This is a genomic window from Nonomuraea marmarensis, from assembly GCF_043197025.1.
Lineage (GTDB): Bacteria > Actinomycetota > Actinomycetes > Streptosporangiales > Streptosporangiaceae > Nonomuraea > Nonomuraea marmarensis.
This window is the reverse complement of the sequence record NZ_JBICRM010000018.1, coordinates 1-56,062: the sequence shown is the minus strand read 5'-3', so window position 1 is coordinate 56,062 and position 56,062 is coordinate 1. Positions and strand designations below refer to the sequence as shown.

General features: G+C 69.8%; 50 protein-coding genes (1 of these 50 cut by a window edge). 17 read left to right on the top strand and 33 right to left on the bottom strand.

The genetic code is table 11. The annotated features are described in order from the left end of the window. Positions 1 to 502, bottom strand: the 5' portion of a protein-coding gene (locus tag ACFLIM_RS27430) for a FadR/GntR family transcriptional regulator (RefSeq protein WP_393170224.1). 179 nt of this gene lie to the left of the window's left edge; the window shows 502 of its 681 coding nt (coding positions 1–502); its start codon is at positions 500 to 502; its stop codon lies beyond the left edge, outside the window. Positions 503 to 708: 206 nt separating this feature from the next. On the opposite strand from ACFLIM_RS27430, the gene ACFLIM_RS27425 reads away from it, so the two are divergent. The 7 genes from ACFLIM_RS27425 to ACFLIM_RS27395 all read left to right on the top strand — a co-directional run bounded on the left by ACFLIM_RS27425 (position 709) and on the right by ACFLIM_RS27395 (position 8,595). Beyond that, positions 709 to 2,226, top strand: a complete 1,518-nt coding sequence (locus tag ACFLIM_RS27425; protein ID WP_393170222.1) for an APC family permease — start codon at positions 709 to 711, stop codon at positions 2,224 to 2,226. Positions 2,227 to 2,292: 66 nt separating this feature from the next. Beyond that, complete coding sequence (locus ACFLIM_RS27420) at positions 2,293 to 2,766, top strand: hypothetical protein (protein ID WP_393170221.1); 474 nt, start codon at positions 2,293 to 2,295, stop codon at positions 2,764 to 2,766. Between the two features lie 206 nt (positions 2,767 to 2,972). After that, positions 2,973 to 3,179: a cold-shock protein gene (locus tag ACFLIM_RS27415; protein WP_080045894.1), complete on the top strand. Its 207-nt coding sequence runs from the start codon at positions 2,973 to 2,975 to the stop codon at positions 3,177 to 3,179. 125 nt (positions 3,180 to 3,304) lie between these two features. After that, complete coding sequence (locus tag ACFLIM_RS27410; protein ID WP_393170219.1) at positions 3,305 to 4,963, top strand: ABC transporter transmembrane domain-containing protein; 1,659 nt, start codon at positions 3,305 to 3,307, stop codon at positions 4,961 to 4,963. Then, complete coding sequence (locus tag ACFLIM_RS27405; protein ID WP_393170217.1) at positions 4,960 to 6,684, top strand: ABC transporter ATP-binding protein; 1,725 nt, start codon at positions 4,960 to 4,962, stop codon at positions 6,682 to 6,684. Before ACFLIM_RS27410 ends, ACFLIM_RS27405 begins: the two co-directional genes overlap by 4 nt. A gap of 36 nt (positions 6,685 to 6,720) precedes the next feature. Then, the gene (locus tag ACFLIM_RS27400) at positions 6,721 to 8,229 is read left to right on the top strand and encodes a hypothetical protein (protein WP_393170215.1); all 1,509 of its coding nucleotides are present in this window, start codon (positions 6,721 to 6,723) and stop codon (positions 8,227 to 8,229) included. Positions 8,230 to 8,388: 159 nt separating this feature from the next. Further along, on the top strand, positions 8,389 to 8,595 hold the full coding sequence (locus tag ACFLIM_RS27395) for a hypothetical protein (RefSeq protein WP_393170214.1): 207 nt from the start codon (positions 8,389 to 8,391) through the stop codon (positions 8,593 to 8,595). A 291-nt stretch (positions 8,596 to 8,886) separates the two neighbouring features. On the opposite strand, the gene ACFLIM_RS27390 is transcribed toward ACFLIM_RS27395, so the two are convergent. Both ACFLIM_RS27390 and ACFLIM_RS27385 read right to left on the bottom strand, forming a co-directional pair. Continuing rightward, positions 8,887 to 9,264, bottom strand: a complete 378-nt coding sequence (locus tag ACFLIM_RS27390) for a hypothetical protein (protein ID WP_393170212.1) — start codon at positions 9,262 to 9,264, stop codon at positions 8,887 to 8,889. Next, on the bottom strand, positions 9,261 to 9,503 hold the full coding sequence (locus ACFLIM_RS27385) for a hypothetical protein (protein WP_393170211.1): 243 nt from the start codon (positions 9,501 to 9,503) through the stop codon (positions 9,261 to 9,263). The genes ACFLIM_RS27390 and ACFLIM_RS27385 overlap by 4 nt, the downstream gene beginning before the upstream one ends. Before the next feature lie 299 nt (positions 9,504 to 9,802). On the opposite strand from ACFLIM_RS27385, the gene ACFLIM_RS27380 reads away from it, so the two are divergent. From ACFLIM_RS27380 to ACFLIM_RS27370, 3 genes are all read left to right on the top strand, one after another. Next, positions 9,803 to 10,624 (top strand): ArsR/SmtB family transcription factor, encoded by an 822-nt coding sequence (locus ACFLIM_RS27380; protein WP_393170209.1) that lies wholly within the window; start codon positions 9,803 to 9,805, stop codon positions 10,622 to 10,624. A 32-nt stretch (positions 10,625 to 10,656) separates the two neighbouring features. Then, complete coding sequence (locus ACFLIM_RS27375; protein ID WP_393170207.1) at positions 10,657 to 11,352, top strand: DUF998 domain-containing protein; 696 nt, start codon at positions 10,657 to 10,659, stop codon at positions 11,350 to 11,352. A gap of 282 nt (positions 11,353 to 11,634) precedes the next feature. After that, a complete protein-coding gene (locus tag ACFLIM_RS27370; protein WP_393170205.1) occupies positions 11,635 to 14,013 on the top strand; it encodes an ExeM/NucH family extracellular endonuclease in 2,379 nt (792 codons plus the stop codon). Positions 14,014 to 14,114: 101 nt separating this feature from the next. Here ACFLIM_RS27370 and ACFLIM_RS27365 read toward each other — a convergent pair whose 3' ends face one another. From ACFLIM_RS27365 to ACFLIM_RS27345, 5 genes are all read right to left on the bottom strand, one after another. Beyond that, on the bottom strand, positions 14,115 to 15,473 hold the full coding sequence (locus ACFLIM_RS27365) for an acetamidase/formamidase family protein (RefSeq protein ID WP_393170204.1): 1,359 nt from the start codon (positions 15,471 to 15,473) through the stop codon (positions 14,115 to 14,117). Between the two features lie 71 nt (positions 15,474 to 15,544). Next, entirely contained in the window at positions 15,545 to 15,739 is a 195-nt protein-coding gene (locus tag ACFLIM_RS27360) for a hypothetical protein (protein ID WP_393170202.1), read from the bottom strand. A 10-nt stretch (positions 15,740 to 15,749) separates the two neighbouring features. Continuing rightward, positions 15,750 to 18,743, bottom strand: coding sequence for an MGH1-like glycoside hydrolase domain-containing protein (locus ACFLIM_RS27355; protein WP_393170201.1), 2,994 nt, complete (start codon positions 18,741 to 18,743; stop codon positions 15,750 to 15,752). Between the two features lie 114 nt (positions 18,744 to 18,857). Beyond that, positions 18,858 to 19,907, bottom strand: a complete 1,050-nt coding sequence (locus tag ACFLIM_RS27350) for a tartrate dehydrogenase (RefSeq protein ID WP_393170200.1) — start codon at positions 19,905 to 19,907, stop codon at positions 18,858 to 18,860. A gap of 69 nt (positions 19,908 to 19,976) precedes the next feature. Next, positions 19,977 to 20,894 (bottom strand): LysR family transcriptional regulator, encoded by a 918-nt coding sequence (locus ACFLIM_RS27345; protein WP_393170198.1) that lies wholly within the window; start codon positions 20,892 to 20,894, stop codon positions 19,977 to 19,979. 103 nt (positions 20,895 to 20,997) lie between these two features. On the opposite strand from ACFLIM_RS27345, the gene ACFLIM_RS27340 reads away from it, so the two are divergent. Then, entirely contained in the window at positions 20,998 to 22,596 is a 1,599-nt protein-coding gene (locus tag ACFLIM_RS27340) for an SLC13 family permease (protein ID WP_393170196.1), read from the top strand. A 264-nt stretch (positions 22,597 to 22,860) separates the two neighbouring features. Here the strand turns inward: ACFLIM_RS27340 and ACFLIM_RS27335 are convergent, their stop codons facing one another. From ACFLIM_RS27335 to ACFLIM_RS27315, 5 genes are all read right to left on the bottom strand, one after another. After that, positions 22,861 to 23,433, bottom strand: a complete 573-nt coding sequence (locus tag ACFLIM_RS27335) for a hypothetical protein (protein WP_393170195.1) — start codon at positions 23,431 to 23,433, stop codon at positions 22,861 to 22,863. A 123-nt stretch (positions 23,434 to 23,556) separates the two neighbouring features. Beyond that, a complete protein-coding gene (locus ACFLIM_RS27330) occupies positions 23,557 to 24,357 on the bottom strand; it encodes an ABC transporter permease (RefSeq protein ID WP_393170193.1) in 801 nt (266 codons plus the stop codon). Then, a complete protein-coding gene (locus ACFLIM_RS27325) occupies positions 24,354 to 25,307 on the bottom strand; it encodes an ATP-binding cassette domain-containing protein (protein ID WP_393170191.1) in 954 nt (317 codons plus the stop codon). Before ACFLIM_RS27325 ends, ACFLIM_RS27330 begins: the two co-directional genes overlap by 4 nt. A 24-nt stretch (positions 25,308 to 25,331) precedes the next feature. Next, positions 25,332 to 25,469: a hypothetical protein gene (locus ACFLIM_RS27320; RefSeq protein WP_393170189.1), complete on the bottom strand. Its 138-nt coding sequence runs from the start codon at positions 25,467 to 25,469 to the stop codon at positions 25,332 to 25,334. Positions 25,470 to 25,477: 8 nt separating this feature from the next. Next, positions 25,478 to 26,005, bottom strand: coding sequence for a hypothetical protein (locus ACFLIM_RS27315; protein WP_393170187.1), 528 nt, complete (start codon positions 26,003 to 26,005; stop codon positions 25,478 to 25,480). 235 nt (positions 26,006 to 26,240) lie between these two features. Here ACFLIM_RS27315 and ACFLIM_RS27310 point away from each other — a divergent pair, with 235 nt between their 5' ends. Then, positions 26,241 to 28,778, top strand: coding sequence for an ATP-binding protein (locus ACFLIM_RS27310; RefSeq protein ID WP_393170185.1), 2,538 nt, complete (start codon positions 26,241 to 26,243; stop codon positions 28,776 to 28,778). Positions 28,779 to 28,790: 12 nt separating this feature from the next. On the opposite strand, the gene ACFLIM_RS27305 is transcribed toward ACFLIM_RS27310, so the two are convergent. Continuing rightward, the gene (locus tag ACFLIM_RS27305) at positions 28,791 to 29,438 is read right to left on the bottom strand and encodes a class I SAM-dependent methyltransferase (RefSeq protein ID WP_393170183.1); all 648 of its coding nucleotides are present in this window, start codon (positions 29,436 to 29,438) and stop codon (positions 28,791 to 28,793) included. A 279-nt stretch (positions 29,439 to 29,717) separates the two neighbouring features. Here ACFLIM_RS27305 and ACFLIM_RS27300 point away from each other — a divergent pair, with 279 nt between their 5' ends. Beyond that, on the top strand, positions 29,718 to 31,001 hold the full coding sequence (locus ACFLIM_RS27300; protein WP_393170181.1) for an ArsB/NhaD family transporter: 1,284 nt from the start codon (positions 29,718 to 29,720) through the stop codon (positions 30,999 to 31,001). Positions 31,002 to 31,003: 2 nt separating this feature from the next. On the opposite strand, the gene ACFLIM_RS27295 is transcribed toward ACFLIM_RS27300, so the two are convergent. After that, positions 31,004 to 32,989 carry a hypothetical protein gene (locus tag ACFLIM_RS27295; RefSeq protein ID WP_393170179.1) on the bottom strand — a complete coding sequence of 662 codons (1,986 nt, stop codon included), beginning with the start codon at positions 32,987 to 32,989 and terminating at the stop codon, positions 31,004 to 31,006. A 285-nt stretch (positions 32,990 to 33,274) separates the two neighbouring features. Between ACFLIM_RS27295 and ACFLIM_RS27290 the strand changes: the two genes are divergently transcribed. Then, a complete protein-coding gene (locus tag ACFLIM_RS27290) occupies positions 33,275 to 33,796 on the top strand; it encodes a hypothetical protein (RefSeq protein WP_393170176.1) in 522 nt (173 codons plus the stop codon). Between the two features lie 3 nt (positions 33,797 to 33,799). Here the strand turns inward: ACFLIM_RS27290 and ACFLIM_RS27285 are convergent, their stop codons facing one another. From ACFLIM_RS27285 to ACFLIM_RS27270, 4 genes are all read right to left on the bottom strand, one after another. After that, positions 33,800 to 35,623 carry an ABC transporter ATP-binding protein gene (locus tag ACFLIM_RS27285; protein WP_393170174.1) on the bottom strand — a complete coding sequence of 608 codons (1,824 nt, stop codon included), beginning with the start codon at positions 35,621 to 35,623 and terminating at the stop codon, positions 33,800 to 33,802. After that, the gene (locus ACFLIM_RS27280) at positions 35,623 to 37,461 is read right to left on the bottom strand and encodes an ABC transporter ATP-binding protein (protein WP_393170172.1); all 1,839 of its coding nucleotides are present in this window, start codon (positions 37,459 to 37,461) and stop codon (positions 35,623 to 35,625) included. The genes ACFLIM_RS27285 and ACFLIM_RS27280 overlap by 1 nt, the downstream gene beginning before the upstream one ends. 157 nt (positions 37,462 to 37,618) lie before the next feature. Further along, the gene (locus ACFLIM_RS27275; protein WP_393170170.1) at positions 37,619 to 39,046 is read right to left on the bottom strand and encodes a DHA2 family efflux MFS transporter permease subunit; all 1,428 of its coding nucleotides are present in this window, start codon (positions 39,044 to 39,046) and stop codon (positions 37,619 to 37,621) included. Between the two features lie 72 nt (positions 39,047 to 39,118). Continuing rightward, positions 39,119 to 39,598 carry a MarR family winged helix-turn-helix transcriptional regulator gene (locus tag ACFLIM_RS27270; protein WP_393170168.1) on the bottom strand — a complete coding sequence of 160 codons (480 nt, stop codon included), beginning with the start codon at positions 39,596 to 39,598 and terminating at the stop codon, positions 39,119 to 39,121. 132 nt (positions 39,599 to 39,730) lie between these two features. Here ACFLIM_RS27270 and ACFLIM_RS27265 point away from each other — a divergent pair, with 132 nt between their 5' ends. Beyond that, a complete protein-coding gene (locus tag ACFLIM_RS27265; protein WP_393170166.1) occupies positions 39,731 to 40,597 on the top strand; it encodes an alpha/beta fold hydrolase in 867 nt (288 codons plus the stop codon). A gap of 129 nt (positions 40,598 to 40,726) precedes the next feature. Here the strand turns inward: ACFLIM_RS27265 and ACFLIM_RS27260 are convergent, their stop codons facing one another. The 6 genes from ACFLIM_RS27260 to ACFLIM_RS27235 all read right to left on the bottom strand — a co-directional run bounded on the left by ACFLIM_RS27260 (position 40,727) and on the right by ACFLIM_RS27235 (position 44,690). Beyond that, a complete protein-coding gene (locus ACFLIM_RS27260; RefSeq protein WP_393170164.1) occupies positions 40,727 to 41,365 on the bottom strand; it encodes an ABC transporter permease subunit in 639 nt (212 codons plus the stop codon). Further along, positions 41,362 to 42,051 carry an ABC transporter ATP-binding protein gene (locus ACFLIM_RS27255; RefSeq protein WP_393170162.1) on the bottom strand — a complete coding sequence of 230 codons (690 nt, stop codon included), beginning with the start codon at positions 42,049 to 42,051 and terminating at the stop codon, positions 41,362 to 41,364. Before ACFLIM_RS27255 ends, ACFLIM_RS27260 begins: the two co-directional genes overlap by 4 nt. Continuing rightward, entirely contained in the window at positions 42,048 to 42,533 is a 486-nt protein-coding gene (locus ACFLIM_RS27250; RefSeq protein WP_393170160.1) for a hypothetical protein, read from the bottom strand. The genes ACFLIM_RS27255 and ACFLIM_RS27250 overlap by 4 nt, the downstream gene beginning before the upstream one ends. Continuing rightward, on the bottom strand, positions 42,530 to 43,054 hold the full coding sequence (locus ACFLIM_RS27245) for an RNA polymerase sigma factor (protein WP_393170158.1): 525 nt from the start codon (positions 43,052 to 43,054) through the stop codon (positions 42,530 to 42,532). The genes ACFLIM_RS27250 and ACFLIM_RS27245 overlap by 4 nt, the downstream gene beginning before the upstream one ends. 203 nt (positions 43,055 to 43,257) lie before the next feature. Continuing rightward, a complete protein-coding gene (locus ACFLIM_RS27240) occupies positions 43,258 to 43,797 on the bottom strand; it encodes a hypothetical protein (protein ID WP_393170156.1) in 540 nt (179 codons plus the stop codon). Positions 43,798 to 44,003: 206 nt separating this feature from the next. After that, positions 44,004 to 44,690: an MFS transporter gene (locus ACFLIM_RS27235; RefSeq protein WP_393170154.1), complete on the bottom strand. Its 687-nt coding sequence runs from the start codon at positions 44,688 to 44,690 to the stop codon at positions 44,004 to 44,006. 428 nt (positions 44,691 to 45,118) lie between these two features. Here ACFLIM_RS27235 and ACFLIM_RS27230 point away from each other — a divergent pair, with 428 nt between their 5' ends. Further along, entirely contained in the window at positions 45,119 to 45,895 is a 777-nt protein-coding gene (locus tag ACFLIM_RS27230) for a COG4705 family protein (protein ID WP_393170152.1), read from the top strand. Between the two features lie 57 nt (positions 45,896 to 45,952). Here the strand turns inward: ACFLIM_RS27230 and ACFLIM_RS27225 are convergent, their stop codons facing one another. Genes ACFLIM_RS27225 through ACFLIM_RS27215 form a run of 3 tightly spaced genes read right to left on the bottom strand, consistent with a single transcriptional unit; the run spans position 45,953 to position 48,101 of the window. After that, positions 45,953 to 46,303: a sensor histidine kinase gene (locus ACFLIM_RS27225; RefSeq protein ID WP_393170150.1), complete on the bottom strand. Its 351-nt coding sequence runs from the start codon at positions 46,301 to 46,303 to the stop codon at positions 45,953 to 45,955. A gap of 17 nt (positions 46,304 to 46,320) precedes the next feature. Further along, complete coding sequence (locus tag ACFLIM_RS27220; RefSeq protein WP_393170148.1) at positions 46,321 to 47,313, bottom strand: histidine kinase dimerization/phospho-acceptor domain-containing protein; 993 nt, start codon at positions 47,311 to 47,313, stop codon at positions 46,321 to 46,323. Next, positions 47,310 to 48,101 carry a response regulator transcription factor gene (locus ACFLIM_RS27215; protein ID WP_393170146.1) on the bottom strand — a complete coding sequence of 264 codons (792 nt, stop codon included), beginning with the start codon at positions 48,099 to 48,101 and terminating at the stop codon, positions 47,310 to 47,312. The genes ACFLIM_RS27220 and ACFLIM_RS27215 overlap by 4 nt, the downstream gene beginning before the upstream one ends. 333 nt (positions 48,102 to 48,434) lie before the next feature. On the opposite strand from ACFLIM_RS27215, the gene ACFLIM_RS27210 reads away from it, so the two are divergent. Then, positions 48,435 to 50,231: a glycosyltransferase gene (locus ACFLIM_RS27210; RefSeq protein WP_393170144.1), complete on the top strand. Its 1,797-nt coding sequence runs from the start codon at positions 48,435 to 48,437 to the stop codon at positions 50,229 to 50,231. A 4-nt stretch (positions 50,232 to 50,235) separates the two neighbouring features. Here the strand turns inward: ACFLIM_RS27210 and ACFLIM_RS27205 are convergent, their stop codons facing one another. The 5 genes from ACFLIM_RS27205 to ACFLIM_RS27185 form a co-directional block, all read right to left on the bottom strand. Then, a complete protein-coding gene (locus ACFLIM_RS27205; RefSeq protein WP_393170142.1) occupies positions 50,236 to 52,761 on the bottom strand; it encodes an ABC transporter permease in 2,526 nt (841 codons plus the stop codon). Then, a complete protein-coding gene (locus ACFLIM_RS27200; protein ID WP_393170140.1) occupies positions 52,755 to 53,447 on the bottom strand; it encodes an ABC transporter ATP-binding protein in 693 nt (230 codons plus the stop codon). The genes ACFLIM_RS27205 and ACFLIM_RS27200 overlap by 7 nt, the downstream gene beginning before the upstream one ends. Further along, a complete protein-coding gene (locus tag ACFLIM_RS27195; RefSeq protein ID WP_393170138.1) occupies positions 53,444 to 54,136 on the bottom strand; it encodes an ABC transporter ATP-binding protein in 693 nt (230 codons plus the stop codon). Before ACFLIM_RS27195 ends, ACFLIM_RS27200 begins: the two co-directional genes overlap by 4 nt. Beyond that, positions 54,094 to 54,684, bottom strand: a complete 591-nt coding sequence (locus tag ACFLIM_RS27190) for a hypothetical protein (protein WP_393170136.1) — start codon at positions 54,682 to 54,684, stop codon at positions 54,094 to 54,096. The genes ACFLIM_RS27195 and ACFLIM_RS27190 overlap by 43 nt, the downstream gene beginning before the upstream one ends. A 278-nt stretch (positions 54,685 to 54,962) precedes the next feature. Beyond that, positions 54,963 to 55,640: a response regulator transcription factor gene (locus ACFLIM_RS27185; protein WP_393170133.1), complete on the bottom strand. Its 678-nt coding sequence runs from the start codon at positions 55,638 to 55,640 to the stop codon at positions 54,963 to 54,965. Positions 55,641 to 56,062 lie beyond the last annotated feature (422 nt).

Genomic DNA, 56,062 nt, shown 5'->3' with positions numbered 1-56,062 from the left:
GGAGCACGTCACGGAGGTCGGCGATCAGCCGCGGAAAGAGCGGATTGCCGGTCGCCGCCGCGATGGCGATGTGGAAATCGGCGTCGATCTTGACTCGTTTCCCGTTCTCCTCGGTGGCCGCGAACTGCGTGACCAACTCCTCCAGGCGAGTCAGGTCCTCCTCGCCGCGCCGCTCCGCGGCCAGCCGCGCCGACGGGACCTCCAGCGCCCGGCGGACCTCGCCGAGATGCGGCGGCAGAAAACGCCCGATGAGCAAGCGGGAATTCAGCTCGGTCGAGGCGACGAAAGTCCCCTTACCGGCATACGACTTCGTCAGCCCGAACGCATTCAGACTGTTCAGGGCTTCACGCACGACCGATCGGCTCACCGAGAAGGACTGCGCCAGCTCGGCTTCCGAAGGCAGCCGGTCGTTGAGTTTATAGTGGCCCTTTTCGATGAGGTCGATGAGTTGCGCTCTGACGGCCTCCGAAGCGCGGCGCTGTTCAATGGGATGAATGCTCATGCTCGAACCGTACCGGTCAGGTTGTCGGACAGCAACTCCGGGCGGGCGGGCACTCGGCGGGTCGCCGCGACGGTTCTCGTTGTGAGATGTACGAAACATTGCTGGTATTGCCTGGTCAGGGCGTTTGATGGCACGATTTCCGAACTTCCTGTGTGCGCGGCCCCTCCCCCCGCCCCACAACCGCTCTCCCCCGGAAGGCACGTACATTGACCATCTCTGAGAAGCAGGCGGGAGCGGCGACCCCCACCGTCAGCCGCCTGCGCAAGGACGCCGTCGGCCTGGTCGGCGTGATCTTCATGGCGGTCGCGACCGCCGCGCCCATCACCGCCATGACCGGCAACGTGCCCATCGCGCTGGGGTTCGGCAACGGCCTCGGCGTCCCGGCGGGCTACCTGTTCGCGACCATCGTGCTGACCGTCTTCTCGGTGGGTTACGTGGCGATGGCCAAGCACATCACGTCGGCCGGCGCGTTCTACGGCTACATCTCGCACGGCCTGGGACAGATCGCGGGCATGGTGGCCGGGATGCTCGCGACGCTGGCGTATGTGGTGTTCGAGGCGTCGATCATCGGCTTCTTCGCGTACTCGGCCAACGACACGTTCAAGTCGCTCGCCAACGTGGACATCCACTGGTTGTGGTTCGCCTTCCTGGGGCTCGCGCTCAACGCGGTGCTGACGTACTTCGACATCAACCTCACCGCCAAGGTCCTCGGCGTCTTCCTGGTCACCGAGATCTTCATGCTCGGCCTGACCTCGGTGGTGACGCTGTTCCACGGCGGAGGTCCCGACGGGCTGATGGCGTCGTCGCTCAACCCGGTGAACGCGTTCATGACGAACGGCCTCACGGCCGGGGCGGTCGGGCTCGGGCTGTTCATGTGCTTCTGGTCCTGGGTGGGTTTCGAGTCCACCGCGATGTACGGCGAGGAGTCGCGCGACCCCAAGTCGATCGTGCCCCGGGCGACCCTGGTCTCCGTTGTCGGCATCGGCCTGTTCTACACGTTCGTCTCGTGGATGGTGGTCGCGGCCAACGGCGTCAAGGCGCCGGAGATCGCCGCGAAGGAGTTCGCCGGGATCTTCTTCAACCCGACCGGGGAGCTCGTCGGGGTGTGGGCCGTCGACCTGTTCAAGATCCTCATCCTGACCGGCTCCTTCGCCTGCGCGATGGCCTTCCACAACTGCGCCGCGCGCTACCTTTACGCCCTGGGCAGGGAGAACCTGATCGCCGGCACCGGCCGCACGCTCGGCGCCACGCACCCCAAGCACGGCTCCCCGCACATCGCCGGCTTCGTGCAGACGGGGATCTCCGTCGTGCTCATCCTGGCGTTCTTCTTCGCCGGCATGGATCCCTACCTGCACATCTATACGTTGCTGGCGGTGCTCGGCACGCTGGCGATCCTCATCGTCCAGTCGCTCTGCTCGTTCTCGGTGATCGGCTACTTCCACGTCAAGAAGAAGCATCCGGAGACCGCGAACATCTGGCGAACCATGATCGCTCCCCTGGTCGGCGGGGTGGCCATGCTGTACGTCGTCGTGCTGCTCTTCCAGAACCAGGAGGCCGCCGCCGGTGAAGCCTCCAAGACGCTGCTGTTCAAGCTCATCCCATGGATCGTCCTGGCCTTCGCCGCCCTCGGCGCCGGTCTCGCCGTCTACCTGAAGGCCAGGAACCCGGTCAAGTTCGAGATCATCGGCCGGGTCGTATTGGAGGACACCCTCGAACGCGATTGAGCCGAGGTGTAAGACGCCTCCACACGCTGTGCGGGCCCTTCGTCGAGGGCTAAGGTCGATAGCGGAATGTGGGAGCGAAGGGATCCGATCATCGTCAGCAACTACTCCCGCCCCGATGAACCCCCACGACCCGCACGCCGCCGGGTGACCGAGGCCGCGATCCTGAGCAACCGCGACCAGAGCCGGGCCGACATCGCCCAATGGACCTGCCCGCACGGGCAGCATGCCGGACGCGGCTGCGTCACCTGCTACCACGCCTCAGCCGAGGCCGAGGCCGATCCGTCATTGCCGCTGTGGGAGGTCGTGGTGTGGTTCACCTCGGCGCGGCCGATCCCGATCAGGGCCCTGCACGACGTGCACCGCCACGGCCGCCACTTCTCGATCGACCAGCCCTCGACCCCACTGGTGTACCTGCTGAGCGGGCAGGCGCGCGCCGCTCTGGGGGCGGAGGCGGTGGCGGGCGTAGTCGGGTACCTGGTGCAGAACCAGCACATCGTGGACGAGTTCGTCGTGACGGAGATCCGAGCCGTCCACTCCTGAGTCCGTGAGGATTTGCACTGCGGCCAGTGCGTCGGGTAGCGTTGGGTTGTTGCAGTTGTGGTACCCATAAGGACTTGTGCGCACCTGACGAATTGCGATCTTCAGGTGCGTTTTTGTTTGCCGGTCATCTCCGGATGGGCTCATCTCAACGACACGGGGTCCGTAAAGTGCGGATTCCGTCTCCCCGCCTATCAAGAGGAGAAGTTATGGCAACCGGAACCGTGAAGTGGTTCAACTCGGAAAAGGGCTTCGGCTTCATCGCGCAGGATGGCGGCGGCGCCGACGTCTTCGCGCACTACTCCAACATCGTCGCCAACGGCGGCTACCGTGAGCTGACCGAGGGCCAGAAGGTGGCCTTCGACGTCGTCCAGGGCCAGAAGGGCCCGCAGGCGGAGAACATCGTTCCCGCCTGACACGGCACCGCCCACGCGTCGGGGCCCGCACCTGTATGGGTGCGGGCCCCGACCGCGTTCGGACGGCCCGTATGGGCGCTGGCCCGCCGTGACCTGCGGCGCTGACGATTAATAGACTGCGGATCATGCAAGCGACCCGGTATCTGTGGTGGCTGGTCCGCAGCCAGCGGCGCCGGGTCGTCGCGGGTGCGGTGCTGGGGAGTGCCTGGATGGTGGGGCTGACGTTGCCGCCGTACCTGCTGTCGCGGGCCATCGACGACGGATTGACGCCCGGGCGCTGGTCCGCGCTGATCGGGTGGGCGGCGGCGTTGTTCGGCGTCGGGGTGGTGAACGCGTGGCTGGCCATCATGCGGCATCGCGTGATGACCAGGGTGCGCATGGACGCCGCGTTCCGCTCCGTCGAGGCCGTGGTCTTACAGGCGACCCGGCTGGGCGCGGCGCTGCCCGGCAAGGTCACGGCTGGAGAGGTCGTCACGATCGGGTTCGCCGACGTCGCCGTGATCGCCCAAACGCTGACCATCACCGGCCCGGGCGTCGGTGCCGTCCTGGCGTACGTCGTCGTGGCCGTGCTCCTGCTGGCCGTCTCGCCGCTGCTGGCCGTGGTGGTGCTGGCCGGCGTACCGATGCTCGTGCTGCTGGTCGGGCCGCTGCTGGGGCGGCTGAGCACGGTCGAGACGACGTACCGGGTGCGGCAGGGCGCCCTCGCCGCCCGCTTCGGGGACATCGCCGGAGGGCTGCGCGTGCTCAACGGCATCGGTGGCAAGCAGGTGTACGCCGACCGCTACCGGCACGGCTCCCAAGAGCTGCGGGCCGAGGGGTACCGGGTCGGGGCGGTGACGAGCTGGATCCAGGCGCTGGGCGTGGGCCTGCCCACCCTGTTCGTCGGGGCCGTGACGTGGCTGGCGGCCCGGATGGCCGTGCAGGGCGACATCACCGTCGGCGAGCTGGTGGCGGTCTACGGGTACGCCGCCGTGGCGGTGGTGCCGGTCTCGTTCTTCATCGAGGGCGGGTACGACTTCAGCCGCGGCCTGGTCGCCGCCCGCCGAGTCGTACAGTTCCTGGCCCTGAAGCCCGCGACCAGGGACGGCGTTGAAGCTGCGCCCACCCGGGCGGTGCTGCGCGACCCGGAGTCCGGCGTCGAGATCGCGCCTGGGAAGCTGACCGCGCTCGTCAGCGCCCGGGCCGCGGAATCGGCGGCGGTGGTCGACCGGCTCGGCCGGTTCGCGGAGTCGGCCGCGACGTGGGGCGGGATCCGCCTCGACGAGATCGATCTGACGCAGGTACGCGAGCGGATCCTGGTCGCCGACAACGAGGCGGACCTGTTCGCCGGGACGCTGCGGGACGTCGTCTCCGGCCGGTGGGACCCGTCGGGAGAAGCCATCGGGCGAGCGCTCGAAGCGGCCATGGCGCAGGACATCGTGCGCGGGCTGCCGGACGGGCTCGACTCGGCCATCGATCCGCAGGGCCGCAACCTGTCGGGCGGCCAGCGGCAGCGCGTACGCCTGGCGCGGGCCCTGCTGGCCGACCCCGAGACGCTCCTGGCCGTCGAGCCCACGTCGGCGGTGGACGCGCACACCGAGGCGGCCATCGCCGGGCGGCTGCGCACCGCGCGCTCCGGCCGTACCACGGTCGTGACCAGCACCTCGCCGCTCATGCTCGACCAGGCGGACACCGTGTACTACCTGGTGGACGGCATGGTCGCGGCGGCCGGCAGCCATCGCGACCTGCTGGCCGAGCAGCCCGGCTACCGGCTGCTGGTCTCTCGCGGTCTGGTGGCCTCATGACGGGCCTGCCGGTGGCCGAGCCGTCCCAGGTACGCCGGGCGGCGTTCCGGCTGATCCGGCGGGACGGCCGCGCCTTCGCCGCCATGATCGTCCTCAACGCGCTGGCCGCCGGGGCGGGGCTCGTCGGGCCGTGGCTGCTGGGCCGCATCATCGACGAGGTCAAGGCCGGTGGCGCGGTCGGCACGGTGGACCGGCTGGCGCTCGGGATCCTCGTGTTCGCGCTGGCGCAGCTCCTGCTGGCGCGATATGCCAGCTATGTCGGGCACCGGTTCGGGGAGCGGACGCTGGCGCGGGTGCGGGAGGAGTTCGCGGACCGGGCGCTCGCCGTACCCGCCTCTGTGATTGAGCGGGCCGGCACGGGAGACCTGACCACCCGCGGCACCACTGACGTCGCGGCGGTCGGCACGACCTTGCGTGATGCCGGGCCCGATGTGCTGATCTCCGGGGTGCAGGCGGTGTTCATCCTGGGGGCGGTGTTCATGCTCGATCCGTTGCTCGGCGGGCTCGGGGTGGTCGGGCTGCTGGGGATCTGGTTCGCCGTCCGGTGGTATATGCGGCGGGCGCTGCCGGCGTACCTGGCTGAGGGATCGGCCAACTCGGCGCTGGCCGAGCAGCTCGCGGCCACCGCCGCGGGGGCTCGCACGGTGGAGGCGCTGGGGCTGCAGGAGCGGCGGATCGCGGCCGGCCAGGACGCGATCGACACGTGCCGGCGTACCCGGACGCGGACGCTGTTCCTGCGCAGCGTGCTCTTTCCGATCGTGGACGTCTCGTACGCCATCCCTGTCGTCGGGGTGCTGCTGGCCGGGGGCGTGCTGCACGAGCGCGGGGTGATGAGCCTGGGTGCGGTGGTCGCCGCGGCGCTGTACCTGCGGCAGCTCTCCCAGCCGCTGGACGCCATCCTGCTGCGGGTGGAGCAGTTGCAGAGCAGCGGCGCCTCTTTCGCTCGTGTCGAGGGGCTCGGGCTGGTGCCGGCGGAGGTCGCGTCTTGTGGTGTGCCTCGCGACGACCGGATCGAGGTGTCGGGGGTGCGGTACGCGTACGACGGCGGGGGTGATGTGCTGCATGGGGTCGACCTGGTGGTGCGGCCCGGGGAGCGGCTGGCGATCGTCGGGGCGTCGGGGGCCGGGAAGACGACGTTGGGGCGGCTGCTGGCGGGGATCGACAAGCCGCGTACCGGGTCGGTGACGGTGGGGCGGGTGCCGGTCTATGGTCTGTCGCGGCGGCGGATCGTGTTCGTCAACCAGGAGCATCATGTATTTCTCGGCACGGTACGGGACAACCTGCTGATCGCGGCGCCCTCGGCCGGGGACGACGAGCTGCGGGCGGCGCTGGCGGCCGTGGGGGCCGATGAGTGGGTTGATGCGCTGGATACCGAGGTGGGTGGTTACCGGCTGGATGGGGCGCAGGCTCAGCAGTTGGCCCTGGCTCGGGTGGTGCTGGCCGATCCGCACACGTTGGTGCTGGACGAGGCGACTGCGCTGCTGGATCCGCGAACCGCCCGGCATACGGAGCGGGCGCTGGCCGCCGTGCTCGAGGGGCGGACGGTGATCGCCATCGCGCATCGGCTGCAGACGGCTCGTGACGCGGATCGGGTGGCCGTTATGGAGGACGGGCGGGTGGTCGAGGTCGGTGGTCATGAGGAGCTGGTGGCGGCTGGGGGGACGTACGCGGCGCTCTGGCGGTCTTGGCACGGGGAGCGGGCGCCGGTGGGCCGGGAATAGTCTCGTTCGCCGGGCTACTGGGGCGGCACATCGGCAGTGCGCGAACGGCTGGAAGCAGTCGCCTCGGCCTCGGCGAGCATCGTGTTGTTCCTCGAGTACATCCCGCAGAACCTGTACGACTGGCTGGCCACGCAGCTCGCCACCGGAGCCGTCACCTCGGCCTACACCATGGTGGAACGCCGCCTGCGCACCGATGTCGCCTTCATGAACGCGAACGGTTTGCTGCACTTCGACGCCCATTACCGGAACATCCTCACCGACGGCCAACGCCTCTACTTCGCCGACCTCGGCCTGGCGACGTCCCCACGGTTCGACCTGTCCGCCGACGAGTCGGGACATCACCCGGTACGCACCGATCGCGGCCGTCATGAACGACTTCTACTGGAACCTGTTCGGCGAGAGCCGAGCCACTCCGTACCCGGCCGAACTGGTCAGCCGCGCCATCGGCCTGGCCTGAGCAACCCTCTCGTTATAGCACCGCCTGGGGCTGAACCCAGGCGAACGGCGACTGCGTACTCCGGGGCAATCGACATCCGGAGACCAGCCATGACCATCCGTCCGTTACCCATCGTGCTCATCGCGCTCGCCCTCCCCGCCACCGCCTGCAACACCGGCAGCGAGCCCGCCTCCACGTTCGCCCGCCCGGCCTCGTCGGCACCGTCGGCGCCGCGCGGCGTCGTGTCCGTGACGGAGGCCAAGGCGATCCTCGCCCAGTGGGAGGAGGCGGAGAAGAAGGCCGCGCGGGAGGGCGGCACGGACTGGACGGCGGCGGAGGCCGAGCTGGCGGCAGAGATCAGCCGAACCCAGAGCCAGGTACGCAAGATGATCGGCGAGAGCGTGGAGCCCGCCAGGAAGCCCATCGTCAAACCGCGGTTCGCCATCCCTGGGAAGGTCGGCGGCGCGCCGTGGTTCATGGCCGAGTTCAGCCGCAAGGGCACCACCAGCTGGTGGCAAGCGATCTTCAAAAAGACGCCCGCCGGCTGGCGCACGGTCGCCATTTCCGCCACCACGACCAAGTCCCGGCCACCTGCCGTCGCACGAGACAAGAACGGCCTGGCCACGGTGGTGGCGGCGGACGACGGCAACACTCTCATCGCCGCCCCGCGGGCGATCGCCCAGGCACAGGCCCGCCTGCAGAGCACCTTCGGCCAGGACCGGCGCGCCCGGCAACTCTTCACGGCCGACTCCTATGCCAGACGGAACGCCAACGTCAACCGCGACAACCGCAAAACGCTGCAGAACCAATGGACCACGAAGATCCGTACACAGCCCACGCCGGAGATCTACGCGCTCAGGACGTCCGCCGGTGGCGCACTTGTCTGGTACGGCATCAGGGAGCAGGCGACCATGGCCGCGCGCCCAGGCACCAGCTTCAACATGGGCTTCACCTCCCGCGAGACCGCCGCGCTGAGCCACGGCCAGCGCTTCAACCACAAGGCCGTCTACAAGAGCGCCGCGATCTATCTCGCCGTCGTACCGCGATCGCCTGGCCTGGTCCGTGTCCCTGCGCAGTGGTTCACCCACGTCAGCATCACCGGGTCGTAACCCGCTGATCCGCCGCCAGGACCCTGTCCACCCGCACCGGCCGCGCCACGGTTGATTAGATCGACTGTCAGGGTGCGCTCGTGTGATGCGTGGCATTGATCTACCGGAGTCGGTTCGCCCAGGTGATGCTCGATCTCGGAACCGAATCAGGAGGACGCCATGTCCAAGATTTACGCGAAGATCGGGGCAGTGCTGATTGCCATGACCGCTGCCTTCGCCGCTATCTCAGCCGGAACGGCCAGCACGGCCAGCGCATACGATTGCCGCGACGCCATCCACTTCTACTGGGCCGCCCACGACGGCGGATACTCCGACAGCGCGACCTGGTGGCTCTCCCAGATAATCGGCAATGGCTGCCTCGATTAGCAGGCCCCACACATCTACTCCGTGAGTGCTAGCCGCACGGTGACCGGCTGGGACCGCGACGCCACAGGTCAACGCCTCGGCGAAGACCGGCACTTACGCCGTTTCGCTATTGACAGAGGCTGCCGCAACATAGCGAGGCCCACCTGACGTGGGCCTCGCTAACGCTCATGTCGCGAGGCCTATGGCGCCCGTCAGCTCGGCACCGGCGAAATCGGCGCCGACGGACAAACGGCGCCGGCATGTGGGCCACGCGCACCTCGGCGCTGTTGATCTCGTGCTCCGTAACACCTATCAGGCGCTGACCTTCAGCTGGTGGACGCGCTGCTTGGACAAGCCCATTACCCGTGCTGTGTCGGGCTCTGACCAGTGGCTCGTGAGTGCCTTTGCGGCCTTGACAGCCAGCTCCGCGGTGCGCTTGGTGTGAGCCTCGGCCAACTTCTTTTCACGGTGGTATTCGGCCACCACAACGGCCACGTCCTCGGGCAGGTCGAAGACGAACTCCACACCGGGGGTGTCCTCGGCCCAAGCCCAGGCGTGGATCTCCGCCAAGTCACGCTCCATCTGCGACAAGGAGCTGGCCACGCCGACGCCCTCGGTCTCTCCGGTGGGGCAACGTGACACCCACCGCCCGTTCTCATAAGTGATGACATAGGTGATCGTCTTGCTCATCGGCTCATCCTTTCGATGACCGCCTCCAGGCGCTTGAGGACTTCACGAAACAGCTCTGAGTCGAGGTCCGGGTTGGCAGGGATCATGATGGGAACCGAGATGATGCCGTCCTTGATCACGCGCAGCGCGCACATGTCGCCCTTGAGGTGGTATGGCCCGTCAGCGGTGGCACCTGCGGCGGCCACTATCGCTGCGACCTCGGCGAGCTGGCGCATGTGTGGGGGAAGGCCCTCGGTCATGTCGATGAGGATACTACATTAGGAGGAAGGCTCCTAATGTAATAGGAGGGGCTACGCAAAGCTGCAGACCTGCAGCGTGCTGATCTCGCCACACGCCCCACCGTTCCGCAGCGGCCTCAACGTCAGCATCCACCGTGAACCCTTCAGCCTGCACCGACGCTCATGGAATACAAACTCCCCTGACCAGCAAGCGCGCCGGAGTGCACCCACGAACCGGCGCACCTTCACCAGCGTTCTCAGTTCAGGGGATCGAGCCAGCACTCTTTACATGTGACTATTTGGTCACCTATTTTGAGTGCATGACGGACGAAGGCCTTGTCTTCAAGGCGCTTGCGGATCCGACCCGGCGGCGCCTGTTGGATCGGCTGTTCGAGCGGGACGGCCGTACGCTCTCCGAGCTGGAGTCGGGGGTGGAGATGACCCGGTTCGGGGTCATGAAGCACCTGCGACTGCTGGAGGAGGCAGGTCTCGTCGTCACCCGCAAGTCGGGACGGGAGAAGCTGCATTTCCTGAACCCGGTGCCGATCCGGCTGATCCACGACCGGTGGATCGACAAGTACACCGAGCGCCGTGCGTCAGCGCTCGCCGAGCTCAAAACCGAGTTGGAGGACCCTGTCATGACCGAGACCACGCCGGCCACGCAGACCGTTCAGGTCTACCGGGTGTACATCAAGGCGACGCCGCAGGCGATCTGGGACGCGATCACCAAGCCGGAATGGACGCAGAAGTACGGCTACGGCGGCGGCGTCGAGTACGACCTGCGTCCGGGCGGCGCCTACCGAGGCCTGGCCAACGAGGGGATGATCGCGCATGGCGCGCCCGAAGTGGCCATCGACGGTGAGGTCATCGAGGCGGATCCGCCGCGCAAGCTGGTGCAGACCTGGCGGGTCCTGATGGACCCGGCAATGGCGGCCGAGGGGTTCACCCGGCTGACGTACGAGATCATCGAAGGCCCCGGCGGCGTCACCACCCTGACGGTGGTCCACGACCTGAGCGGCGCGCCGCTGACCGCGGCGCTGCTGGCCGGCGAGATGGAGGCCCAGGGGGCCGGGGGCGGCTGGAACTGGATGCTCAGCGGCCTGAAGACCCTTCTGGAGACCGGCAGCCCGCTGGGCGGCTGACCCGGGCACATCCACGCAGATAGGACATAAACATGAGTTCGACCAAGTCAGCGCGCCGCCAGACATCCGGCACCTCGGCCGCCCCTGCCGCACGTTCGACGACGGCAATGCTCGCCTGCGGGATCGTCGCCGGACCGCTGTTCGTCGTGACCGTTCTGGCGCAGGCATTAACGCGTGCCGGATTCGATCCCAAACGGCACCCGCTGAGCTCGCTGAGCCTGGGCGAGCTGGGCTGGATCCAGATCACCAACTTCGTGGTCACCGGTCTGCTGGTCCTGGCCTTCGCGGTCGCGATACGGCGAGTACTTCACCCGGGCCGGGCCGGCACATGGGGGCCGCTGCTGATCGGCGTGAACGGCTTATCCCTGATCGCGGGCGGGCTGTTCCTCGCAGATCCGGTCGGCGGCTACCCGCCGGGCATGCCTGAACAGGCCACCTGGCACGGCATCGTGCACTCGACCGCACCCTCCCTGGCGGGTCTGGCCGGCCTGGCGGCCTACGCGGTCTTCGCCCGCCGCTTCGCCAGCGCCGGGCAGCGGGGCTGGGCGACCTTGTGCCTGGCCTTCGCCCCGGCGGTCTTGGCCCTCAACATCGCCGCCGCCATCGCCGCCGACTTCCGGCTGATGCTCGCGGGCCTGGCCCTGGGATGGGCATGGACGTCGCTGATCGCGCTCCGCCTGATGGCCGAGACACGCTCCTCAGCCACCATCCATTCGCCTCGCACGTGAACGCCACGCGTGTCCTCTCAGAGCGGCCTGGGAGAGTGGCGTACGCAGTCGCCGGGCTCGGACTGTCTCAGCTGTTACCCGGTCGTACGGGGGCGATCGGGCTGATGATCTCGTGTCAGCGTTCACGGCGAGTTGGGCGTCGGCCCGCGGCAACTCCGCATCGTCCGATGACGACAGATCCATAGCCCCCGAATGGACATGAAGTGTCAATGTTTGAGATTTCATGACCCGTCCATGCCCAATATAGGGTTTTCCGTTGTTTGTCGGTTTACGCTCCCGGGCATGCGTGCTAAGTCCCGGGTCCTGGCGATCCTTGTTGCGGCCGGCGTCGTCGCCGGCTCGATCGCCGCCCTGTCCTCACCCTCCGTGGCCGCGACCCCCGGCACCGTGGTCATCAGCCAGGTCTACGGCGGAGGTGGCAACTCCGGCGCCCCCCTCTCCAACGACTACGTCGAGCTGTTCAACCGGAGCGGCGCCCCCGTGCCATTGGACGGCTGGTCAGTGCAGTACACCAGCGCCAGCGGCACCGGGAACTTCGCCGCCAACAAGGCCGACCTCTCCGGCACCCTCGCTCCCGGCCAGTACCACCTCGTTCAGCTCGCCGCCGGCAGCACCCCCAGCGGCGCGTTGCCCCAGCCCGACAGTGTCGGCTCCATCAACATGAGCGGCACCGCGGGCAAGGTGGCGCTGGTTCGCTCGACCGAGGGCCTGGCCTGCAACGGCTCCTCCGCCCCCTGCTCCGACGCCCAGCTCGCGCTGCTCGCCGACCTGGTCGGGTACGGCAGTGCGAACTTCTTCGAGGGCTCTCCCGCCCCCGCGATCACCAACACCACCGGCGCGTTCCGCAAGAGCGGCGGCTGCACCGACACCGACGACAACGGCGCCGACTTCGAGACCGCGGCCCCCGCGCCGCGCAACAGCGCCACCACCGCAGCTCCCTGCGGCGGCGGTGACCCGTCACCGTCCCCGACGCCCACGCCGTCCGAGACACCGACCGTGACGCCGAGCCCCACCCCGACCGTCACGCCCACCGAGAGCTGCGACACCGCGCCCACGCACCAGATCTCTCAGGTGCAGGGCAGCGGCGAGACCAGCCCGGTCGCCGGCCAGAACGTCCGGGTCGAGGGCATCGTCACCGGCTCCTTCCAGGGCTCCGGCGGGCTCGGCGGCTTCTACCTCCAGGCCGCCACGCCGGACGCCGACCCGGCGACCTCCGAGGGCCTGTTCGTGTTCTCCTCCTCGCCGGTCAAGACCGGCGACCGGGTGCTCGTCTCCGGCAAGGCGATCGAGTTCAACGGCCTCACCGAGATCTCGCCGGCCACCGCGGTGAACGTCTGCGGCACCGGCGCGATCAAGCCGACCGAGGTGAAGCTGCCGCTCAAGACGGGCGTCACCTTCGAGCGCTACGAGGGCATGCTCACTGCCTTCGACGCCGACCTCGCCGTCTCCGAGATCTTCAACCTGGCCCGGTTCGGCGAGATCACCCTCGCCGAGGGCAGCCGGCTGTGGCAGCCGACCGACCGCGAGGGCGTGGACACCGAGAAGGACGCACGGCGCACGATCCTGCTGGACGACGGCTCGAACGTGCAGAACCCGCCCACCCTGCCGTACCACAGCAAGGGGTTGAACACCGTCCGGGTCGGCGACGAGGTGAAGGACCTGACCGGCGTCCTCACGTACGGCTTCGACGTCTACCGCGTCGAGCCGACCGAGCCGGTGGTCTTCAAGGCTGAGAACCCCCGCCCCGCCCAGCCGGCGAAGGTCGGTGGCGACGTCCGGGTGGCCAGCCTCAACACGCTCAACTGGTTCACCACGCTCGGGTCCCGCGGCGCCACCACCGCCGCGGAGCGGGACCGCCAGCTCGCCAAGCTGGTCGCCAACATCACGACGCTCAACCCCGCCGTAGCCGGGCTGATGGAGGTCGAGCGCAACAACGACGTGGCGCTCAACACCCTGGTCGACGCGCTCAACGCCAAGGCCGGCGCGGGCACGTACAAGGCGATCACGCACCCCAACCCGGGCACCGACCTCATCCAGACCGCGCTGATCTATCAGCCGGGCAAGGTCACCCCGATCGGCCCGGCGCGGTCGTCGTCCGACCCGATCTTCAACCGGCCGCCGTTGGTGCAGACCTTCGGCAAGGCCAACAGGACCGGAAAGACCTTCACGGTGCTGGTGAACCACTTCAAATCCAAGGGCTGCACCGACGTCGACGGTCCGGCCTCCGGTGCCGACGCCGACCAGGGCGACGGGCAGAGCTGCTACAACGCCAAGCGCGTCAAGCAGGCCAAGGCCCTGCTGGCCCTGATCGACAGCCTCCAGTTGAAGAACGCGCTCGTCCTCGGCGACATCAACGCCTACGGCGAGGAGGACCCGATCCACGCCTTCGAGGACGCCGAACTGACCAGCCTGAGCAAGAAGTACGTCAAGAAGGACGACCGCTACAGCTACGTCTTCGACAGCCTGTCCGGTGAGCTCGACCACGTGCTGGCCGACAAGAGCGCGCGCAAGCTGGTAACTGGCGCCACCATCTGGCACGTCAACTCCGACGAGGGCCGGTTCATGGACTACAACACCGAGTTCAACCCGCCCTACCTGTACGCGCCCGACCCCTTCCGCTCCTCCGACCACGACCCGCTGCTCGTGGGTCTCAAGCTCTGAGAACGCGCGTGGCCGCGGCGGAGCACCCCTCCGCCGCGGCCACGCCGTACAGGGCGAGGCTGCTGGATGGGGTGATCTTGTCAGGGGGATCGCCAAAATACTCAGCCCGAGAAGTGCTCCTTGAGGATGACGCCGTGCACGCCGGTGGTCCGGTCGACGACCTGCGACACCTCGAAATTGGCGGCGGCGGACAGGTAGGCGTAGGCGACGGCGCGGTCCATGCCCTGGTCGTGTTCGAGGAAGTCGAGCGCGTTGACGACCGCCCGCCGCATGGCGACGTCCAGGTCGTTCACCTGCCCGCTCTGGGACCCGTCGGGGTCGGACAGCCCGATCGGCAACCAGGCGTCCGCCGTCTCTGCGAACGGGTAGTGGAAGGCGACCGAGGGCGCGTCGCCGGACCCGGCCTTGCACACGGTGAGCCGGAAGGTGCCGCGCAACGACCCCTCCATCGCGGTCAGCGCCGCCTCGCCACCGCCCATCGCGTGGTGCGGGTCGCCGGTGTAGAACAGCGCCCCTTCCGCGAACACCGGCAGGTAGAACGTCGAACCCACGCCGAGCAGGTTGATGTCGATGTTGCCCCCGCCGAGCGTGGGCGGGATCGAGTTGAGGGCCGGGTCGGTCGGCTGGCCCGCCGACGCGAAAGCGACCCCCATCATTCCCATGAACGGACTCAGCGGGAAGGTCACCTCGCCGGAGTTCCCGCGCTTCATGACGCCGCTCGGCACGCCCTTCCGCCCACGGCGCACCGGCGTGAACACCGACACGTTGCCGTACCGGGTCGGGTCGCCCGTCGGCCGTCCGTCGGTCGCCACCGGCGGCATCACCTCGTCCACGGTGATCCCATCCGGCGCACCCCCGCTGGCCGTCCGGGCCAGCGCACCCTTGCCGTGCCGGCTCGACACCACGCCATACGGCACGCGCGGCAACATCGACAACGTCTCGACCTTGAGCACGTCGCCCGGCCGCGCACCGTCCACGTAGATCGGCCCCGTCACGACGTGCGGCCCGTCGACGTCGAAGTTGCGCGTCGTTCGCGAGTAGTCACGGGCGATCGCGATCGCGTCCTGGAGCACGTTCGCCCGAGGTACGCCGTGCTTGCCGAAGTAGGCGACCGGGTCGCGCCCCTGGTCTTCGAGGATGCCCTCGTGCGAGACCGAGTCGATGGTGACCGTCTCACCCGATCTCATCCGGAGCACCGGCTGGCTGCCCACCGCCGGCACGTACCCCCACCGGACCTGCTCGACCGCTGACGGCAGGTAGTGCTTGCCCTGGATCGGGCCCTTGCGCGGCTGGAGTATCTCCCGGGGGAGCGTCGGCGTGGCCGCGGCGGAAGCCGACCGCGCGCCCAGTAACCCCCCGCCCGCCCCGGTCACGACCGCTGCCGCACGCAGGAAGTTCCGCCGGCCCAGTCTCGTGATCAGTGCATCCCGTACGTCGGCCGGGCTCTTCGGCACCCTCATGACTCTCCTGACCGGAATGTGACTAGGGGATTGACCGCAACCGATCATGTACTACACCTGTTACGTCCCTGTTACCGCTGGTCGGGTCTGTGGGCCAGGTCTGCGACCGGTCCACGGTCGGCGGTCCGCACGAGTTCGGCGAACGGGGCGAACATCGCCCGGGCCACCGGATCCATCGCGTCTGGTGTCGCGAAGCGCTTGACGTAGTCGGCGGCGACGGTGTCGTACGACTCCCGGACCGCGGCGAGGTAGGCGGGCTCAGACATGCCGGTGACTCTACGCGGCTCGGCCCTCCAGGCCCGCGATCGCGATCGTGCCGGAGGTGCCGCGCAGGCCGAAGCCGTAGCGGAAGCCCTCGCGGGCCTGCGGGGTGGCCAGGGTGCCGCCGATGCCGGCCGTACGCAGCCGCCGCCACTGCCCGTCCGTAAAGGCGTAGGAGGTGATGGTGTCGCCGGACAGCACCAGGGCGAACCGGTCGCCCGGTTTGAGGGTCAGCGCGGCGTCGCCGGGTGTGTCCAGGAACCGGCCGCCGACCCGTACGTTGATGCCCGACTGCTTGCGGGTGTTGTTGTACCAGGCGGTCACGTAGTTGTCCTGGTCCTTGACCCAGCCGACGAACACGCTGTCCTCCGCGCTGCCGGTCCCGGCGAACGATCCGGCCGTCACCACGCTGATCGCCGCGGCCGACGACGGCCCCGCGGGGCCGGCCACGACGCCGAAGTACGGCTGCGTGCCGCTGCCCGCGAACCGGCCGCCGCCGACCGTGATCGCCGGCTTGCCCTCGCCGCCATTGGGCTGGTGCACGGTGTAGCTCGCCGACGTGTCGGTGGTGAACGTGTCCTGGACCTCCACCTTCGTGTAGGCGGCCGGGTCGAGTGGCACCTCCACCTGCGCGTACGAGCTCACGGCCCGCGCCGACCGGTCATAGACCGCGGAGGCGCGCACCGGATAGGCGTCGGGGGCGGCTCCGGCCGGCTGCGCCACCCGCCAGCGGACCGTGAACTCGCCGCCCGGCCGCACCACCGGTGTCTCCGTGCGCCCGATCGGCTCGGCGGACCAGCCGGGCGGCACCGCCAGCGTCACCTTGACGTGGGTGGCGGGCTTACGACCGTGGTTGGCGAAGGTGGCGGTCGCGCCCTGTTCGATGACGGCCACGTCCAGCCTGGTGTCGCCCGCGGCGGGTGACCACGCCTGCAGTTCGGTGACGCCGACGTACGCGCCGGGCGGGTTGCCGAACACCAGCCGGATCCGGGTCGTGGTCAGCGCGGGGAAGGTGATCCGGTTCAGCGCCGCGCCGGCGGGCCGCTCCGGCGTGCGCGCCTGGCCCGGCACCTCCCGCCACGCCGCGCCGTCCCAGAACTCCAGCCGGTACGACGCCGGGGCCCGCACCCCGCCGCCGTCGTCGTAGGCGTAGAACCGCACGTCGCTCACCTGGGTCGGCACGCCGAAGTCCACCCCGAGATGGTCCTCGGCGTTCGGGGAGCGGTAGTTGGTCCACCGGCTGTGCGGGATGTCGTCGTAGAAGATGCGCCCGTCCACCGCGTCCCACACGTTGTCGATGCCGTTGGTGTACGACGCGAACGGCTTGGGGTAGCCGGTGCCGTACGGGTTCGCGGCGTCGTTGCTCGGCCGGGCGGAGCGGTCGGGCGTGATGGCGGCCGGCACGCGGGCGGTCAGCTCGCCGAGCCCGGACCGGACGGCGGCGATCCTGCCGTCCACGTAGAGGCGCAGGCCCTTACCCTGGCCGTACTTCGTGCCGTCGCGGTCCCACAGGACCGTCACGTTGTGCCCGTGGTAGGGCACGTTCTCCAGCGCGAAGTGGTCCCACCCGGCCGGCGCCAGCGGATTCACCACGACCTTGCCGTCCGCCTGCGGGCGCAGCCCGATCAGGCCGCTGATCACCAGGTCGTTGAAGGTGGAGTGGTTGTAGTGCTCGCTGTGCCCCCGGGCGTCGTAGATCCAGCGCGGCTCGTCGGGGTGGTGCGCCTCGGCGACGTACGGGTGGCCGTCCTTGTACTGGGTGAGCGCGTAGCGGCGCAGGACCTGGTAGTAGTCGGCGGCGGTGACCACGTCCTGGTCGCGGTCGTTGAGCAGGTTGGCCATCGCGGTGAGCGTGGTCGAGGTGGAGTACGGCCAGCTCGGCCCGTTCCAGCGGCAGCAGCCGCTCAGCGCGTCCCGCATGAACAGCGGGCTGCGCCGCTCGGCGGTGGTCGGCCCGTACGGCGCGGCGAACCCCTGCGGGTCCAGCAGCTGCGCCCAGGCCTGCTCGGTGCCGGGCTTGGCCATGCCGAACGCCCACGGCACGAACCCGATCTCCTCCCGGGTGGACACCAGCCGCTGCCGCGGATCCAGATCGGCGCGGGCCTTGTGGTAGAAGAAGGACCGCTCCGGGTCCCACAGGTATCGGTTCAGCGCGTCGCGCAGCGAGGCCGCCCGCTGCTCGTACGTCCTCGCCAAACCCTTGTCGCCGCGCATCTCGGCGATGGCGGCGATCGCCTTGGCGTCGCCGTACTGGTACGCGTTCAGCGTCGGCCGGTAGCCCGCGCCGCCGTGGTAGGGGTCGGCCGGGTCGGTCTCGTAGGAGGAGGCGGTGAACTCCATCGCGTCCCACACCGGCACCGACCAGTACAGGCCCAGGTCCTTGTTGTACTGGCCGCCCCACTTGTCGTACTGGCGGACCAGGTCGGGCAGCAGGCCCTCGACGAACGACGCGTCACCGGTGACCAGGTACCGCTGGTACGCGGCGTCGGCCGCCCACCACGCGTACTGGTGCGCCCAGTCGTCGGTGTCCTTGTTGAGGTAGTCCTCCTTCGGCTTGGGGCCGGCGCCGGGTCCCTGCAGCCAGTACGTGAGGTAGTCGTCGATCGGACGGGGGTCGCGCAGCCAGCGGCCCTCGTTGATGTGGTGGCCCGCGGCGGCGACGATGCCGCCGAGCGGCGCGGCGTAGCCGGGGGCGTTGTGGAACTCGGTGATGATGTCGCCGGTCGAGGAGTCGGTGTAGCGGATGTGCCGCTTGAAGGTGCTCCAGCGGTAGTAGTAGACGTCCTGGATCTCCCGGTCCGCGGCTGGCACCTCCAGGAACGGGATGTTGGCCTCGTACCACTCCGGCTCGGCGTACCCCGGCAGCAGCGCCCGGTGGTCGAGGAAGGCGGTGCCCTTGCCGACCTCCGGGTACACCGGCGGCGCCTTCGGCCCGGCGCTGGCCGGCTCGGGGACGGTGGGCGCGACCAGCGCCACGAGCATCGCTAACACCGCAACCGTGCGTCTCATGGTCACCTCAAGCGTCCGGGGCCGCTCAGATCCGATCGCATATCCGACCGGTTCTGACCGATATTGCCCAACTATTGACCACTCGAGAGCGAAAGGCAAGATCCCCCGAGGGCTTCAGGGTGTCAGGAGGGCGAGGACGGCGCGGGTGAACTGCTCGGTGCTCGCCGTGCCGCCGAGGTCGCGTGTACGGAGGTCGCCCTTGGCCAGGATGGCCGCGATGGCCGCCACCACCTCGTCGGCTGCCGCTGGATGTCCGAGGTGCTCCAGCATCATGGCGGCCGACCAGATGGCGCCGATCGGGTTGGCCACGCCGCGGCCGGCGATGTCGGGGGCGGAGCCGTGCACGGGCTCGAACATCGAGGGGAAGTCACGCTCCGGGTTGAGGTTGGCGGACGGGGCGAGGCCGATGCTGCCCGCGACCGCGGCGGCCAGGTCGCTGAGGATGTCGCCGAACAGGTTGGAGCCGACGATCACGTCGAACCGCGACGGCTCCAGGACCAGTTTGGCGCAGAGCGCGTCGATGTGCTCCTGGTCCCAGCGCACGTTCGGGTGGTCGGCCGCGCGCTCCCTGACCAGTTCGTCCCAGAACGGCAGTGTGTGGACGATCCCGTTGGACTTGGTGGCGGAGGTCAGGTAGCCCGTGCGGCGGCTCGCGAGGGTGAAGGCGTAGTCCAGCACGCGCGTCACGCCCGCTCGGGTGAACACCGCCTCCTGGACCGCCATCTCCTCGGGAAAACCGCGGTTCATCCGGCCGCCGATCTCGCTGTACTCCCCCTCGGTGTTCTCCCTGACGACCACGAGGTCGATCGCCGCGCGTACGGGACTCTCGATGCCCTCGAAGAGGCGGACCGGCCGGAGGTTCACGTACTGGCGGAAAGCGCGGCGGATCGGGATGAGCAGGCCCCAGAGCGAGACGTGGTCGGGCACGCCGGGCGCGCCGACCGCGCCGAGGAAGATGGCGTCGTGGCCGCGCAGCCGTTCCAGGGCGTCGGGAGGCATCATGGCGCCCTCGCGCCGGTACCGCTCGCACGACCAGTCGAACTCGGTGAACCGGAACCCGAAGCCGTGCCGCCGGCCCGCTGCCTGCACCACCTCCAAGGCCGCGGGGGTGACCTCGAGCCCGATGCCGTCTCCTGGGATCACGGCGATGTGATGCGTCGTCATGCCCCCGATTCAATCGGCGGCCCGCGAGGGCGTCCAAGACCGGCGGGCGATACGGCCTATAGGGGGTGCCTATAGGTCGTGGCAGGAGGAGGTGGTCGCGGCGTCCGAGGGGGCGGCGGCGAGGGCGATGGCGAGGAACTCGCCGGCCGCCGGTGTGAGCCAGCCCTTCCTGCTGACCAGCGCCAGGTGCAGCGACGCCGGCGGATCCAGCTCGAACACCAGCGCCCCCGCCCGCTCCGCGAGCGGCCGCCACGCCTCGGCCAGCACGCCGATCCCCACGCCCTTCAGCACCAGCGGCAGGAACGCCTCCCTGTGCTCCGACTCGACCGCGATCGACAGGTCCACGCCCGACGCCCGGATCTCCTCCACCAGCCGGCGCAACCCCGTACCCCGCTCGCCGACGATCAGCCGCTGCCCGGCCAGCCGTTCGCGCGGCAACGACCTGGCCGGTGCGAACGGGCCGTCCGGCGGGGCGACGAGCACGAACCGCTGCTCCTCCACGGGGTGCAACGTCACGTCCGCGACCGTGGGCAACTCCCAGGCCGACAGCAGGCCCAGCTCCGTCACCCCCGTGCGTACCAGCTCGATCACCGCCTGCGGCACCGGCGCGTCCCTGATCACCACCTCCACGCCCGGGTGCCGGTCGCGGAAGCGGCCGATCATGGTGCTCAGCGGCTCCACCGCCGGTGACGGCATCGACGCGACGGCGACGCTGCCGCACATCAGCCCCTCCACGGAGGCCACGCTCGCGCGGGCCACCTCGAGGCTGCGTACGACCTGCCTGGCCGGCTCGATCAGCGCCCGGCCCGCGTCGGTGAGCACCACGCGCCTGCCGATGCGATGGAAGAGCTGGCTGCCCAGATCTTTTTCCAGGGTCCTGATCGCCTGTGACAGGGAGGGCTGCGCCATGAACAGCGCCTTCGCGCCCCTGTTGAAGCCGCCGTGATCGACGACGGCGAGGAAATACTCGAGCTGTCGGACGTCCACAGAACGCTCCAATAGGAGGCACCTATAACTCAAGTAGCTAACGCGTCTTGGACCTGCGCGCCAGCCAGATCTTGAATGACGGCGGAAACGTTAGGAGCACGTGATGAACTCCGGCGGCGCCAGAACCGATGTCGACCAGGCCCTGCTGGGCCACGCGACGTACCGCAGCCTCGGCGAGCAGAAGCTGTCCGCGGCCGAGGAGAGATTCGAGAAGGGCAGGCGCACCACCGGCATGTGGCTCGCGCCGCTGGTCACGGTGGTCTTCCTGCTGCTGCCCATCGACATGGACGCCAAGCAGCAGACGCTGGCGGCCGTCCTGCTCGGCGTCATCGTCCTGTGGGTCACCGAGCCCGTGCCCATCCCCGTCGGCGGCCTCATCGGCGTCGGCGCGATCGTACTGCTCGGGGTGGTCTCCGCGACGGACGCGCTGGCTCCCTTCGGCTCCCCCACCATCTTCACCTTCATCGGGGCGTTCATCCTCGCGCAGGCAATGCTCAAACAGGGCCTGGCGCGCCGCTTCGCCTTCCGCATCCTGTCGCTGCCCGGCGTGGGCCGCTCGACGTTCCGCCTGATCGTCGCGTTCGGCGTCATCACCTGCCTGCTGTCGGCGTTCGTCTCCAACACCGCCACCGTGGCGATGCTCCTGCCCACGGCGCTCGGCATGCTCGCCGTCATCGCCAAGCTGCTGCAGGACCGCGGGCTGGTCACCGCCGACTTCAACCCGCTGCGGCTGCGGGTCGGCGCCGCGCTGGTCCTGATGCTCGCGTACGGCGCCAGCGTCGGCGGCCTGCTCACCCCCGTCGGCAGCCCGCCGAACCTGATCGGCCGCGGCCTCATCGAGGAGGCCACCGGGCACCGCATCTCGTTCGCCCAGTGGATGGTCACCGCGCTGCCGATCTGCGCGCTCATGTTCGTCGCGCTCGTGGCCGTGCTGCTCCTGCTCAACCGGCCGGAGCTGCGCAAGATCGAGGGCGTCGAGGAGTACGTACACTCCGAGCGGGCCTCCCTGGGCAGGCTGTCGCGCGCCGAGAAGAACACGCTCGTGGCCTTCGGCGTCACCGTGTTCCTCTGGATCTTCCCGGGCGTGATCGCCCTGTTCGCCGGTACGGAGTCCGACCTCTACACGACCGTCAGCGGCCGGCTCAACGAGGGCATCGTGGCCGTGCTCGGCGCCGCCCTGCTGTTCCTGCTGCCGACGGACTGGAAGAGACGCGAGTTCACCCTCAACTGGAGCGACGCGGCCCGCATCGACTGGGGCACGATCGTGTTGTTCGGCACCGGCATCATCTTCGGCGCCCTCCTTGAGGACACGGGGCTGGCCAAGACCATCGGCTCCTCGGCCGCCTCGGCGCTCGGGCTGGGCAGCGTGTTCGCCATCACCGCCTTCGCCGTGGTGCTCGCCGTGCTGGTCTCGGAGACCACCAGCAACACGGCCTCCGCCGCCGTCGTGGTGCCGATCATCATCCCGATCGCCGTCGCGGCCGGGATCAACCCGTTCGTGCCCGCCCTGGCGGCGACGTTCGCGGCCTCGTTCGGCTTCATGCTGCCGGTCTCCACACCACAGAACGCCATCGCGTACGGCTCCGGCGTCGTCCCCATCACCACGATGATCCGCTCGGGGATCAGCTTCGACGTCCTCGGCGCCATCCTGATCATCCTGATCCTGCCCCTGCTGATCGGCCTGACCGGCATCGGCGGGTGACGTTCCTCTTCACGCGCGGGCCTTGAACCGACGACGGCTTCGGACGGTGTCGTTCCGGCGCCAGACCAGGGGCCGGAGTTCCGCCGATCCGCTGTGAGGGTTCGCGGCGGCGAGCACCTCCCTGCGGGAGATCGTCGCGGCGGCGCTGGCACTGGTCGTACGCGCCCACAGGCAACGGGCCGCGCTGCTGCGCCGCAAGCGGGAGCTGACCGGCGGGGACGAGACATGAACGCGCATCGCCTACCTGGCGATCCGGTGGCGGGCCTAGGACGCCACGGACTTGCGGAAATACGCTCTGGCCAGCGGGAGCGCGAGCAGGACGACGACCAGGAGCGAGCCCAGGGTGGTCAGGATCAGCTTCCCGACGTTCACGGGGAGGAGCCAGCCGGGGATGACCTGCATGGTCGCGTCCATCAGGGCAGGTACGTCGATGCGGGCGAGCACGGGGTCGCTCTTGAAGGAGGACTCCAGGAACTGAGCGGTGAACACCTGGGCGGAGACGATGACGCACCCCAGGACGAAGAGGATGGGGTGGAAGATCCATGACAGGATCCGACCGGTCCGATTCCCCGCCAGGTTGAGCGCCGCCAGAGCCGCCAAGATCACAGCCATCCCGACGGCCAGCGGCAGTTCCGACACCTTCCCACCGAAGTCGATGCTGTGCTGGGAAAGGATCTCGGCGGGGAATCCCTGCCGGACGACCTCCGCCTCGGCCGCCGCCTGCGCCTCGGCCCCGAGGACGAGAACGTCGAAGGTGCCTATCAGGAAGGGCACGGCGGTCAGCAGTTGCAGCGTGGCGGCGGTGACGACACCGCGCGGGCGGCTCCGAGTGTTCATGGTGTGCTCCTTCGTCGCAGTTGAACTAAGTACAAGTACCGTACGGACTACTTGAACTAAGTGCAAGTGAAGGACCTTCCCGCCGCTCCGCCTGGTTGGCCAGGCGGAGCGGCGGGATGGTGGTCAGCGGCTGACGGCCTTGCTGTACAGCCGCGTGCCCAGCGGCACGAACACGACCAGGAGCAGCAGCGACCAGAGCAGCGTGGCCACGGCCGCGTGCTGCAGCGGCCACGCGTCAGCGGCTGGCACGCGCCCGGTGTTGCCGAACAGGTCGCGGGCGGCCTGGATGACCGTGGAGACGGGGTTCCACTCGGCGACGACCTTCAGCGGTCCGGGCAGCCGGGCGGGGTCGACGAAGGCGTTGGACAGGAACACCAGCGGCATCGACACCACGGTCGCGATGTTGTTGAACACCTCGGGGGTACGCAGCGCCAGCGCCACCGTCGCCGTCACCCACGAGAAGGCGTACGCGAACAGCAACAGCAGCAGGAACCCCCCGATGGCCTCGTGCGGCGCCGAGTGGATCCGCCAGCCGACGACCAGGCCCATCAGTGCCATGACGACGACGCTGGTCACGTTCATGAGCACGTCGGCCAGCGTCTGCCCGGTCAGCACCGCCGACGGCGCCATCGGCAGCGTGCGGAACCGGTCGAAGATGCCCTTCTGCAGGTCCAGGACCAGCGTGTAGCCGGTGATCTGGGCGCTCATCACGATGGTCTGGACGAAGATGCCGGGCATCATGTACTCCCGGTACGACAGACCGGGCAGTTCGATCATGCTGCCGAAGACGTAGGCGAACAGCAGCACGAACACGATCGGGAGAATGATCACGCCGCCCAGCAGGTCGGGGGCTCGCCTGATCTTGAGTGCGTTCCGCTTGGTGATCGTCATGCCGTCGGCGACGGCCATCTGGAGGGCGTTCATTTGGTGGGCTCCTTCGCATCGTGTCCGGTGAGTGCCAGGAACACGTCGTCCAACGTCGGCCGCCGCAGTCCGGCGTCGCGTACCGTGATGCGCTCTGCGGCCAGGCGGCCCAGCGCGGTGGTGAGCGAGGCCACGCCGTCGGCCACCGGGATCGTCATCTGCAGGGTGGTCGCGTCCGTCCGCAGGTCTCCGGCGGCGAGCGGCGCCAGCGCCCGCTGTGCCGCCGCCAGGTCCGCCGCGTCGGTCACCGCCAGCTCGATGCGGCCGCCGCCGATGCGGTCCTTGAGCTCGTTGGCCGTGCCGAGCGCGATCACGCGGCCGTGGTCGACCACCGCGATCCGGTCGGCGAGCCGGTCGGCCTCCTCCATGTACTGCGTGGTGAGCAGCACCGTGGTGCCGTCGGCGACCAGCTCGGAGATCGTCTCCCACAGGCTCGTGCGGGCGCGGGGGTCGAGGCCGGTCGTGGGTTCGTCCAGGAACAACACCGGCGGTGCCGCGACCAGCGCGCCGGCCAGGTCGAGCCGGCGCCGCATGCCGCCGGAGTAGCCCTGCACCGGGCGGTCGGCCGCCTCGGTCAGGTCGAATCGTTCCAGCAGCTCGCGGGCTCGCTCCTTGCTGCGCTTGACGCCCAGGTGGTAGAGGCGGCCGACCATCTCCAGGTTCTCCGCGCCGGTGAGATGGTCGTCGACCGCCGAATATTGTCCGGACGCGCCGATGTGCGCGCGCAGCCGCCGGGCGTTGGCGACCACGTCGAACCCGGCGACCGTGGCGTGGCCGGCGTCCGGTCTCAGCAACGTGGTCAGGATCCGTACGGTGGTCGTCTTGCCTGCGCCGTTCGGACCCAGCAGGCCGAACACGGTGCCCTGGGGGACCGTCAGGTCCATCCCGTCCAGGGCGACGACGTCGCCGTACTTCTTGACCAGCCCTTCGGCTTTGATGGCGGGGGGCATGAGATTTCTCCTTTGTCTTGATCTTCAGGAACGATGGATCGTGATGTCGCCGTAGGCGGTGTGGGCACGAACCTCGACGGTCTTGTCGGACTGCGCGGGGCCGTCGCGGGCGTCCATGGCGGTCCCCTCCTCATGGGTTCGGCGGCCGGAACGAGTGGTCATGGGCTCGGCTAGCGCACCCAGCCGGTGGAGCTCCGGCCGGTCTGTGAGCCGGCTCGCCGGCTGGAGCGGCGGCCACCGTCGTCGGGTTCGAGGGCGGCGGAGACGGCGCGGACGAGCCAGGCGTTGACCGAGAGCCCGTCCCGGGCGGCCGCCTCCTCGATGCGTGGCTTGAGGTGCTCGGGGACGCGGAGCGAGATCCGCGACGTGCCGCCCTCGTCACCGTCCGGCGGAGGCGGCGCGGCAGGCGGCCCGGCGCCCCCGGTCTCGCCCGCGGGCTCTAACGACCGGCTGACCGGCGGTGGCGTCACGACGAAGCCGGGGTCGCGGCCGCGCAGGCGTACCTCGACCGAGCCCGGCGCGAGATCACGGGTGATCTCGTCCGCGGCGGCGGACAACGCTTCCAGCAGGGCGAGCCGGGTGGCCGCTTCAAGGGCGGCGGCGAGGCGCTCGGCCAGCGCGCGGACGTCCTCGCCGCCCGCTCCGGCGGCGATCGCGAGTTCGCGGCGGAGCTGGTCGGCATACGGCGCAAGGTCCATGGCACCACTATGACGCCATAGTGACGTCATTACAAGGTCCGCATGTGCCCAATGATGGCGTCATGCAGACATCAAGGGCCACGGCGTAGAGGGGTCGTCAAGATTCCGCCCGGCGCCGTATGAAGCCCGTCAAGAACGTCAGTACCGCGAAAAACTGCGGGTTTGCTTGCCTTGTGGCCATCAACGCGATTCATCGGCGAACCCGCCGTCAACCTGGCATTGGACAAGGCGTGACATGAGGGGGCGGCTACGGGTTTACCTCGGCGCGGCGCCCGGCGTCGGCAAGACGTACGCGATGCTCGGCGAGGGCCACCGCGCCCTGGAGCGTGGCCGCGATGTGGTCGCGGGGTTCATCGAGACCCACGGCCGCCCCCACACCGCCGCCCTGCAGGACGGCATGGAGGTGATCCCCCGCAAGACATTCGTCTACCGGGGGGCCACCTTCACCGAACTCGACGTGGACGCCGTCATCGCACGCGCCCCCAGAGTCGCGCTGATCGACGAACTGGCCCACACCAACGTGCCGGGCTCCAAGAACGCCAAACGCTGGCAGGACATCGACGAAATCCTCGACGCCGGCATCGACGTCGTCTCCACCGTCAACATCCAGCACCTGGAATCGGTCAACGACGTCGTCCAGCAGATCACCGGCATTCCGCAGCGGGAAACCGTCCCCGACGAAGTCGTCCGGCGGGCCAACCAGGTCGAACTGATCGACATGTCGCCCGAGGCGCTCCGCCGCCGCATGGCCCACGGCAACATCTACGCGCCCGAGAAGGTCAGCGCGGCGATGTCGAACTACTTCCGCGTCGGCAACCTGACCGCGCTGCGCGAACTGGCCCTGCTCTGGGTCGCCGGCAAGGTCGACGACCAGCTCGACCGCTACCGCGCCGAACACGGCATCGCCGGCACCTGGGAAGCCCGCGAACGCGTCGTGGTCGCCCTGACCGGCGGCCCCGAAGGCGACACCCTGGTCCGCCGGGCCGCCCGCATCGCCGCCCGCACCAAGGGCGCCGACCTGCTGGCCGTGCACATCACCGACGCCGACGGGCTGGCCGGCGCCGACCCGGCCAACCTGGCCCGCCAGCGCAGCCTGGTGGAGAACATGGGCGGCACCTACCACCAGGTCGTCGGAGGCGACATCCCGCGGGCTCTGCTGGACTTCGCCCGCGGCGTCAACGCCACCCAGCTGGTCCTCGGCGCCTCCCGGCGCGGACGCTTCGCGCAAGTCCTCTCCCCGGGCGTGGGAGTGGAGACCACCGCACAGTCCGGCTCCATCGACGTCCACATGATCAACCACGAGGAGGCCAAGAAAGGACGCATCCGCCCCGAACGTTCCCGCGCCGCGCTCAACCGCAAACGCCGCCTGATCGGCTGGGCGGTCGCCCTGGCCGGCCTGCCGCTGCTGACCGCCGCCCTCGCGCCCTTCCGCGACGTGCTCTCGCTGCCCAGCGAGATCCTGCTGTTCCTGTGCCTGACCGTGGGCGTCGCGCTCATCGGCGGCACCTGGCCCGCCTTCACCGCCGCCGTGGGCGGATCACTGCTGCTCAACTGGTACTTCACCCCGCCCATCGGCCAGCTCACCATCGCCGACCCCGAGAACTTCCTCGCCCTCGTCGTCTTCATCCTGGTCGCCGCCGCCGTCAGCACGATCGTCGACCTGGCCGCCCGCCGCACCCGGGAAGCGGCGCGCGCCAGCGCGGACGCCGAGGCGCTGTCCACCCTGGCCGGGCACGTGCTGCGCGGCGAGGCCGCGCTGTCGTCGCTGCTCGGCCGCATGCGCGAGACGTTCGCCCTGACCTCGGCCACCCTGCTCGAACGCGTCGGCGAGCCGACCCCGGACGACCAGTCGGAGCCCGGGGCCTGGCGCATCGTCGCCACCTCCGGCGCCGCCCCGTGCACCAACCCCGGAGTGGCCGACACCGACGTGATGATCAACGACACCCTGGTGCTCGCCGCCCGCGGCCGGCTGCTGGACGCCAGCGACCGGCGGGTGCTGGAGGCCTTCGCCGCCGAAGCCGCCGTCGCGCTCCGCCAGGAACGCCTAGAGGAGGAGGCCGAACAGGCCAAACCCCTGGCCGAAGCCGACAGGATGCGCACCGCGCTGCTCGCCGCCGTCAGCCACGACCTGCGCACCCCGCTGTCGGCCGCCAAAGCCGCCGTGGAAAGCCTGCGCACCAGCGAGATCGACTGGACCCCCGAAGACCGCGACGAGTTGCTGGCCACCGCCGACGAATCACTCGTGCGCCTCACCCGGCTGGTGGAGAACCTGCTCGACATGAGCCGCCTGCAGGCCGGCGTGCTCGGACTCACCCTCTTGCCCGTCGCCCTGGAAGAGATCGTGCCCCGGGCCATCGACGACCTCGGACCGCCACGCGACCGCATCGAGGGCGACATCTCCATCGAGTTGCCCGAGATCGTCGCCGACCCGGCGCTGCTGGAGCGGGTGCTGGTCAACCTGATGACCAACGCCGTCCGCTACAGCCCACCCGGCCAGAACGTGCACCTGACCGCCAGCTGGCACGGCGACCACGTCGAGATCCGCGTCATCGACCGCGGCCCCGGCATCCCACCCGAAGCCCACGAACGCGTCTTCCTGCCCTTCCAACGCCTCGGCGACCGCGACAACGGCACCGGCGTCGGCCTCGGCCTCGCCCTTTCCCGCGGCCTCACCGAAGCCATGGGCGGCACGCTCATACCCGAAGAGACACCAGGGGGAGGTCTCACCATGACCGTCACCATGCCCATCTCATCCCGCGCGGTCACCCCGTGATGCTGGAGCGGCTCAGACGGGCCTGGCGACGCCGAGAACGTGAGTGACGTGGCGGAACGCGAACCGGTCCAGACTGCCGACGACGAAGCCCGCGTGCTGGATGGCGGCCACGGTGTCGCGGGCCGGATGGCAGCCGCCGGAGACGCGTGACCAGAGCGGCGTCATCAGGCTTCCGGCCAGCGCGGTCACCCGCCTGCCGGATCGCTGGTGCTCGTAGAAGCGCAACTCGCCGCCCGGCCGCAGGACTCGCCGCACCTCCAGCAGGGTTTCGGCTGTTCGCGGGGCACAACACAGGATCAGCGAGCATACGACGGCGTCACAGGAGGCGTCCGGAACCGGGAGCCGGGTCAGGTCGCCGTCGATGATCCGGGCCGGAGTCGCGAGACTTGCGGCGACCGCTTTCGCCGCCGCGCGCAGAAACGGATCGGCCTCCACCAGCACGATCTCTTCGACGTCCGCCGGATAGCAGGTCAGCTTCACCCCGTCGCCCGCACCGATCTCCACGACGCGTCCGGCCAGACCCGCGAGCAGCCGCCGGCGCTGCGGCGTCGGGCGGTCCCCGGCGCACACCGGCCGCGGATGGTGGAACTGCTCCATCCCAGAACCCGGGAAATGCCCGGTATCCGGGGGGACGGTGAAATCGTCGGCGCGTACTGCCATGCCTCCCACTATCGGGCCGCGAGGCCGCAGGAGAGGGCCGTCAATACGGGATTCTGACGCACACAGAGCCGATTCATACGTTCTCTTGATACACGGCCGGCGGGAACCGGGCAGCCGCCGAGCCTTTCCCTGATCTTGACGCGTCTTGATACGTTGTCTACAGGTGAGCCGGGAAGTCTGGTCGGCACGTCCTGATCCCGTTGCCGAAGGATGTGCCCCCATGCGCTCCCGAGACCTGTTTGCCGACTTCCCACCCGCCTGCTGCCAGGCGCTGGCGAGATGACCATGCTCGCATGGGTGAGCGTGGCGGTGTTCGTGACCGCGTACGCGCTGATCGCCACTGAGAGGGTGCACCGGGTCGCGGCCGCGCTGGGCGGCGCGGGGATCATGCTGGTGATCCACGCCACCAACGCGGAGGCGGCGTTCTTCTCCGAGCACGCCGGGATCGACTGGAACGTCATCTTCCTGCTGCTCGGCATGATGATCATCGTCGGCGTGCTGAAGGAGACCGGCGTCTTCGAGTACCTGGCCATCTGGGCCGCCAAGCGGGCCCGCGGGCGGCCGTTCCGGTTGATGGTGCTGCTGGTGCTCATCACCGCGGTCGCCTCGGCGCTGCTGGACAACGTCACCACCGTGCTGCTGATCGCGCCGGTGACGTTCCTGGTGTGCGAACGGCTCGCGCTCCCGGCCGCCCCCTTCCTCATCGCCGAGGCGATGGCGTCCAACATCGGGGGCGCGGCCACGCTGGTCGGCGACCCGCCGAACATCATCATCGCCAGCCGGGGCGGGCTGAGCTTCAACGACTTCCTCGTCCACATGGCGCCGCTGGTCATCGTCCTGATGGCGGTGTTCATCGGGTTGTGCTGGTTGATGTTCGGCCGCTCGTTCCGCTACGACCCGGAACGCGCCGCGTCCATCATGGCGCTGGACGAGCGCGAGGCGATCGCCGACCGGCGGCTGCTGTGGCAGTCGCTGGCCGTGCTCGCGCTGGTGATGGCCGCGTTCGTGCTGCACCCGGTGCTGCACTACTCGCCGTCGGTGGTCGCGCTGCTGGGCGCGGGGATGCTGGTGGCGGTGACCAGGGTACGCACCGACAAGGCCCTCGCCGAGGTCGAGTGGCCCACGCTGGTGTTCTTCGCCGGGCTATTCGTCATGGTCGGCGCCCTGGTCGAGACCGGCGTCATCGGCCAGTTGTCCAACGCCGCCGTCTCGGCCACCAGCGGGCGGCTGGAACTGACCACCATGGTGTTGCTGGGCGCCTCGGCCGTGTTGTCGGCCATCGTGGACAACATCCCGTACGTCGCCACGATGAGCCCGATCGTCGAGCAACTCGTCCAGGCGAGCGGGGGTCAGGACGTGTTGTGGTGGGCCCTGGCCTTCGGCGCCGACCTCGGCGGCAACGCCACCGCGGTCGGCGCCGCGGCCAACGTCGTCATCCTCGGCATCGCCGCCCGCAACGGCACCCCGATCAGCTTCTGGCACTTCACCAAGTACGGCCTGATCGTCACCGCAGTCACGGTGGCCCTCGTCGCGCCGTACCTGTGGCTGCGTTACCTCCTCTGAGGTCAGCGCTTGCGTCTCTTCCCGTGGCCGCTGTGGCGGCCACGGGAACCGGGCCGGGAGCTGTTCGCGAAGCGCAACCCATGGGATCGGGCTCGCATCGGCTCGGCCACCAGAGTGCGGAACTCCCGCATGCTCTCGTCGGCGGGATGGCCGGAGTTCGACACGGCCTCGATGATCCCGAACGCGTCCTGGCCCGCCATGCTGGTGACCTGCCGCATGACCTCTTCGGGACCGGCCAGCTCCAGCAGCGTGAGCAGCCCCTCGGTCATCAGTGCCAGTTGCTCCTCGGTGCTGAGGTCCTCGGGCCGCAGGTCCCCGGTGTCCAGGAGCGCGGTCACGGCGATGGGCGCCAGCACGCGGTCCGCGCGCAGGCCCTTGAGCATCGACTGTCCGTCGGCGCGGACCTCCGCCAGGGTTCCGAGCATGGCGGCGGCCCGGGCCCGGAACGGGCAGGCGCGTACGGCATCCAGCAGCGGCTCGACGCCCCCGCCGCGAGCCGCCAGCCAGCCGTCCAGTTCGACCGAGGCCGTCTCCGGGGTGTAGTGCTGCGCCAGCACGCCCAGCAACTCGCCCGGCGACGCGTCCACCAGCTCTCCGACCAGCGGAACATCGCGGCCCTCGGCGAGCATCCGCTCCCGCACGGCCCGCAGGCCCAAGGGCGTCAGCCGCACGAGGAGGCCCGGCTCGGCCAGGCGGGTGCGGAGGCGGGCGCGTGCCTCGGGCGGCAGCGGCTGGTCTTCCTCGTCGAGGTCGCTGGTGTACAGCTCATCGGCCACGCCGTGGCTCAGCTCCACGGCGCCGAGCGCGGCCAGCAACTCGAACGCTTCGACCAGATCCCGCTCGACGTGCCGCCGCCACGTCTGCTGCCGGAAGTCGTCTTCGTCGAGCTGGAGGTAGTCCTGGCAGGCCAGCCAGACCGTCTCCTGCAGCCGGGTCACGGGAACCCGGTCCGGCAGGCCGTAAACGCTGTTCAGCACATCGGGCAGCAGCTCGTCGAACAGCTCCACCAGCATCGATCCCGGAGGTACGCCGATCGCGCGGCCCAGGTCGAAGAAGACCTCGAACGCCCGTGACCACAACCGTTCCGGATCGCGCAGGAGCGGTGCGGCCTTGGCCACCCGCAGCAGCCGGCCCTTGCTCACCCGCACCAGGCGCGTGCTCTTCGCCCAGGCGAGCAGGAGGTTCAGCCGAGGCAGCTCCGTCGCGCTGCGCACCTGCAGGTCCTGCTCGCCGGTGCCGAGGTGAGCGGCCAGCTCCCGTGCGTCGGCCAGGCGGAGATTCCCGGTGCCGGTGAGCGTCCGCCCGTCCGTTCCCGTCCAGTCGACCAGGGCGGACAGCTGCCGTACGATCTCGCTCCCCGCCGCTGCCTCACCAACCTTCGCGTCGATTACCAACGGAGGCTGGGGGTACGCCCGCTCCTCGTCGAGCCCCAGCCGCGTGAACCGGGCCTTCATCACCTGGTCGAGCACTTCGGCGTCGTACGCCACCCGCCCCGCGTCGATGTCGCGCTGGAACCTGTCCAGGCTCTTACGGTCGGTGAGGTCGAACCCGCTGTCGAGCGCCGTCTGCGCCCAGAACTTCGCCAGCCCCAGGCGCTGCGGATCGGCCAGCGCCGCTGGATATTCCGTCGCGGTCGCCGCCACGGCCGACTCCAGCTCGGCCAACGTGGCGCCGCGGGGATCGCGCAGCCCGGCCGCGATGAGGTATCGCAGCAGCGTCAGCAGGGTTTCCGGCGCGGCGTCGAGCACGTCCCGGGGAGCTACGACGTACTGGGGAATCCACTCCAGCAGATAGCGCCGGACCTGCGCGGAATCCCAGAAGGCGAGCCGTCCGTCGCGGCTGCGGTGACGCGAGTCCACGGCCGCCGACAGCAGCAGACCGTCGGCGGGCAGGCCTTGTCCCTCGGCCCAGCTGAGGGCGCGGCGGATCAGCAGATCCTTGGCCGCCTCGAACTCCTCGTCCTCCTCTGGCTCGAAATAGGTGCGCATGATCCATTCCATGGTCTCGGGGTCGGGGGGCGCCGATGGCTTGGCAAGGAGGCTACTCCCTTCGGAGCGCACCGGCCCTGCCGCGATCATCGCACCCGCCACCGCGTAGCCGGTTTCGGATGACCTGTGTGGAATTGTCCCCGGCCGATGGGTGAGGCGTCCCCGCAGGCCCGCTGATCTGCGGGATCTCTTTGCCCGATCCCCGAATCCCCACGGGTCGCGCGGGCTATCTTGGGTGCCGAACTTCGCACGCACCCGCCGAAAGACGAGGGCGCAAGAGTCCCCATGGCCGAGCACGTCATCACCATCGAATGGGTCAACGCTCCCGACGAGGTCAGCTTCCATGACTACGCCGGGGGAACCTACAACTCCTTCACCTGCACCTGCGATCTTCCGCTCCCCGATCGGGACGCCGCCGCCCGGCACGCCGCCGAGTCCGGGCAATGCCCCGTGTGCCTGGGCACGGGGCAGATCTCCATCAACCCGCGCGAGACGAGCGGCTGCGGGACCTGCGACGGCTCAGGGAAGAAGGCCGTCACGGTGCGGGCCCGGGTCACCGAGGAGTTCGTCCAGGAGATGGCGGCGCTGCTGCCCGACGAGTTCGGGCTCGGCGACGTGGTGGCGTTGCTCCAGGAGCACATGCCGGCGCAGAACGGCGGGGTCGAGACGGTGCTGTCGGTAGCCGCGGGCATGATCCGATATCTCGAAGTACGCGGACAAATCGTGCTCTGTTCGGCACCCGATTTCGTACCTGCCGATGGGGTCGGGCCGAGCTACGATGATCCGCGCTGGATTCGGATCTCCTGAGGCTTACTCGCCGCTCACCGACACGAACCCGGTGCCCGCCCGGTAGTTGGGCGACTGGTGCCGGAAGTAGGTGTTGTAGACCTCGCAGTAGCGCCCCCCGCGGGCCAGGAGCGCCGCGTGATCGCCCTCCTCCACGATCCGCCCGTGATCCAGCACGATGATGCGATCGACGTGCTCGATCGTGGACAGCCGGTGCGCGATGACGATCGAAGTCCGCCCGGCCAGCACCAGATCCAGACCCTCCTGGATCTGCGCCTCGGTCAACGGGTCCACGCTGGCCGTCGCCTCGTCCAGGACCACGATCGCCGGATCCTGGATGAGCAGCCGGGCCAGCGCGACGAGCTGGCGTTGCCCCATGGACAGGGCCCGGCCGTGCTCGCCCACGTCCGTTCGCAGGCCGTTCGGCAGCGCGTCGATCCAGTCGCCGCCGCCGACCGCCGCCGCGGCCGCGCGTACCTCCTCATCCTGAGCCTCCGGCCGCGGATAGCGGATGTTGTCCGCGACCGTGCCGCTGAACAGGAACGGGACCTGCGGCACCGCACCGATCTGGCTGCGGTAGCTGCCCAGCTCAAGGCTGCGGATGTCCCGCCCGTCGATCAGCAGCCGCCCCTCCTGGAACTCGTAGAACCGAGTGATCAGCTTGCTGAGCGTCGACTTCCCGGCACCGGTGTGCCCCACGAGCGCCACGGATTCGCCGGCCTCGATGAGCAGGTCGAAGTCGCGAAGCACGGGATGGGCGGGGTCGTAGCCGAACGTGACGCCCTGGAACTCGATGCGCCCCGCCAGCCGCCCCGCCGGCTGCGCGTCGGTCTGCACCACGCGGGGCGGGGCGTCGATCAGGGCGAAGACCCGTTCGGAGGCGGACAGCCCCTGCTGGAACTGGGACCAGAAGGCGGCGATGGACGTCAGCGGGAACCAGAAGAGCGACACTCCCTGCAGGAACAGGTACCAGTCACCCGCCGACAGGCCGCCCCCGAGCACAGCCGTGCCGCCCAGCTGCACCAGGCCGACCGTCGCGAGCCCGGCCACCAGGAACAACACGGGGAAGATCGTGGAGAAGACGAACCCCTGCCGGAGCGTCACCTGGTAGCTCTGCCGGTTGATGGGCCGGAACTCGTCGTAGACCTGCCGCTCCTGGCGGAAGTTCTTCGCCACGGCGATCCCGCCCATGGTCTCCTGCAGGTTGGCGTTGACCCGGCTCAGCGAGCGTTGCGCCCGGCGTGTGCTGATCCTGGCCAGCCGCCGGAAGAGCAGCGCGAGCCCGACCACGATCGGCACCACCAGCAGCGTCAGCAGGGCCAGCTCGACGCTGCGCAGGAACAACAGGACCGTGACGAAGCCCACCATCAGCACCTGGCTGATGAGATCCATGGTCAGCGTGGACACGGTGGCGAAGTCGTCGGTGTCGGACGTCACCCGGCTGACGATCTTGCCGGACGGCGTCTCGTCGTAGAACGACAGGTCCCGCTCCAGCACCGCGTCGAACGCGTCCTCGCGCAGGCGGAGCACGACGTCGCCGGTGACCCGCGAGCTGTTCCACTGCCGGACGAAGTTGAACACCCAGGAGAGCGCGCCGGCCAGCAGGATCCCGGCCGCGAGCCGCCAGCCCACCTGGGCGATCGTGCCGCCCGCGATCGCGTCCACGCCCACGCTGACCAGCAGCGGGATGGCCGCCTGGGCCGCGGAGACCAGCACGATCATGACCGCTACCAGGAGCATCCGGCCCAGCTTCGGCCGGAAGTAGGAGACGATCCGGCCCAGCAGGTCACGGTCGCTGTAGGTACGGTCGTAGTCCTCGGCCTCGAGGCCGTCCATGAGAAAGCCCATCAGCGCACCCCTCCCTGCTCGCTCGCCATGACCGGCCCTTCCTCCTGGACCTCGTCACCCATCTCGACCTCGTCGTAGTGGGCGAAGACCCGCCGGTAGAGGCGGCTCCGCGCGATCAGCTCGTCATGCGTGCCGAAGTCGACGACCTCGCCGCGCCTGAGCAGCAGCACCTTGTCCGCCCACCGGATCTGGGAGAGCCGATGGGTGATCAGCAGCGTCGTGCGCCCGTCGAGGATGCGCCCGATCGCCTGCTGGATCCTGTCCTCGGTCGCGGAGTCGATGGCGCTGGTGGAGTCGTCGAGCACGAGGATCGCCGGATCGGTCAGCAACGCCCGCGCGATGGCCAGCCGCTGCCGCTGCCCCCCGGACAAGGTCACCCCGCGCTCCCCGATGACGGTGTCGTAGCCCTCCTCCAGCTCGGCGATGAACTCGCCGGCCTGAGCGTCCTCCGCCGCCCTGACCACCGCCTCATGATCGGCCCGCTGCCCCAGGCTGAAGGCGATGTTCTCGGCCACGGACCGCGAGAACAGCACGATGTCCTGCTCGATGGTGGAGATCTGGGACCGCAACGAATCGAGATCCCACTCCCGCACATCCACTCCATCGACAAGGATCCGCCCGGACGTCACGTCGTAGATCCGCGGAACCAGCTTGGTCAGCGTGCTCTTGCCCGACCCGGTCTCCCCGACGACCGCCACCGTCTCCCCCGGCCGCACGGTGAACGTCACCCCGCGCAACGCGGGCTCGCCATCCTCGTCGTAGCCGAACGTCACGTCCTCGAAGACGATCTCCCCGCTGATCGGCGCGGCATGCCCGTCGGCCGGCTGCTCGATCTCGCTCTCGGCGGTGATGATGTTCAAGATCCGGCGCGATGACACGATGCCGAGCTGGATCAGCGAGAAGGTGAAGATCGACATCTGCGTGGGAAACCCCAGCATGCCCATGAGCCCCATGAACGCGATCAACTCCCCGACGGTGATCGCCCCCACACCCTGCAGATAGAGGCCATGCCACAGCGCCCCGGCCATCGCGAAGGCGAACAGCAGGGTGGGCAGATAACGCGCCTGCACCAGCCCATTGCGCACGAACGAATCTCGGTAGAGCCGCGCGTTGGCACGGAACCGCCGCCGCTCCTGCCCCTCCTGCGCGGTCACCTTGATCACCTCGATGCCGCGCACGGCCTGGTTGAGCCCCGCGTTCAGGTCACCGAACTGCTCACGCATGCGGGTCGCGACCGGGTTGAGCTGCCGCATGTAGTACCAGAGCGCGGCCACGAAGACGACCCCGAAGACCCCGGGCACCAGCAACAGCCGCGGATCGATCGCGGCGATGAAGACCAGCGGCACCAGCCCCTGGAGCCCGGAGTCCACGATCAGGTCGACCCCCGGCGTGATCATGATCGACAGCTGCCGGATGTCGTTGGCGGCCCGGGCCATCAGATCGCCGACCCGCTGCCGGTTGTGGAAGGTCTGGCTCTTGCCGAGCAGGCTCACGTACAGCTCGTCGCGCGCGTCCCGCTCCAGCCGCTTGGCCAGCACCTCGCTCGACAACCGCGCGACGAGATCGAACAACCCGCGGGCCGTCACGACGGCGAGCAACGCCAGCGCGATCAGCCCGAGCGCGTCCAGCGGCTCGCCCCGCTCCCCCAGCACGGCATCGAAGGCGTCACCGGTGAGCTGCGGGACCATGGAGTTGAGCACGATCATGACCAGCGACCCGCCGAAGAACCCGAGCAGGTGCAGCGGATGCCGGCGAAGATGGGACCAGAGCCAGCGCACCGGGCCACGCCGGTTGTAGCGCGGGCCGGAGACGGAGAACTCCGAACTGCTGATAGTCACAGGCACAGCCCCCCGGCCGCTGCTGGCGAATCTTCGAACCTGCTTTCTACCACCGGCCACCGACAATTCTCCAACGGTTTCCAGCCCCAGCTGAGCGCCGCCACGCCGGGCCCGCCCGGCGTGGCGGCCGTACCGAACCTCTTTCTTCCGAGGGAGGTCAGGCAGTGGTGAGCACTGCCTTCTCCGGCTCCGGAGCGGAAGCCGGGCGGCGCAGGACGGCGAGGCTGACGAGAAGCGCGCCCGCGAGGAGCCCGGCGGAGACGGTGAAGGCCAGCCGGTACCCACCCGTCAGCGCCGCCGCCTCGGAGGCCCCGGAGGCGAGCAGGACGCCGGTGCGCGAGGCGGCGAGCGTGGACAAGACGGCGACACCGAGCGCCATGCCGATCTGCTGGGTGGTGTTGAACAGCCCGGACGCCAGCCCCGCGTCGTCGGCCTTGGCACCGGACATGCCCAGCGTGGTCAGCGCGGGAAGCACCAGCCCGCCGCCCGTGACGAGCAGCATCACCGGGAGGAGATCGACCACGTACGAAGCCTGCACCGGCACTCTGGTGAGCCAGCCCATCGCGCCCAGCAGCAGCACCAGACCGGCCACCAGGACGGCGCGCGTGCCGAAGCGGGTGTTGAGCCGGGCGGAGACGAACAGCGAGACCCCGCCGATGGCGACCGCCGCGGGGAGCATCGCCAGCCCCGTGGCCAGGGCGCCGTAGCCGAGGACCTTCTGCATGTAGAGGGCGACGATGATCTGGAAGGCGAACATGGCCGACAGCGCCAGCATCTGCACCAGGTTGGCGCCCGAGACGTTGCGCGAGCGGAAGATGCGCAGCGGCATCAGCGGGGTACGCGCGGTCGCCTGGCGGACGAGGAACGCGGCCAGCAGGACGAGCGACACGGCGCCGAGGCCCAGCGTGTGGGCGGCCAGCCAGCCGTACTCCTCGATCTTGACGACCGTGTAGATCCCCAGCATCAGCCCCGCGGTCACCAGGAGGGCACCGAGGACGTCGGCACCCGCGGACAGGCCCACTCCCCGGTCGGCCGGGAGAGCCTTGATCGCCACCGCGACGGTGGCCAGCCCGATCGGCAGGTTGATGAAGAAGATCCAGTGCCAGCTGAGCGCGTCGGTGAGCACTCCGCCCACGACCTGTCCGATCGAGGCGCCGGCGGCGCCGGTGAAGCTGAAGACGCCGATGGCCCTGGCCCGCTCACCGGGCTCGGTGAACAACGTCACCAGGATGCCCAGCACCACCGCCGAGGCCATCGCGCTGCCCACCCCCTGCAGGAAACGCGCGGCGATCAGCAGGCCGGGACCGGTGGCCGCCCCGGCGAGCAGGGAGGCGGCGGTGAAGACCGCGTTTCCGGCCAGGAACATCTTCTTGCGGCCGATGAGGTCGCCCAGCCGCCCGGCCAGCAGCAGTAACCCGCCGAACGCGATCAGGTAGGCGTTGACGGTCCAGCTCAGCCCGGCGGGGGTGAAGCCCAGATCATGCTGGATCGCCGGCATCGCCACGGTCACGATGCTGCCGTCGAGGACCGTCATCAGCATCGCGGCAGAAAGTACGAGGAGGGCGCGGAGTTTGGGAAACGGCATGGTCTTCTCCTGTTCGGAAGCAACAAGAGAGACCGTAGCAGATGGTTTCGTTGCAGACTATCCCCGACGGACCTATTGCCGAGCCCTGCGGGCTGCCTGCTGCATCTCCACAGGAGTGGCGAGGTGCCCTTGAACCAGCCGATTCATCGCACGGAGCAGCACCTCGCACTCGTCCTCCGGCAGCGCGTCGAGGGCGGCACGGTGCACGCCGTCCACGATCTTCTGGCTGCGTTCGGCGACTGCCCTGCCCTTCTCGGTGACCGCGATGATCCTGGCCCGCCGGTCGGTGCTGGACGGACGGCGCTCGGCCAGCCCCGCCTTCTCCAGGGCGTCCACCGTGACCACCATCGTGGTCTTGTCCATGTCGCCGATCTCCGCGAGCTGGATCTGGGTGCACTCCTTCTCGAGGGCGTGGACCAGCACACAGTGCATACGGGCGGTCAGCCCGATCTCGGCGAGCGCCGCCGCCATCTGGGTACGCAGCACGTGGCCGGCGTGGTCGAGCAGGAACGACAGGTCGGGCTCCGCGCGCGATGGCGCCATGGCGGTCATAGACTCAGTCTAGTTTCGTTGCGGATTATCTGCGCTCTACATGACGGTCACTCGCCGAAGCGCAGACCGTCGGCCCGATGAGTTTCGCCGCTCCCGGCGGTCTACATGACGAGCATCGAGAAGGAGCAACAAATGACCGAGCCGAAGACCCACACCCTCGACGTTCCCGGCGCCGTCCTGCACTACGACGTACGGCAGGCCGAGGCGAGCACCGCACCGATCCTGCTGATGATCGGATCACCGATGGACGCCAGCGGGTTCGCCGCCCTGGCCGCCCATTTCCGGGACCGGACGGTGGTGACCTACGACCCGCGCGGGATCGGGCGGAGCGAGCGGACCGACGGCGCCGGCGAGTCCACACCCGAACTGCACGCGGACGACCTGAACCGGCTGATCTCCGCGCTGGGCAGTGAGCCGGTGGACATCTTCGCCAGCAGCGGCGGCGCCGTCAACGGGCTCGCCCTGGTGGCCCGGCATCCGGCGCAGGTGCGCACCCTCGTGGCGCACGAGCCGCCGGCCGCCCAGGTCCTTCCCGACCGCGAGCAGGCGCTGGCGGCAGTGGTCGACATCCGCCGCACTTACGACCGGGACGGGTTCGGCCCGGCGATGGTGAAATTCTTCGCGGTCACGAGCCTGCGGGGCGCGATTCCGGCCGATTTCGCCGATCGGCCTGTGCAGAGTCCAGCCGATTTCGGGCTACCGACGGAGGACGACGGCTCTCGTGACGACCCGTTGTTCGGGCAGAACATCATGACCTGTACGCACTACAAGCACGACTTCGACGCGTTGCGCAGGGCATCGACGCGCATCGTCGTCGGCGTGGGAGCCGAATCGGAAGACGAAATGGCCCACCGTGCAGGGGTGGCGGTCGCCGAACGCCTCGGCACGAAGGCCGTGACCTTCCCCAGCCACCACGGCGGCTTCCTCGGCGGCGAATTCGGCATGCAGGGCGATCCAGACGCCTTCGCCGTTACGCTACGCGAGCTCCTCACCTCGTAGCGCGGAGGCATCCTTTAGGTTGTAGAGACACGGCGGAAGTTCGATCAGGACTTCAAGGACAGCGCCGTCCTGCCTAACCTGCGGCGGATCAGCTTCGGATTGTGTGCCATCATCGGGGTCCCTTTCGGTTCAGGCCCGCCGCCGGACCGCCAGGTAGGCGATGCCGGTCAGGGCGAGCGTGAGGGCGAAGTACGCGGCCGTTTCGGTCCCCTGCATGGACCAATAAGGCACGGCGAGCTGGCCGCGCAACGCCCGGCCGCCCAGCTGGGTGACCCCGACCAGCAACACGGACAGCGGCATGGCGATGCGCGTGTGTCCCGTCACCGCGCCCAGTGCCGCGCCGAGCGTCAGGGCGAACAGCACCCGGGCGAACGGCACCGTGCCGTGACTCTCGTAGTACGGCCAGGCCATCGGATCACTCCCGGTATGAGGCAGCGCCCAGGCCAGCAGCGCGGCCAGCACGGCGGCCGCGGCCAGGGCGCCGGCGGCGGCGGTGCCCAGGACGGCGGCCAGCCAGCGGCCCCGGGTCAGGCCTTGGGTCCAGGCCAGCTTGTAGGTGCCCGTCTCGAGTTCCCGGGCGATCAGCGGCGCGCCCCACACCAGGCACACCGCCCCGGCCAGGAATCCCGCCAGCTGTCCGGTGAGTCCGCTCAACTCCGGCTCCAGGCGTTCCACCCAGGCGGTGACGCCGTACAGCAGGAGCAGCGCGGTGATGGCAGCGGCCTGCGCGCGCTGCCCGCGCCAGGCCACCCACAGCAGCCCCCTCATCGCGCCGGCTCCGGGTTGCGCAGGTAGTCCAGCACGAGGTCCTCCATGGTGGCGGCGGGGTGGCTGTTGAGCAGGTCGGTGAAGCTGCCGCACAGCCGGACGCGGCCGGCTCCGAGCAGGATCAGGTGATCACACACCTCGGCCAGGTCGGCCAGGATGTGCGAGGACAGCAGCACGGTGGTCTCCAGCCCGCGCACCACGCCCATCACCTGGACGCGGGCCAGCGGGTCCAGCTCGGCCAGCGGCTCGTCCAGCACCAGCAGGTCGGCCCGCTTGCCCACAGCCAGCGCGAGCGCCACCAGCGTGCGCTGGCCGCCGGACAGCCGATCCACCCGCTCGCCGTACGGGATGTCGTGCAGGAGCGATTCGGCGCGCCCGCGATCCCATCGCGAGTTGGTGGCGGCGCCGAAGCGCAGCATGTCGTTCACGCTCCAACGCCGGTACAGCGGCTTGTCCTGGCCGACGAACGCGACCTTGGTCACCTCCAGCGGCCGGCCGAAGACGCGTACCCGGCCCGTGGTGGGCGTCAGCAGGCCGGTCACCAGATTGAGCAGCGTGGTCTTGCCGGCCCCGTTCGGCCCGACCAGCGCGGCCATGGCGCCGGCGGGCAGCTCGATCGTGGAATCTTGCAGCGCCCACCGCCGCCGGTAGCGCTTGCCGAGGCCGCTGGTCTCCAACGCCTTCATGCCTCATCCCCGCCGGTCAGCTCCCGCTTGCGGCGCAGCAGCGCCGTCCGCCGGGCATGGGCACGTACGGCCAGAGCCACCGATGCCACGACGAACAGCCCTCCGACCACCAGCGCGAGAACCAGGCCGGTGCCCCGCTGGACAGCCACGGTGGCCACAACCGCGGTGGTGGCGACGGAAGCGACCAGCGCGATCCACGCGGCGATCACCCGGTCGGTGGCGAACAACGGCACCCGGCGCGTCAGCAGCCACCCGCCATAGCCTGCCCAGGCCAGGCAGAACACGCCGAACAGGCCGAACGCCAGCTGAGTGCGGCCGGGCAGCGGACCCGGCTCGCTCCACCACAGCGCGGCCACGAACACCGCGCCGGTCAGCCCGGCCAGCAGCGCCGCCACCGCGCGAACGCGCCGCCACCGCGACAGCGACCCCTCGAGCTGCTCGATCATCTCCTGCGCCGTCAGGCGCGGCTCCTCCTCGGTCATGGCCGGTATCCCCTCTCCTCCAGGTGCTCACGCAACAGCCGACGGGCCCGGTTCAGCCTGGACTTGACCGTGCCGGCCGGGACCTGGCAGATCTGCGCGCAGTCCTCCACCGACAGGTCCTCCAGGTAGAACAGGACGAGGATCTCCCGCTCCAGCACCGGCAGACCCGACAAGGCGCTGATCAGCTCGGCGCGATCCACCATCGCCTCGACCGGGTCGCCGGCGACCACGTCACCCGCCGCGAGCTCCTCCCCCTCCCAGGCGTACTGACTGCGCAGGCGATCGGCCACCGATCGGCGGGCGATGGTGAACAGCCAGGGCGCGAACCTGGCGGGCTCCCGCAGCCGCGGCAGGCCCCGGACCACGGCCAGCCAGACCTCCTGGCTCACGTCGTCGGCCCGCTCGGCATCCAGCATGCGCCGCACATACGTCCACACCGGCACCCGCCACCGGGCCACCAGCTCGGCCAACGCCGCCCGCTCACCCAACTGGGAACGCACCACCAGCAGCTCATCGGTCATCTCGTCCTCCCGTCACCCTGCACAGTCGGACGACAAGCCGATCAGGTTCACGACTTCCGAATTGTCGTGCGAAAACCGACCATGGTCGTTCTGGGCCTCGGTGGGGCCTGACCCGCGGCGGCGAAACTCCGCCTACCAGGGCGGACAGCGATTGGCTCTCCCACTTGGCAAGCCTCTACGCGCAAGGGATTCGCCACGCCGGCTCACCAGAGGTCGGGGTAGTAGCGGGGACACACGCAGTTCCTGTCGTCCTGTGGCGGGTCCACGACCTGGCCGGCGATCGGAGGCAGTAGCGCCTCGATTGACTTGGCCGAAGCGACCGCGGCGCCGGTGACGCTGTAGTGATCAACGGTGTCGGCCACGCTGATGTTCAGGCGGTCGCCGTGCGACCAGACGTGGGCGCGTTGCCCGGCGATCTCCACGTGCCCCGGCTGGCCGATCCCGGGGAAGCGCGCCATGGCGACCGGGAAGCGGGAGAACTCTGCCGCCGAATAGGTGACGCCGGGGACAGGCTGTGGAGTGTCGGGTGGGAGCCGCTTCACGGGCACCGCGAGTGCGGACAGCGTGCGCAAGAGGTCGGTCTGCGTCTCGATGTGCAGGCTGACCAGCAGGTGGTCGCCGTCGTTGGCGTGCCCGCCATATGCGCGGCAGAAGCGGAAGTAGGTCAGTTCGCGCGCCCACGCACGAAGCCGGGCTGGCGGGTGACGCTCGTAGAGGTAGTCGGTCCAGCTCTTCCCGTTCACCCGCCGGATCGTATAGGGCAGCGCATCAGAGCGTCACGCGCTCCCCGGTCCTGCGCACCTTCACCGACCCGCAGCCGGCCACCGGCCCGTTCCCCCAGCTCAGAGTAGCGCGACGCGCCTGATCGCCTCGCCAGTGCGTCAACCCACGGGGGCCGTGGAGCCGCCGGCTCCGCCCACCAGAGCCAAGGACACGGACAATATTTCGGTCAGGTCTCCGGAGGGGCGTTCCAAGGCCGTTGCTCGGCTGGTGGATAGGGCATGCCGGCCGAATTCGGTTGCGCAGGTCGCCGGGTCAGGAGCAGCACGAATCCGCTGACGGCAGCGGCAATCAGCCCCACGACCAAAGGAAGCACCGTGATGAGGTATCCCCACCTCCACGACAACGCGACCGTCAGTCCTTGATTGATGAGCGGGCCAAGAATCAGGGCGAGGACACCAAGACCTGCCAGTATCGCGACCACCGCGCCCCGGCGGCGGCCCGCCCGCCGCGCGAATGCCACCGTCGCCCCCACCACGCCACCGGCACCGAGCCCGCTCAGCACCCGGCCGGTCAGATAGATTCCGGCGTCGGGGGCGAGCGCGTTCAGCAGCACACCGATGATCATGAAGCCGATGGCCGCCATGCCCACTGTCGTCAGCAAACGTCCACCAAGGCTAACGCCCAGCGCCCCACCCGCTGCCGCGCTGACCAGGTACGCAACGAGAGTCGTGAGCAGGGCGGTTTGGCTGGACAAAGCGAGAGCTGACTGCAGAGAAAGCCGCGCTGCGGGCCCGAAGGGCATCGTCAGCAGGTACAGACCGGTAAGCGCAGCGATTCCTGGGCCGATCAACGCCCATGCCGGTCGCTCCCCGCCCGGCAGAGCGGCATTCCTTTGCGGTTGATGATCGTGCATGGGGATCAGTTTGCATCGGGCTTGACTGCCTCGTCCATCCCGCTGCAAGGAGGAATACCGAACGCCCGCTCGTGCGGGCGAACCGTAACAGCAGGATCAGGTGAACCCATACCGCCCCGGCCACCTCCCACCGGCCATGCGCGGCCATGATCGAGGTGAGGATCCCGGCGGCCAGCACCATCCTTGGGCTGGCTGGCCGCCCTGGCGGACTGCCAGAGCGGATCGTCGACCGGGTCGCCTTGGCAGGATGCGCGCTGAGGAATCGTCCGTACGACGCTTCGGGGTGGTGAGCAGCATGCGCGCGGTAGTCAGGATGTGTTCAGGCAATGGCTGGCACCGTCGGGCTCATGACATTTGAGACTTCTGAGAGGCCCGCGGCGCACAGCCGGGCTGATGCCGCAGCGGGCCATCGCCGTCGGTGGAACAAGGTGCCCGAGATCACCCTGTACTTCTGGGTGATCAAGGTGCTGTGCACGACGGTCGGTGAGACCGCAGCGGACCTGCTGAACGAGAAGCTGGGTCTGGGCCTGACCGGTGTGTCACTGCTGATGAGCGTGGTGCTGGCGGTGGTGCTCGTCGTGCAATTCCGTACGACCGCCTACCGGGCGGGCCTGTACTGGCTCGCCGTGGTCCTGATCAGCATCGTCGGCACACTGATCAGTGACAACGTCACCGACAACATGGGCGTGCCGCTGGAGATCAGCACCACGGTGTTCGCGATCGTCCTCGCGGTCGTGTTCGTCCTCTGGTACCGGCGTGAGCGGACCCTGTCCATCCACAGCATCGACACGGTGAGCCGCGAGTCCTTCTACTGGCTCGCGGTGCTGTTCACCTTCGCGCTCGGCACCGCGGCCGGTGACCTGGTCGCTGAGCGCATGGCCTTCGGATACTGGGTGTCCGCGGCTGTCTTCGCCCTCGCGATCGCCGCTGTCGCGGTCGCGCACTTTGCGCTCGGCGTGAACGCGGTGTGGAGCTTCTGGATCGTCTATGTCCTCACCCGGCCGCTCGGCGCCTCGGTGGGCGACTATCTGTCCCAGCCGACCGCGGACGGAGGTCTCGATCTGGGCACCGTGGTCACCAGCGTGCTGTTCCTGGCGGTCATCCTCGGGCTGATCGTATTCCTGACGGTGACGCGGAAGGACGTCACGGAGGCCGGAAGGCACACGCGTCTGGAAGCGTGCCCCCCAGGCATCGGCAACGACTGAGACACCCGCTGGCGTAAGCAGCGCCCGAGAGTTGGAGTACCGCTGACTGCTCGTCTCTCACCCCGCAGGCAGGATGACCACGAACCCCGCCCCAGACGTGTGCTCGGCGTTGTAGGTGACCTCCCCGCCGGCGGAGCGCGCCAGGCGTCGCGCGAGCGGTAGCCCCAGACCCGCTCCGCCGTGCCCGTCAGTGGGATCGGCACGCCGGCCGGGCTGGAAGAGCTGCTCGGCGAACGACGGCGGTACGCCGGAGCCGTCGTCGGTGACGTCGATGCGGACGCCGTCCGGCTGCCGGGCTGCCCGGACGGTGACGTGTGAGCGGGCGTACCGCAGGGCGTTGTCGAGGAGAGGGCTGACGATGCGTTCCAGGAGCGCGGACGTGACTCCGGCTTGTAGATGCGGATCCATATCGGCGATGACGACCTTCACGTGACTTGGGACGTCCAGGCGCTCGGTGAGCCGGCGCAGCGGGGGCAGGACGCCGCCGTGCCTGCGACAGCGGAGACACTGTCGCGGGCGTCGTCCAGCAGGGTGTCGCAGATGGTGCGCATGGACTGGGCGGCGTCGGCGATGGCCGCGTGGGTGGTCCGGGTGTCGGCCCCCAAACGGGGGCGGGCCTGCCACCAGTCGAGCTCGGCGATGATCCGGCTGAGCGGGGTGCGCAGTTCGTGCGACAGCTCCCTGGTGAGCTGCTGCTCGTGGCGCAGCACCGCGCGGATGCGGTCCAGGAGTGCGTCCAAGGACGTGCCCAGCCGAGCGAGTTCGGTGGGCCGTCCGGCGCCGCCGAAACGCTCGGTGGAGGCGACTGCGCTCCACTGGGTGGCCTGGTCGGTCATGGTGCGTACGGGACGCAAAGCGCGACCGACCGCCAGACGCGTCAATACGTACGTACAGGCCAGCATGACGGCGTCAAGAGCGAGGGATGCGAGGAGCAGGGTGTCGGCTGAACTGCGGTAGGGGGACAGTTCCAGGGCGGTCACGACGGCCGCGTCGCCCGTTCCGCCGCCTATGGTCTGAGAGCACAGCCGGACGGGGCCGCGGCCGTCGAGGGTGGCGCAGTGCTGCCCGGCGCGCGCGGCGAGCTGGCCGGCGGCGCGGGTGACGAGGCTGGTGGCCGTGGCGGAGGGTGGCCGTTCGAGCAGGCGCGTGCCTGCGTAGATCCACACGTTCGTGTCGAGGAGTTCGTCGTTCGACGTCTCCAGGAGCCGCACTCCGGCGTGGCTGATGTCGACGGTGGCGGCGACGGCGGCGGCCCGCGTGCGCAGTTCGTCGTCCGCCTGCCGCTGAAGGTGCTGACGGACCACGGTGTTGAACACGATGGTGAGGATCACCATCAAGAACACGGCCGTGGTGAGTGCCACCAGGGAGAGCCGGCCGCGCAGCGTCCGGGGAGCCAGACGGGACAGGAGCGCGGTCATGACAGGCGGTGGCCGATTCCCCGCGCAGTGGTGACGATCAGCTCGCTGCCGCTGTCGCGGAGCTTGCGGCGCAGCCGGGTCAGATACTGGTCGAGGGTGTTGTCGCTGACCTGTGCGCCCTCGGGCCAGCCGGCCCGGATCAGCTCCCGCCGGCGCACGATGTCCCCGGGCGCGGCCATGAGCGCGGCCAGGAGGCGGAACTCCGTCGGGGTCAGGCCGACCTGGGCGCCACGGACGGTGAAGCTGTGCCGGACGGCGTCCAGTGCCAGGTCGCCGGTCGCGGCCGTAGGACGAGAGCCGGTGCGTTTGAGGGCGGCCCGCAGCCGGGCGGCGAGTTCGACCAGGTGGAAAGGCTTGGGCAGGTAGTCGTCCCCGCCGGCGGAGAACCCGCTGAGCCGGTCCGTCAGCCGGTGATGGGCCGTCAGGAAGATGACGGGCGAGAGGAAACCGTTCGCTCTTATCGCCTGGCAAACATCCCGCCCGTCCGCATCCGGCAGACCGACGTCGAGAACGGCCGCCGCGAAGTCGGCGGTGGCCAGGCGCAGGGCGGTCGCACCGTCCTGCGCCGGCACGGTGTCGAAGCCCTCGTCGCGCAGGCCGCGCAGCAGTACATCACGCAGGGCGTGATCGTCCTCGACGACCAGGATCTTGTTGCGCATGATTCTCCACCTGTCCTTGTGTCCTGTCAGCAGTGACGGCTTGCTCTCGGCGCTCTGACCCTGCCGGCTCTGTTCGTCTTCTTCGGTGCCCTCGTTGGGCTCCGCGCTCTCCTTGCCCTGCTCGGGCACGGCGGTCGCGCTCTTCGGGGCGTGCCTGGAGATGGTGGCGAGGCGGAGCTCTGGCCCAGGGACGAGGCGAACGCCGCCCCGCCGCCCGCCATGAGGACGGCGACGGTGGCGAGTCCGGCGATGATCACGGGCTTGCGCATAGATATGTCTCTCCGATGCGTTGAGGTGTTGCGGACGCGCCTCAGTCTGCGAAGACACCGGATAGCGGCAGGTTCTGTCGGCCTTAACGCGCGGTTAATCCCGCGGCGAGCCCCGACCTGTGAGGCGAAGGTAAACGCCGCGCTAACCGAATCTTGATCGGGCGCTCACGCGCCCCTTTCTACCGTTCGTCCTATGCGGTCGAGCAGAGTGAGGTTCCCTGTCCCGATCTCCGTCGCGCTCCTGGTCCTCGGGGTAGTGGTGGGGTTCGCCGCCCGCACGCCCGCGTGGACCGCGGCGGACACGAGGGTGAGCGGGATCGTGCAGTCGGTACGCGGGCCGCGGCTGACCGCTGTGGCGCAGGTGCTCAACGTGGGGTTCGGCAACGTCGTGGGCACGGTCCTGGCCGCCGCCCTCGTCACGGCGGTCGCCGTCTGGGGGCGGTGGCGCACCGCCCGGCGGGTGCTGGTGGTGATCGCCGCAGGGTGGGGCGTCAGTCTGCTGCTCAAGGTCCTGGTCGACCGGCCCCGGCCGCCCGCGCTCCACGCCCTGGTGCACGAGCTCGGCCCGGACAGCTTCCCCAGCGGCCACGTCTGCCTGACCCTGTCGATCGCCGTCGCGGTCGCGCTGCTGGCCTGGAAGACCCGCTGGCGATGGCCGGTCGTGGCGGCGGGCGGGCTGCTCGTGATCGGGCAGATGCTGGCGAGGGTCTACCTCGGCGCGCACTATCCCACGGACACCATCGGCTCGGTCATCGTGACCCCGGCCGCCATCCACCTGACGGCGAACGCCCGCAGACTGGGCCCGTTCCTGCTCCGGGCGGCCAACCGCCGCAGGGCCCGCCCGGCCGGCCCGGCCGACACGCGGCAGGTGAAGATTCTGCTGCTGCATGCATACGGCATGGGCGGCACCATCAGGACCGTACTCAACCTCGCGAGCACGCTGTCGGCCGACCACGACGTGGAGATCGTCAGCGTCATCAAAACCAGGGAGCGGCCCTTCTTCCCGGTGCCTGCCGGGGTTCGCGTCACCTTCCTGGACGAACGCCCGCGCCGGCGCCGCGCGCGGCTGCTGCGCAGCAGGCTCATCCCGCGGGAGGAGGCGGCCTACGGCAGCTTCGACCTGCGTACCGACCTCGCCCTCCTGCGCTTCCTGCGCGGGCTGCGCACCGGCGTCCTGATCACCACGCGTCCCGGGCTCAACCTGGCCGCCGCCCTGCTGACGCCACCCGGCGTGATCGTCATCGGTCAGGAGCACACCGGCTTCGGCTCGCACAAGCGCGCCGTACAGAAGATGATCGCCCGCAGGTACGGCAGGCTCGACGCGCTCGTCACCCTGACCGAGGCCGATCTTGGCGCCTACCGCTCGGCGTTGGGTGCCCGCGCGCCCCGCCACCTGCTGCGCATCGCCAACGCCGCGCCGCCCATCAGCGGCGGGCCGTCGCCGCTGAGCTCCAAGACCGTCATCGCCATCGGCCGCCTCACCAAGGTCAAGGGGTACGATCTGCTCCTGCGGGCGTGGGAGCAGATCAGCGTCGCGCATCCCGGCTGGCGGCTGCGCATCGTCGGATCAGGCGTGGAGCGGGCCCGCCTCCTGGCGCTGGCCGGCGAGCTCGGCCTGGACTCGGTCGAGCTGCCCGGCCCCTCGCGCGACGTCGGCGCCCAGCTCGACGACGCCTCGCTCTTCGTGCTCAGCTCCCGCCGCGAGGGCTTCCCGATGACCATCCTCGAGGCGCTGAGCAAGGGCGTGCCCGTGGTCGCCTTCGACTGCCCGCACGGCCCCGGCGAGATCATCACCCACGGCCGCGACGGTCTCCTCGTCCCGCCACGGGACGTCGACGCCCTGGCCACGGCGATCGGCGTGCTCCTCGATGACGAGGGTGAGCGCCACGTGATGGGGGCGGCGGCGCTGGACACCTCCAAGCTCTACGACCTGGACGTCATCGGCCGACGCTGGACCGAGCTGCTGACCGATCTGAATGCAGGCCGCTGACCGGTCACAGCTCGCGCAGCACTGTCAAGGGAGGACGGTGCGCGGCCCGTACCGTGGCGGCCCCGGCGGCCAGCAGCGCCGCGACGCCGAGCACCGCAAGGACGGCCAGGTACCCCCACGGCACGGCCAGCGCGTCGGGCGGCGGGTCGAACACCCCGCTGAGCACGGCCACCAGCATCCGCGACAGCGCCCACCCGCACACCGCACCCAGCACGGCCGCGGACGCCCCGACGAGCCCCACCTCGGCCCATACGAACGAGCCCAGTTGCCGCGGAGTCGCCCCCAGCACCCTGGCCAGCGCGTACGTCCGGCGCCGCTCGGCGAAGCCGAGCACGAGCAGCAGACCGGTGGCCAGCCCTGCCAGGGCCAGCGCGTAGCCGAGCTCGATGGCGGTCAGGCCGGACAGGTCCACGGCGGTGAGACTGCTGCCGACAACCTGGCGGGTGGTCTCCACGTCGGTCACCTTGGCCGCCGGGCCGAGCCTGGCGCGCAGGTCGGCGCCCACCTTGTGGGGCGGGGTGCCATCGGTGGTGATGAGGTAGGTAGTGTCCGTGGGCATGTGGCGGGCCAGGTAGGCGGCGTTGGCGACGAGGAAGCTATCGCGGGGCGCGGTAGGGAACTCGGTGACGATTCCGGCGTAGTGGAAGGGGACAGTCGTGCCGTCCTCGGTCCGCAGCCGCACCTGGTCGCCGAGGTGGAGCTGGAAATCGTTGACGGTCTCCTGGCTGACCAGCAGCGCGTCGGGCTGGCGGGCGAGCCGGTCGAGGATCTCGCGGACAGTGCCGCCGGAGACGTAGGCGTCGTGCAGTCGGACGGTGGTGGGGCGGATGCCGTACAGGTCCTGCAGATCGGAGCCGACGTAGGCGAACCGGTGCTGCAGCGGCTCGACCCTGGCCACGCCGGGCACGGCCGCGAGCTGCCGCTGGGTGGCGGTGGTCTGGGAGACGGTGACGTCGGCGCCGTTGGTCAGCTCGGCGTCCACCTGGGCCTGCTGGCGGTAGGTGGTGGCGAAGACGGACGTGGAGACCGCGAACGCGACGGCCAGCGCCGCCAGGGTGGCCGCGCGGGCGAGGGGAGCGCGCTGGCGGGTCAGCATCGCCGACACGGTGCCCGCCAGGCTCCCGGCCAGCGGCCGTACCACCCAGGTGACCGGCAGGGTCCTGGTGAGGCGCCAGATGAGCAGGCCCGCGCCGGCCCACAGCAGCGCCGGCCCGGCGAAGGCCCAGTAGTCGACCGACAGCTGGGGCAGGCCCTCGGGGACCAGGACGAGCTGGTAGCCGTTCTTGCTGGTGATCCAGAAGACCACGGCGGATCCGGCGAGCAGCCACAGATCGAGGCCGTACCGCAGCCAGGCGGGGGAGCGGTGCGGCCCGCCGACCGGGCGGCGGGTCGCGGCCACGGTGGTGGCGCGTAGCGTGGGCGGCAGCACGGTTGCGGCGGCGACCAGCAGCCCCAGGACCGCGGCCCACCACGAGACGCTCGCCGAGCCGAACAGGGGGTGTCCGGCCAGGGCGGCCAGCCCCAGGCCCGCCAGCACGCCGGCTACGCCCACGAGCGCGGTCTCGGCTAGCGCGAGCCGGACGAGCGCGCCCTTGGACGCGCCTCTGGTCCGTAGCAGCGCCTGCTCGGCCGAGCGCCGCGGCGCCCCGGCGCGGGTCACGAGGGCGGCGAGCAGGGCCGCGAGCACGACCGCCGGCGCGCCCAGGAACAGGAAGAGCACCTGGGAGTACAGGGCGTCCTCGCGGGCGGCGTCCAGGGCGGCCCCGAGATTGTCGCCGACCAGGCCGGTGCCGGCCATGCGCTCCTCCAGGTTGCGCGCCTGTCCGGTGACCGCGGTGTAGGCCGCCGCCGGGTCGGAGGGCAGCCGGTGGCCGATCCGTACGTGGTACTGGGTGCGCACCCGGTCGCGGGGGATCCCGTCGAACAACCGGTGCCAGTCGGTGGCCGGAAGCAACAGCACGTTGTCGGGTGGCGCCTGCGGCTGCGCGCCCGGGGGCGCGCCGACGCGCTGGAACAGCGAGTCGGCAGGGGGCAGCTCCACCACCCCGGTGACCGTCACCGCCGCGTCGGGCAGCCCGGGACGGCGCACGGTGACGGTGGCACCGGGTGTGGCGTGCAGGTTGGCGGTTGTCTGCTGGGCGAGCAGCGGCCCTTGTGCCGTCCCCGCGAGCAGGCGCACCTCGCCCGGAAAGGTGGCGGCGTAGTCGGCGGGCAGGCCGAGCACCTGGCCCGCGCCCGTGGTCAGTGTCTGCCCGGCCTGGCGGGACTCGAACCCGTCGATCCGGGCGAAGTCCACTCTTCGGGAGGTGCCGGGCATCGGCACGGACAAGGTCTGGCCAGGCTGCTGTTCCACCTGCCAGTCGACCGGGACCCGCTGGATCGAGCGGGCGGTCATGCTGGCCTTGGCGGAGGCGAGGAAGGCGCCCAGCATGGCGGGAAGGGCCACGGCGAGCGCGATGCCGGCCGCGGCCGCGGCCAACCGGCCCGCCCTGCGGGCCAGCAGGCCGCGCAGCCAGGTGAGGATCAGCATGCCAGTGCTCCGTCGCTCATGGTCCAGGTCTTGGGCAACCGCGCCGCGACCAGCGGGTCGTGGGTGGCGATCACGAGGGCCGCGTCCAGCCGGTAGGCCACCTCGGTGAGCAGGTCGACCACCCGGCGAGCGTGGCCGGAGTCGAGCTGGGCGGTGGGCTCGTCCGCGATGATCAGGCGGGGCTCGGCGGCCAGCACGCGGGCGACCGCGACGCGCTGCGCCTGCCCGCCTGACAGCTCTTCGGGCAGCGATCCGGCAAGATCGGCCAGGCCGATGGCGGCGAGCGCGGCGAGCGCCCGCTCCTTGGCCTCAGCGTCCCCGAGTCCGGCGATGATCAGCGGCAGCGCCACGTTCTCGGCGACGTTCAGCGGGGGCAGCAGGCTCGGCCCCTGAAAGACCACGCCGATCCGGCCACGCGGGCGGTCGCCGAACGCGGGCCAGCTGATCCGCCCCGCCGTGGGGTGGTCGAGCCCGGCGAGCAGGTGCAGCAGCGTCGTCTTACCTGAGCCCGACGGACCTGTGATCGCGACCTGGTCGCCCAGCCGCAGCTCGCAGGTGACCTCGTGCACGGCGACCAGGGCGTTCGTCCCCCTGCCGTAGACCCGGGCCAGCTGCCGGCAGGTGACCAGCGCGGTCATGTCGCCCGCCCGCCTTTCAGCTCCTGGCAGGTGATCAGGCGTGGTCATGTCGCCCGCCCGTCCTTCAGCTCCACCACCCGGTCCGCCAGCCGCCGCACGGCCGAACTGTGCGAGGCGATCACCACGGCGGTGCGCTCGTCGGCCTGCTCGCGGATCAGCCGCAACACGGGCACCTCGGTGTGCTGGTCGAGTTCGCCGGTGGGCTCGTCGGCCAGCAGGAGCGCGGGGCGGTTCGCCAGCGCCACGGCCAGCCCGGCGCGGGCCGACTCGCCGCCGGACAACTGGCTCGGCCGGGCCCCCGCCCTGGCCGAGAGCCCCAGCACGTCCAGCAACTCCTCACGCAGGCGCCTGTCCCTTCGCCCCGCCAGCCGCTGGGCCAGATCGACGTTGGCCGCGACCGTCAGGTGCTCGATCAGGTTGCCGCTCTGGAACAGCACACCCACCAGCCGAGCCCGCAGCGCGGCGCGCTCCGCCTCCGGCCGGTGGCTGATGCGGTGGCCGTCCACCCTGACGATGCCCCCGTCCGGATCGTCCAGCCCGCCCAGGCAGGCCAGCAGCGTGGACTTGCCCGACCCGGACGGGCCGCTGACCAGCACGACCTCGCCCGCGTCGGCATGGAGGGTGACGCCGCGCAGCGCCCTGGTCTCTTCCTCTCCCGACCGGTAGAACCGGTAGAGCTCTTCCGCCTGCAGGATCACGACGCCGTCCAGCCGAAGGAGTCGGAGACGGTGCGCCACGGGTCCACGTTGTCGGCGCCGACGGGGCCCGACAGGGTCAGGATCGCCTCGCGCCCGGCCCGGTAGAAGACGTAGCGCTCGATCTCGTCCTTGACGACCTTGCCGGTGACCGGGTCGGGGCTGCTGTCGGCGCGGTAGACGACCCGAACCGCCTTGCCGCCCTTCCTGGTCACCGTGCTGACCGTGCGGATCGCGCCGCCGTTCACCTGGGCCCTGACGGAAGCCTCCGCCGGCGGTGAGGCGGCGCGCGTGGTCTCGATGCGGATGCTGTTGAGCTTGTCGGTGAAGGCGGCCCCGGTAGGCAGGTCCGTACGGGCCCACCCCTCGGGCACCTTCACCTCGTAAGGCTGACCGGGATGCCGGTAGCTCACGAACACCGTGTCGTCCGGAATGTCGCCCGGCGGATTCGACTCCGTGGCCTGCGGAGTCGACGCTGGTGCCTGTGTCTGCGCTTGCGTCTGCGTCCGGGTTTGAGCGGGTACCGCGGCAGCGCAGCCCGCCGCCAGCGCCGCGATGGCCAGCGCTATGACGCTCTTCCGTACCATCATGTTTTCCACGCTAGAAGCGGGCTGGAAAGCGCCCGCTGAGCAAGGGGTTAGCGGGGTGCTTACCTTCCGTCGGCGACGGCCCCACCCACTCCGGCCTGGCCGCCTCCAGCAAGGACGGGCACGTCCACGACACAGTGGAGGGCGGCTGAGGTCGCGGTCACCGTGTCGGACGTGGGGCCCGGGCTGGCCATCGAAGTGAGCGGTCACGGACCAGGTGTGGCGGAGGGCGTCGACCCGTTCATCCGGTCCTGGCACATGGCAGCAGCCGGCACCGCGGGTCATGGCTCGTAGCGGTAACCGCGGCCCCGCACCGTGACGATCCGCTCCATACCCTCACCGTGCTCGGCCAGCTTGCGACGCAGCGCGAACACGTGCACGTCCAGCGTCTTGGTGGGGCCGAACCAGTTCTCGTCCCACACCTCGTCCATGAGCTGCTCACGCGTCACCACCTCGCCCGCACGGCTCACCAGCGCCGCCAGCAGGTCGAACTCCTTGGGCCGCAACGCCAGCTCCTCCTCCCCGACGTACGCCCGCCGCGCGGGCACGTCGAGCCGGAGCCGCCCGGCGGTCAACATCCGGTCCCCCTGCGCCGGGCTACGCCGTCGTAGATGGGCGCGGATCCTGGCCATCAGCTCGGTCAACCGGAAAGGCTTGGTCAGATAGTCGTCCGCGCCCGCGTCCAGCGCCACCACGACCTCGAACTCCTGCGTGCGGGCCGTGAGAACCACGATCACCGTGTCCGGCACCCTCGACCGCAGCCGCCGGCACAGGGCCACCCCATCCACGTCGGGCAGCCCCAGATCCAGCAGGATGAGATCCGGCTGGTGCCGCTCCGCCACCCGCAGCGCCTCGGCCCCGTCCGCGGCCGGCTCGGCCTCGTAGCCCTGGGCCGCTAGCGCTTCGACCAGCTCGGACCTGATGACCAGGTCGTCCTCCACGACCAGCACACACGTCATGCGCCCGATGGTACGGGCTGTGCCGTCAGAGGAGGTTGAGCTGCCCACCGGCGTTGAGACTGGCTGCTGGAGGGGGAAGCCAGCTCGTAGTCATGGGCGTCTGGGCTCCGACACGTACGACTCCGCGCCCTGGTACAAATTCCACCAGGGGTGGCCCCTCTGCGCCAGAGGCCCGGGGACGGCGAACAGGCGACAGTCGACGTTGGCCGTGTATGGCTCCGCACGGCGCGACGACCGATTAGCTCTTCTCACAAATGACCCATTGCCAGAGCAAGATCAATCCTAGCCCTCCACACCGTCTAAGCCTGGATCCACGGCGTGAATTCTGTTGATCATTTTGGGGTCCAATTCCTCGATGAGGGCCGTTCCCGCAGTTGGCAGCCTGGTTTTGGGCGTGGGAGGGCCGCCGTGCGCGGGTCGCG

What these genes read in the sequence shown, in the direction of transcription:
- ACFLIM_RS27420 (WP_393170221.1), top strand. Translation starts at nt 2,293, where the DNA reads ATGTGGGAGCGAAGGGATCCGATCATCGTCAGCAACTACTCCCGCCCC.
- ACFLIM_RS27415 (WP_080045894.1), top strand. Translation starts at nt 2,973, where the DNA reads ATGGCAACCGGAACCGTGAAGTGGTTCAACTCGGAAAAGGGCTTCGGC.
- ACFLIM_RS27410 (WP_393170219.1), top strand. Translation starts at nt 3,305, where the DNA reads ATGCAAGCGACCCGGTATCTGTGGTGGCTGGTCCGCAGCCAGCGGCGC.
- ACFLIM_RS27405 (WP_393170217.1), top strand. Translation starts at nt 4,960, where the DNA reads ATGACGGGCCTGCCGGTGGCCGAGCCGTCCCAGGTACGCCGGGCGGCG.
- ACFLIM_RS27395 (WP_393170214.1), top strand. Translation starts at nt 8,389, where the DNA reads ATGTCCAAGATTTACGCGAAGATCGGGGCAGTGCTGATTGCCATGACC.
- ACFLIM_RS27390 (WP_393170212.1), bottom strand. Translation starts at nt 9,264, where the DNA reads ATGAGCAAGACGATCACCTATGTCATCACTTATGAGAACGGGCGGTGG.
- ACFLIM_RS27385 (WP_393170211.1), bottom strand. Translation starts at nt 9,503, where the DNA reads ATGACCGAGGGCCTTCCCCCACACATGCGCCAGCTCGCCGAGGTCGCA.
- ACFLIM_RS27380 (WP_393170209.1), top strand. Translation starts at nt 9,803, where the DNA reads ATGACGGACGAAGGCCTTGTCTTCAAGGCGCTTGCGGATCCGACCCGG.
- ACFLIM_RS27375 (WP_393170207.1), top strand. Translation starts at nt 10,657, where the DNA reads ATGAGTTCGACCAAGTCAGCGCGCCGCCAGACATCCGGCACCTCGGCC.
- ACFLIM_RS27370 (WP_393170205.1), top strand. Translation starts at nt 11,635, where the DNA reads ATGCGTGCTAAGTCCCGGGTCCTGGCGATCCTTGTTGCGGCCGGCGTC.
- ACFLIM_RS27365 (WP_393170204.1), bottom strand. Translation starts at nt 15,473, where the DNA reads ATGAGGGTGCCGAAGAGCCCGGCCGACGTACGGGATGCACTGATCACG.
- ACFLIM_RS27360 (WP_393170202.1), bottom strand. Translation starts at nt 15,739, where the DNA reads ATGTCTGAGCCCGCCTACCTCGCCGCGGTCCGGGAGTCGTACGACACC.
- ACFLIM_RS27355 (WP_393170201.1), bottom strand. Translation starts at nt 18,743, where the DNA reads ATGAGACGCACGGTTGCGGTGTTAGCGATGCTCGTGGCGCTGGTCGCG.
- ACFLIM_RS27350 (WP_393170200.1), bottom strand. Translation starts at nt 19,907, where the DNA reads ATGACGACGCATCACATCGCCGTGATCCCAGGAGACGGCATCGGGCTC.
- ACFLIM_RS27340 (WP_393170196.1), top strand. Translation starts at nt 20,998, where the DNA reads ATGAACTCCGGCGGCGCCAGAACCGATGTCGACCAGGCCCTGCTGGGC.
- ACFLIM_RS27335 (WP_393170195.1), bottom strand. Translation starts at nt 23,433, where the DNA reads ATGAACACTCGGAGCCGCCCGCGCGGTGTCGTCACCGCCGCCACGCTG.
- ACFLIM_RS27330 (WP_393170193.1), bottom strand. Translation starts at nt 24,357, where the DNA reads ATGAACGCCCTCCAGATGGCCGTCGCCGACGGCATGACGATCACCAAG.
- ACFLIM_RS27325 (WP_393170191.1), bottom strand. Translation starts at nt 25,307, where the DNA reads ATGCCCCCCGCCATCAAAGCCGAAGGGCTGGTCAAGAAGTACGGCGAC.
- ACFLIM_RS27320 (WP_393170189.1), bottom strand. Translation starts at nt 25,469, where the DNA reads ATGACCACTCGTTCCGGCCGCCGAACCCATGAGGAGGGGACCGCCATG.
- ACFLIM_RS27315 (WP_393170187.1), bottom strand. Translation starts at nt 26,005, where the DNA reads ATGGACCTTGCGCCGTATGCCGACCAGCTCCGCCGCGAACTCGCGATC.
- ACFLIM_RS27310 (WP_393170185.1), top strand. Translation starts at nt 26,241, where the DNA reads ATGAGGGGGCGGCTACGGGTTTACCTCGGCGCGGCGCCCGGCGTCGGC.
- ACFLIM_RS27305 (WP_393170183.1), bottom strand. Translation starts at nt 29,438, where the DNA reads ATGGCAGTACGCGCCGACGATTTCACCGTCCCCCCGGATACCGGGCAT.
- ACFLIM_RS27300 (WP_393170181.1), top strand. Translation starts at nt 29,718, where the DNA reads ATGACCATGCTCGCATGGGTGAGCGTGGCGGTGTTCGTGACCGCGTAC.
- ACFLIM_RS27295 (WP_393170179.1), bottom strand. Translation starts at nt 32,989, where the DNA reads ATGCGCACCTATTTCGAGCCAGAGGAGGACGAGGAGTTCGAGGCGGCC.
- ACFLIM_RS27290 (WP_393170176.1), top strand. Translation starts at nt 33,275, where the DNA reads ATGGCCGAGCACGTCATCACCATCGAATGGGTCAACGCTCCCGACGAG.
- ACFLIM_RS27285 (WP_393170174.1), bottom strand. Translation starts at nt 35,623, where the DNA reads ATGGGCTTTCTCATGGACGGCCTCGAGGCCGAGGACTACGACCGTACC.
- ACFLIM_RS27275 (WP_393170170.1), bottom strand. Translation starts at nt 39,046, where the DNA reads ATGCCGTTTCCCAAACTCCGCGCCCTCCTCGTACTTTCTGCCGCGATG.
- ACFLIM_RS27270 (WP_393170168.1), bottom strand. Translation starts at nt 39,598, where the DNA reads ATGACCGCCATGGCGCCATCGCGCGCGGAGCCCGACCTGTCGTTCCTG.
- ACFLIM_RS27265 (WP_393170166.1), top strand. Translation starts at nt 39,731, where the DNA reads ATGACCGAGCCGAAGACCCACACCCTCGACGTTCCCGGCGCCGTCCTG.
- ACFLIM_RS27260 (WP_393170164.1), bottom strand. Translation starts at nt 41,365, where the DNA reads ATGAGGGGGCTGCTGTGGGTGGCCTGGCGCGGGCAGCGCGCGCAGGCC.
- ACFLIM_RS27255 (WP_393170162.1), bottom strand. Translation starts at nt 42,051, where the DNA reads ATGAAGGCGTTGGAGACCAGCGGCCTCGGCAAGCGCTACCGGCGGCGG.
- ACFLIM_RS27250 (WP_393170160.1), bottom strand. Translation starts at nt 42,533, where the DNA reads ATGACCGAGGAGGAGCCGCGCCTGACGGCGCAGGAGATGATCGAGCAG.
- ACFLIM_RS27245 (WP_393170158.1), bottom strand. Translation starts at nt 43,054, where the DNA reads ATGACCGATGAGCTGCTGGTGGTGCGTTCCCAGTTGGGTGAGCGGGCG.
- ACFLIM_RS27235 (WP_393170154.1), bottom strand. Translation starts at nt 44,690, where the DNA reads ATGCACGATCATCAACCGCAAAGGAATGCCGCTCTGCCGGGCGGGGAG.
- ACFLIM_RS27225 (WP_393170150.1), bottom strand. Translation starts at nt 46,303, where the DNA reads ATGGATCCGCATCTACAAGCCGGAGTCACGTCCGCGCTCCTGGAACGC.
- ACFLIM_RS27220 (WP_393170148.1), bottom strand. Translation starts at nt 47,313, where the DNA reads ATGACCGCGCTCCTGTCCCGTCTGGCTCCCCGGACGCTGCGCGGCCGG.
- ACFLIM_RS27210 (WP_393170144.1), top strand. Translation starts at nt 48,435, where the DNA reads ATGCGGTCGAGCAGAGTGAGGTTCCCTGTCCCGATCTCCGTCGCGCTC.
- ACFLIM_RS27205 (WP_393170142.1), bottom strand. Translation starts at nt 52,761, where the DNA reads ATGCTGATCCTCACCTGGCTGCGCGGCCTGCTGGCCCGCAGGGCGGGC.
- ACFLIM_RS27200 (WP_393170140.1), bottom strand. Translation starts at nt 53,447, where the DNA reads ATGACCACGCCTGATCACCTGCCAGGAGCTGAAAGGCGGGCGGGCGAC.
- ACFLIM_RS27190 (WP_393170136.1), bottom strand. Translation starts at nt 54,684, where the DNA reads ATGATGGTACGGAAGAGCGTCATAGCGCTGGCCATCGCGGCGCTGGCG.
- ACFLIM_RS27185 (WP_393170133.1), bottom strand. Translation starts at nt 55,640, where the DNA reads ATGACGTGTGTGCTGGTCGTGGAGGACGACCTGGTCATCAGGTCCGAG.